The sequence below is a fragment of the Roseofilum reptotaenium CS-1145 genome (genome assembly GCF_028330985.1).
Taxonomy (GTDB): domain Bacteria; phylum Cyanobacteriota; class Cyanobacteriia; order Cyanobacteriales; family Desertifilaceae; genus Roseofilum; species Roseofilum reptotaenium.
On sequence record NZ_JAQMUE010000098.1, the window covers coordinates 1 to 57671 of the forward strand.

At 43.8% G+C, this 57671-nt stretch carries 50 protein-coding genes and 2 pseudogenes (1 of these 52 running past the window's edge); 29 read left to right on the plus strand and 23 right to left on the minus strand.

Annotated elements, in window-relative coordinates; genetic code table 11:
* Window positions 1-48 precede the first annotated feature (48 nt).
* Window positions 49-204 carry a hypothetical protein gene (locus PN466_RS26510; protein WP_390890055.1) on the plus strand — a complete coding sequence of 52 codons (156 nt, stop codon included), beginning with the start codon at window positions 49-51 and terminating at the stop codon, window positions 202-204.
* Window positions 205-494: 290 nt separating this feature from the next.
* Here PN466_RS26510 and PN466_RS26515 read toward each other — a convergent pair.
* Window positions 495-1061: pseudogene (locus PN466_RS26515) on the minus strand (DUF4912 domain-containing protein); the annotation flags it as partial.
* Between the two features lie 588 nt (window positions 1062-1649).
* On the opposite strand from PN466_RS26515, the gene ribBA reads away from it, so the two are divergent.
* Complete coding sequence (gene ribBA, locus PN466_RS21635; protein ID WP_271943832.1) at window positions 1650-3326, plus strand: bifunctional 3,4-dihydroxy-2-butanone-4-phosphate synthase/GTP cyclohydrolase II; 1677 nt, start codon at window positions 1650-1652, stop codon at window positions 3324-3326.
* Window positions 3327-3492: 166 nt separating this feature from the next.
* Here ribBA and PN466_RS21640 read toward each other — a convergent pair whose 3' ends face one another.
* On the minus strand, window positions 3493-3735 hold the full coding sequence (locus PN466_RS21640) for a hypothetical protein (RefSeq protein ID WP_271943835.1): 243 nt from the start codon (window positions 3733-3735) through the stop codon (window positions 3493-3495).
* A gap of 177 nt (window positions 3736-3912) precedes the next feature.
* Window positions 3913-4356 (minus strand): D-aminoacyl-tRNA deacylase, encoded by a 444-nt coding sequence (gene dtd, locus PN466_RS21645; protein WP_271943838.1) that lies wholly within the window; start codon window positions 4354-4356, stop codon window positions 3913-3915.
* 624 nt (window positions 4357-4980) lie between these two features.
* On the opposite strand from dtd, the gene PN466_RS21650 reads away from it, so the two are divergent.
* The 3 genes from PN466_RS21650 (at window position 4981) to PN466_RS21660 (ending at window position 7511) form a co-directional block, all read left to right on the plus strand.
* Window positions 4981-6009, plus strand: a complete 1029-nt coding sequence (locus PN466_RS21650) for a chlorophyll a/b binding light-harvesting protein (protein ID WP_271943841.1) — start codon at window positions 4981-4983, stop codon at window positions 6007-6009.
* A gap of 124 nt (window positions 6010-6133) precedes the next feature.
* The gene (gene fldA, locus PN466_RS21655; protein ID WP_271943844.1) at window positions 6134-6649 is read left to right on the plus strand and encodes a flavodoxin FldA; all 516 of its coding nucleotides are present in this window, start codon (window positions 6134-6136) and stop codon (window positions 6647-6649) included.
* A 130-nt stretch (window positions 6650-6779) separates the two neighbouring features.
* Window positions 6780-7511: an alpha/beta fold hydrolase gene (locus tag PN466_RS21660; RefSeq protein ID WP_271943846.1), complete on the plus strand. Its 732-nt coding sequence runs from the start codon at window positions 6780-6782 to the stop codon at window positions 7509-7511.
* Between the two features lie 88 nt (window positions 7512-7599).
* Here the strand turns inward: PN466_RS21660 and PN466_RS21665 are convergent, their stop codons facing one another.
* The 3 genes from PN466_RS21665 to PN466_RS21670 form a co-directional block, all read right to left on the minus strand.
* Window positions 7600-7824: a type II toxin-antitoxin system HicB family antitoxin gene (locus PN466_RS21665; RefSeq protein ID WP_271943848.1), complete on the minus strand. Its 225-nt coding sequence runs from the start codon at window positions 7822-7824 to the stop codon at window positions 7600-7602.
* A 172-nt stretch (window positions 7825-7996) separates the two neighbouring features.
* Window positions 7997-8179 carry a type II toxin-antitoxin system HicA family toxin gene (locus PN466_RS26520; RefSeq protein ID WP_390890053.1) on the minus strand — a complete coding sequence of 61 codons (183 nt, stop codon included), beginning with the start codon at window positions 8177-8179 and terminating at the stop codon, window positions 7997-7999.
* Window positions 8180-8369: 190 nt separating this feature from the next.
* On the minus strand, window positions 8370-9506 hold the full coding sequence (locus tag PN466_RS21670) for a CobW family GTP-binding protein (protein ID WP_271943850.1): 1137 nt from the start codon (window positions 9504-9506) through the stop codon (window positions 8370-8372).
* 253 nt (window positions 9507-9759) lie between these two features.
* On the opposite strand from PN466_RS21670, the gene PN466_RS21675 reads away from it, so the two are divergent.
* The 4 genes from PN466_RS21675 (at window position 9760) to PN466_RS21690 (ending at window position 12636) form a co-directional block, all read left to right on the plus strand.
* Window positions 9760-10197, plus strand: coding sequence for a hypothetical protein (locus PN466_RS21675; RefSeq protein ID WP_271943854.1), 438 nt, complete (start codon window positions 9760-9762; stop codon window positions 10195-10197).
* Window positions 10190-10435 (plus strand): hypothetical protein, encoded by a 246-nt coding sequence (locus tag PN466_RS21680; protein WP_271943857.1) that lies wholly within the window; start codon window positions 10190-10192, stop codon window positions 10433-10435. Before PN466_RS21675 ends, PN466_RS21680 begins: the two co-directional genes overlap by 8 nt.
* 359 nt (window positions 10436-10794) lie before the next feature.
* On the plus strand, window positions 10795-11946 hold the full coding sequence (locus tag PN466_RS21685) for a hypothetical protein (RefSeq protein ID WP_271943860.1): 1152 nt from the start codon (window positions 10795-10797) through the stop codon (window positions 11944-11946).
* A gap of 111 nt (window positions 11947-12057) precedes the next feature.
* Window positions 12058-12636, plus strand: a complete 579-nt coding sequence (locus PN466_RS21690) for a TIGR04376 family protein (RefSeq protein ID WP_271943862.1) — start codon at window positions 12058-12060, stop codon at window positions 12634-12636.
* Window positions 12637-12691: 55 nt separating this feature from the next.
* Here PN466_RS21690 and PN466_RS21695 read toward each other — a convergent pair whose 3' ends face one another.
* Both PN466_RS21695 and PN466_RS21700 read right to left on the minus strand, forming a co-directional pair.
* Window positions 12692-13975, minus strand: a complete 1284-nt coding sequence (locus PN466_RS21695; protein ID WP_271943865.1) for an FAD-dependent oxidoreductase — start codon at window positions 13973-13975, stop codon at window positions 12692-12694.
* Window positions 13976-14002: 27 nt separating this feature from the next.
* Entirely contained in the window at window positions 14003-16333 is a 2331-nt protein-coding gene (locus PN466_RS21700) for a phosphodiester glycosidase family protein (protein ID WP_271943867.1), read from the minus strand.
* Here PN466_RS21700 and PN466_RS21705 point away from each other — a divergent pair.
* The 5 genes from PN466_RS21705 to PN466_RS21725 all read left to right on the plus strand — a co-directional run bounded on the left by PN466_RS21705 (window position 16308) and on the right by PN466_RS21725 (window position 21150).
* Window positions 16308-16730: a hypothetical protein gene (locus PN466_RS21705; protein WP_271943869.1), complete on the plus strand. Its 423-nt coding sequence runs from the start codon at window positions 16308-16310 to the stop codon at window positions 16728-16730. The two genes, PN466_RS21700 and PN466_RS21705, sit on opposite strands and share 26 nt — an antisense overlap.
* A 158-nt stretch (window positions 16731-16888) precedes the next feature.
* Window positions 16889-17164, plus strand: a complete 276-nt coding sequence (locus PN466_RS21710) for a hypothetical protein (RefSeq protein WP_271943872.1) — start codon at window positions 16889-16891, stop codon at window positions 17162-17164.
* Between the two features lie 4 nt (window positions 17165-17168).
* On the plus strand, window positions 17169-17570 hold the full coding sequence (gene vapC / locus PN466_RS21715) for a type II toxin-antitoxin system tRNA(fMet)-specific endonuclease VapC (RefSeq protein ID WP_271943874.1): 402 nt from the start codon (window positions 17169-17171) through the stop codon (window positions 17568-17570).
* Window positions 17571-17658: 88 nt separating this feature from the next.
* A complete protein-coding gene (locus PN466_RS21720) occupies window positions 17659-19053 on the plus strand; it encodes an ABC transporter substrate-binding protein (protein WP_271943877.1) in 1395 nt (464 codons plus the stop codon).
* On the plus strand, window positions 19054-21150 hold the full coding sequence (locus PN466_RS21725) for a sensor histidine kinase (protein ID WP_271943879.1): 2097 nt from the start codon (window positions 19054-19056) through the stop codon (window positions 21148-21150).
* 46 nt (window positions 21151-21196) lie between these two features.
* Here PN466_RS21725 and cysK read toward each other — a convergent pair whose 3' ends face one another.
* Window positions 21197-22129, minus strand: a complete 933-nt coding sequence (gene cysK, locus PN466_RS21730; protein WP_271943882.1) for a cysteine synthase A — start codon at window positions 22127-22129, stop codon at window positions 21197-21199.
* 42 nt (window positions 22130-22171) lie between these two features.
* Window positions 22172-24799: a cyclic nucleotide-binding domain-containing protein gene (locus PN466_RS21735; protein ID WP_271943884.1), complete on the minus strand. Its 2628-nt coding sequence runs from the start codon at window positions 24797-24799 to the stop codon at window positions 22172-22174.
* Between the two features lie 126 nt (window positions 24800-24925).
* On the opposite strand from PN466_RS21735, the pseudogene PN466_RS21740 reads away from it, so the two are divergent.
* The 4 genes and pseudogenes from PN466_RS21740 to PN466_RS21755 all read left to right on the plus strand — a co-directional run bounded on the left by PN466_RS21740 (window position 24926) and on the right by PN466_RS21755 (window position 27860).
* Window positions 24926-25333, plus strand: a pseudogene (locus PN466_RS21740) (DUF1810 domain-containing protein).
* A gap of 150 nt (window positions 25334-25483) precedes the next feature.
* Window positions 25484-25786, plus strand: coding sequence for a hypothetical protein (locus PN466_RS21745; RefSeq protein WP_271943887.1), 303 nt, complete (start codon window positions 25484-25486; stop codon window positions 25784-25786).
* Window positions 25774-26010, plus strand: a complete 237-nt coding sequence (locus PN466_RS21750; RefSeq protein ID WP_271943890.1) for a hypothetical protein — start codon at window positions 25774-25776, stop codon at window positions 26008-26010. The genes PN466_RS21745 and PN466_RS21750 overlap by 13 nt, the downstream gene beginning before the upstream one ends.
* A 125-nt stretch (window positions 26011-26135) precedes the next feature.
* Window positions 26136-27860: an ABC transporter ATP-binding protein gene (locus PN466_RS21755; RefSeq protein ID WP_271943892.1), complete on the plus strand. Its 1725-nt coding sequence runs from the start codon at window positions 26136-26138 to the stop codon at window positions 27858-27860.
* Window positions 27861-27880: 20 nt separating this feature from the next.
* On the opposite strand, the gene PN466_RS21760 is transcribed toward PN466_RS21755, so the two are convergent.
* The 3 genes from PN466_RS21760 to PN466_RS21770 all read right to left on the minus strand — a co-directional run bounded on the left by PN466_RS21760 (window position 27881) and on the right by PN466_RS21770 (window position 28933).
* Window positions 27881-28324: a DUF6036 family nucleotidyltransferase gene (locus PN466_RS21760; protein ID WP_271943895.1), complete on the minus strand. Its 444-nt coding sequence runs from the start codon at window positions 28322-28324 to the stop codon at window positions 27881-27883.
* Window positions 28278-28481, minus strand: coding sequence for a hypothetical protein (locus PN466_RS21765; RefSeq protein ID WP_271943898.1), 204 nt, complete (start codon window positions 28479-28481; stop codon window positions 28278-28280). The genes PN466_RS21760 and PN466_RS21765 overlap by 47 nt, the downstream gene beginning before the upstream one ends.
* 107 nt (window positions 28482-28588) lie before the next feature.
* Complete coding sequence (locus PN466_RS21770; RefSeq protein WP_278003187.1) at window positions 28589-28933, minus strand: c-type cytochrome; 345 nt, start codon at window positions 28931-28933, stop codon at window positions 28589-28591.
* Window positions 28934-29380: 447 nt separating this feature from the next.
* On the opposite strand from PN466_RS21770, the gene PN466_RS21775 reads away from it, so the two are divergent.
* From PN466_RS21775 to PN466_RS21795, 5 genes are all read left to right on the plus strand, one after another.
* Window positions 29381-31351: a cation:proton antiporter gene (locus PN466_RS21775; RefSeq protein WP_271943905.1), complete on the plus strand. Its 1971-nt coding sequence runs from the start codon at window positions 29381-29383 to the stop codon at window positions 31349-31351.
* Between the two features lie 207 nt (window positions 31352-31558).
* Window positions 31559-31843: a hypothetical protein gene (locus PN466_RS21780; RefSeq protein ID WP_271943907.1), complete on the plus strand. Its 285-nt coding sequence runs from the start codon at window positions 31559-31561 to the stop codon at window positions 31841-31843.
* Between the two features lie 171 nt (window positions 31844-32014).
* Window positions 32015-33511 (plus strand): MBOAT family O-acyltransferase, encoded by a 1497-nt coding sequence (locus tag PN466_RS21785; protein WP_271943910.1) that lies wholly within the window; start codon window positions 32015-32017, stop codon window positions 33509-33511.
* Window positions 33486-34397, plus strand: a complete 912-nt coding sequence (locus tag PN466_RS21790; RefSeq protein ID WP_271943913.1) for a hypothetical protein — start codon at window positions 33486-33488, stop codon at window positions 34395-34397. Before PN466_RS21785 ends, PN466_RS21790 begins: the two co-directional genes overlap by 26 nt.
* A 33-nt stretch (window positions 34398-34430) precedes the next feature.
* Window positions 34431-38291, plus strand: coding sequence for a sugar-binding domain-containing protein (locus PN466_RS21795; protein ID WP_271943915.1), 3861 nt, complete (start codon window positions 34431-34433; stop codon window positions 38289-38291).
* A 46-nt stretch (window positions 38292-38337) separates the two neighbouring features.
* Here PN466_RS21795 and PN466_RS21800 read toward each other — a convergent pair whose 3' ends face one another.
* The 3 genes from PN466_RS21800 to PN466_RS21810 form a co-directional block, all read right to left on the minus strand.
* Entirely contained in the window at window positions 38338-39273 is a 936-nt protein-coding gene (locus PN466_RS21800; protein ID WP_271943918.1) for a hypothetical protein, read from the minus strand.
* A 97-nt stretch (window positions 39274-39370) separates the two neighbouring features.
* A complete protein-coding gene (locus PN466_RS21805; RefSeq protein ID WP_271943921.1) occupies window positions 39371-40690 on the minus strand; it encodes a flippase in 1320 nt (439 codons plus the stop codon).
* Window positions 40691-40744: 54 nt separating this feature from the next.
* Window positions 40745-42133, minus strand: coding sequence for an O-antigen ligase family protein (locus PN466_RS21810; RefSeq protein ID WP_271943924.1), 1389 nt, complete (start codon window positions 42131-42133; stop codon window positions 40745-40747).
* A 142-nt stretch (window positions 42134-42275) separates the two neighbouring features.
* On the opposite strand from PN466_RS21810, the gene PN466_RS21815 reads away from it, so the two are divergent.
* Entirely contained in the window at window positions 42276-43808 is a 1533-nt protein-coding gene (locus PN466_RS21815; protein WP_271943927.1) for an SLBB domain-containing protein, read from the plus strand.
* Window positions 43809-43840: 32 nt separating this feature from the next.
* On the plus strand, window positions 43841-46156 hold the full coding sequence (locus tag PN466_RS21820) for a GumC family protein (RefSeq protein WP_271943930.1): 2316 nt from the start codon (window positions 43841-43843) through the stop codon (window positions 46154-46156).
* 104 nt (window positions 46157-46260) lie between these two features.
* Here PN466_RS21820 and PN466_RS21825 read toward each other — a convergent pair whose 3' ends face one another.
* From PN466_RS21825 to PN466_RS21840, 4 genes are all read right to left on the minus strand, one after another.
* A complete protein-coding gene (locus PN466_RS21825) occupies window positions 46261-47046 on the minus strand; it encodes an LEVG family PEP-CTERM protein (RefSeq protein ID WP_271943933.1) in 786 nt (261 codons plus the stop codon).
* 333 nt (window positions 47047-47379) lie between these two features.
* Window positions 47380-48366 carry a glycosyltransferase family 2 protein gene (locus PN466_RS21830; RefSeq protein ID WP_271943936.1) on the minus strand — a complete coding sequence of 329 codons (987 nt, stop codon included), beginning with the start codon at window positions 48364-48366 and terminating at the stop codon, window positions 47380-47382.
* A 4-nt stretch (window positions 48367-48370) separates the two neighbouring features.
* Window positions 48371-49303, minus strand: coding sequence for a lysylphosphatidylglycerol synthase transmembrane domain-containing protein (locus PN466_RS21835; protein ID WP_271943938.1), 933 nt, complete (start codon window positions 49301-49303; stop codon window positions 48371-48373).
* Window positions 49304-49314: 11 nt separating this feature from the next.
* Window positions 49315-50961, minus strand: coding sequence for a glycosyltransferase family 39 protein (locus PN466_RS21840; protein WP_271943940.1), 1647 nt, complete (start codon window positions 50959-50961; stop codon window positions 49315-49317).
* A gap of 83 nt (window positions 50962-51044) precedes the next feature.
* Between PN466_RS21840 and PN466_RS21845 the strand changes: the two genes are divergently transcribed.
* The 4 genes from PN466_RS21845 to PN466_RS21860 all read left to right on the plus strand — a co-directional run bounded on the left by PN466_RS21845 (window position 51045) and on the right by PN466_RS21860 (window position 55045).
* Complete coding sequence (locus tag PN466_RS21845; protein WP_271943942.1) at window positions 51045-51932, plus strand: glycosyltransferase family 2 protein; 888 nt, start codon at window positions 51045-51047, stop codon at window positions 51930-51932.
* Window positions 51933-51994: 62 nt separating this feature from the next.
* On the plus strand, window positions 51995-53128 hold the full coding sequence (locus tag PN466_RS21850; RefSeq protein ID WP_271943945.1) for a glycosyltransferase family 4 protein: 1134 nt from the start codon (window positions 51995-51997) through the stop codon (window positions 53126-53128).
* A 33-nt stretch (window positions 53129-53161) separates the two neighbouring features.
* Window positions 53162-54238: an NAD-dependent epimerase/dehydratase family protein gene (locus PN466_RS21855; RefSeq protein ID WP_271943948.1), complete on the plus strand. Its 1077-nt coding sequence runs from the start codon at window positions 53162-53164 to the stop codon at window positions 54236-54238.
* Window positions 54239-55045, plus strand: coding sequence for a WecB/TagA/CpsF family glycosyltransferase (locus PN466_RS21860; RefSeq protein ID WP_271943952.1), 807 nt, complete (start codon window positions 54239-54241; stop codon window positions 55043-55045).
* On the opposite strand, the gene PN466_RS21865 is transcribed toward PN466_RS21860, so the two are convergent.
* The 3 genes from PN466_RS21865 to holA all read right to left on the minus strand — a co-directional run.
* Window positions 55046-56539, minus strand: a complete 1494-nt coding sequence (locus PN466_RS21865; RefSeq protein ID WP_271943955.1) for a sugar transferase — start codon at window positions 56537-56539, stop codon at window positions 55046-55048.
* A 325-nt stretch (window positions 56540-56864) separates the two neighbouring features.
* Complete coding sequence (locus PN466_RS21870) at window positions 56865-57374, minus strand: DUF4168 domain-containing protein (RefSeq protein ID WP_271943958.1); 510 nt, start codon at window positions 57372-57374, stop codon at window positions 56865-56867.
* Window positions 57375-57526: 152 nt separating this feature from the next.
* On the minus strand, window positions 57527-57671 hold the final stretch of the coding sequence (holA, locus tag PN466_RS21875; RefSeq protein WP_271943961.1) for a DNA polymerase III subunit delta. 839 nt of this gene lie beyond the right edge of the window; the window shows 145 of its 984 coding nt (coding positions 840-984); its start codon lies off the right edge, out of view; it ends in the stop codon at window positions 57527-57529.

Sequence of the window (57671 nt, forward strand, 5' to 3'; positions counted from 1 at the left end):
CCCGAGGTGGTTAGTCCTTCACCCGAGGTGGTTAGTCCTACACCCGAGGTGGTTAGTCCTGCACCCGAGGTGGTCATTCCTGCACCCGAGGTGGTCATTCCTGCACCCGAGGTGGTTAGTCCTGCACCCGAGGTGGTTAGTCCTGCACCCGAGGTGGTCAGTCCTACACCCGAGGTGGTCATTCCTGCACCGGACTCTGTTTGAACAGATGCAGCCGGAGCTGCCCATTTGCCAACTCCAGAGGGGAAGACATAGGAGCTAATGGCTTGGGCAGTTTCAGAACCGAAGACGGAACCCGCTAGGCGTTTGGCTTCTGCTTCGCGTGCAAGCTGGTAAAGTGCGTCGGCTTCGGTGGTTTTACGGCCTGGGGGATCGAGGGTGAGTAACCGATCGCCACTGCCTAGAGTTTTATCCCAGCTGACGGTCATAAACCGTTCTTCTACCCAGTCAGAGGGATAGATGGGAGGAATGGTGACGGGGGCAGAGCGTGCGAGAATTAACCAGCGGCCATCAGCACAGCGATAACCAATATCAACCACATAGATGCGATCGCTAATGGGAATGGGAATATACCATTCTCTAGCTAATTCATCGCAGGGATATTCCTGCATACTGTGGGGACTTTCATAATTGATGTTGATATCTGTAACATCATAGATTCTCAGTGCTAGTTGTTGTCCACCCTGGGTGCGTAATTGTTCTTTTTGATCATTGCTAATATCCCAGTAAGCATAAGCCCATTGAGGGTCACGAGGCATCAGGACAATGCAAGGTTGACCATAACCACTCGGTAAATCTGTTAACTCATCATCTACGGAGGCCAGAACTTCTGGGTCAAAGGAGTTTCCCACTTCAAACTTGGCCGCTTCTATAGCTTCTTGAGCGTCCATTGGTTCAGTGTGTATATGTTTAGCTGGGCTACTAGAGTTTTGAGCTTCCATAATCGCTTGTAGGAGTTCAGACTTACGCATCCGGCTATAGCGGGAAATTTGGTACTCGCTGGCGACCTTACGCAACTGTCGTAAGGTCATCTCAGATAAGGGAGGACGATTATTTGTCATATACAGGCTCTCCTAATGTCTTAATCGTTTGCTCAAGGCTTGAGCTTGGGGATCAATTTCTTAATATATTGCAAAAAAAAAGAGGAGAGCGCAAGGCTTGGGTCTGCCAACTTTAGGTATTTTGACGCGATCTTAGCTCCTCTATCTGTTTTTTGTGATGAAATCATGACTTTTAGTTGAGACTGGGATCGTAAAAGTTATGAAATTATGACAAAATTGAGGGGTCGCTCTACAAGAATAAGCAGATAGGTATGGGATTTGCCTCAAGGGATGACAAGGCAGCTCAAAGGTCGCTATAGCGACCTTTTTCGGTCGTATTTTGTTGAAAAGATCAACTGAAAGCTGGTGATCGCATAACCATAACCTCAAGTTAGAGGGCTAATTGCCCAAAAAATTGCTGGTCTTTTTTCGCTATCTTAAATACTCAAAGCCAAGCGTAGCCTTAGATTCAAGTCTGTTGTCACCCCCTGAGGGGATTTGCACATAAGATTAAACTGTCCCTTGTTTCCTAGCTTCCATTACCGATACCCATTACAAACGTCGATCGCGGTACAATAACAACCACAAATCGATCTACATTCTCTCACTGTGACTTCCTCTCCTTCCTTTCAGTTTGACTCTATAGAAAGCGCGATCGCCGAACTTAAACTTGGTTGTATGGTGGTCGTTGTCGATGATGAAAATCGGGAAAATGAAGGCGATCTTGTTGGCGCTGCACAGTTCGCGACTCCCGATATGATTAACTTTATGGCCGTTTATGCACGGGGTTTAATCTGTTTAGCCATGATCGGAGATCGCCTCGATCAGCTTGACCTCCCCCTTATGGTCACCCACAATACGGATAAAAACCAAACCGCTTTTACCGTCAGTATCGATGCTGCCCCGGAACTAGGCGTAAGCACGGGGATTTCTGCCGAAGACCGGGCCCGTACTATTCAAGTCGCTATTAACCCCCAAACTCAGCCCCACGACTTACGCAGACCGGGGCATATTTTTCCCCTGCGATCGCGGGAAGGGGGAGTTTTGAAACGTGCCGGCCATACGGAAGCCAGTGTTGATTTAGCCCATTTAGCCGGTCTATATCCAGCCGGAATTATCTGTGAAATTCAAAACCCCGATGGTTCCATGGCGCGACTGCCACAACTGATTCGCTATGCCCAATATCATGAACTGAAAATTATTAGTATTGCCGATTTAATTGCCTATCGTTTGCAACACGAACGGTTCGTAAAACGAGAAGCTCTAGCGAGTCTTCCTACTCAATTTGGAGAGTTTAAAATCTACGCCTATCGCAATACCTTAGATGGTTCCGAACATATTGCCATGGTTAAAGGCGATCCGAGTGAATTTTCCGAGCAAGTGGTTACCGTGCGGATGCATTCGGAATGTTTAACGGGAGATGCATTAGGCTCCCTGCGGTGTGATTGTCGAATGCAATTACAAACGGCCCTGAAAATGATTAACCATTCGGGAGCCGGTGTAGTCGTCTATTTACGTCAGGAAGGGCGAGGGATTGGCTTAGTGAATAAACTCAAAGCCTATATGTTGCAAGACCAAGGATTAGATACGGTAGAAGCCAATGAAAAACTAGGCTTTCCGGCTGATTTGCGCAACTATGGAGTTGGGGCGCAAATTCTCAATGATTTGGGCGTGAAAAAATTTCGCTTAATTACCAATAATCCGCGTAAAATTGCTGGATTAAAAGGCTATGGTTTGGAAATGGTCGATCGCGTTCCCCTGTTAATTGAAGCTACGGATCATAATGCTGCCTATTTAGCCACAAAAGCCCAAAAACTGGGTCATTGGCTACTGCAAACCTATTTAGTCACCGTTGCTCTAGAGTGGAAAGACCCCAATCCTTCAGTGACTCAACGCTATGAATGGTTGGAGAAATTGCGCTATTGGTCAGCTCAGAACAACCTACTCCTACAGGAAGAAACTCGTCCAGTAGCGATCGCTCTGTTTACCCATCCCTCTTTAATTGTTCATTTAGGATTCGATCAACCCTATAGCGCTCCCATGGAATGGTATCACGATGTCGAACATCCCTATTCCCAGGCGATCGCCTCCTGGCTAGATTTGCTAGTGGGTTGGTCTCCCGTCGTACGCCTCGAATTTCTGGTCAGCGATGGCTCGGACCCCCTGGATGGCTTGCAGTTGAAGTTGCAAAGGGAACCCTGCGATCTCCAAACCTCTCTTCCTTCTGCTCTGTTCAAGAGTCTGGAAACGCAGAAAATTTATAGCTTTAGCAATAGCAGGGAATGAGTTATAGCGCTTTGCGCTGGGGAATAGGGAATAGGAGATAGCTTGTATTGCTTAGGGTCTAAGGTTTAAAGCTGTACTCCTCTAGAAGAGAGAAGCGCTATAGTTAGGACAGACAAGGGGCTGGAGACCCCTTATTGTAGGCTGATGGCACAGTTTTCTAGGAGTCCTAAGGCTGGGGAGCTTTACCACCGCTTTCTTCTGTCTCAATAGCTTCCTCTGTTCGCCCATAGGGGTTAGTTTTCCGCTCCCATCGGGGAATTAAGCCCACAAAAAAATTGTTCAATGTTACACGAGTTTGGGCGCTTGCAGGGCCTAAAGGTTCCGGAAGAACGCGATCGCCGAGGAATACAAAGGCTAAAAATAGAACACTTGACACAATTAACCAGGGTTTTAAATAGGAAAAATTCATCTTAGTTTCCTCATGATTACTACTAATACTATTTCTCTATGATGATGTGCTTAACAAGGAGCTTAGAGCTAATTGCCGTACTTTATTGATGGTACGTTCAAAGCGAGAAATGGTCTAACCCTATTATTCCCTAGCCTTCAGTTATTTGTTTCATGGATGGTTAATCAAACTCAAGTATTACTCTAAAAGCAAGGTGACTGGACCATCATTATCAATTTTAACCTCCATCATTGCTCCAAATTCTCCCGTTTCTACCGTTAAACCACTCTCCTTCAAGAGATTCACAAACCGATCGTAGAGCGCTTTCGCCGGTTCTGGAGGTGCAGAGCGATCGAAAGAGGGACGACGACCTTTACGACAATTTCCATACAGGGTAAATTGACTAATCACCAATAGTTCACCCTGGATCTCTTGTACGGATTTTTGCCAGCGCCGCCCCATGTTTTCTGGGTCGGGAAACAACCGCAATTCAAGACATTTTTTCGCCATCCATTGAACATCATTCGGCGTATCTGTATCTGTAATTCCCACGAGCAAGTTTAATCCTCGGCCAATTTTACCGATAATCTGGCCATTCACGGAAACGGAAGATGCGGTAACTCGTTGAATTAGGACGCGCATAGAGATATCAAAAATGCTTCAAGGGGGCGATCGCGCTAATGTCGAGCATTCTTGCGATTATTCCACCCATTCAATAATAACTCAAAGCTAGATTGAGTCTGTTATATCAAATCCTAAAAATCACACTACACATCCATCCCCGTGTCCCCGTTTCTCCGTGTCCCCGGGTCAACTATCTGTAGCACATACAGCGCTTTGCGCTGCTATGAGGGACAGTATTGAATCCTTAAAGCCATATACCACAACCCTATTCCCTATTCCCTATTACCTATTCCCTAGCGCAAAGCGCTATATCTAAGGATTTGATATTATTCACGCCCTCACTCCCTCATTACAGCGATTTGCACTGTATCTAGCCCTTCCACTTCCACCGTTATCCCTACTTATTAGTAGATATTTCAAATAGTTATTGCAATTAGGGTTCCATAGAGAGAGCAGAGCCTAAGCCTTTAGCTCTAAAACCCAGTCAAAACAAGGGTTTTACCAATTCACAATCGCTCAAATCACCATCTTTACAAAACTTTATGTTTTTGCAATTGACAATTATTCTGAATTAGATTTTAATAGTTAACTGTTGAAAGTAATTCTCAACAGTTAACACGCTCTGACTCAGTTAACGATCCTATGCAAACCTACGACAACCCAAAAGTCACCTATGACTGGTGGGCAGGCAATGCACGATTTGCCAACCTTTCCGGGCTATTTATTTCAGCCCATGCGGGGCAAGCAGCCCTGATCACATTCTGGGCAGGAGCCTTCACCCTGTTTGAAATTTCTGGATTCGATCCAAGTCAATCCATGGGCGAACAAGGACTGATCCTGCTTCCCCACTTAGCCACCCTAGGATGGGGAGTTGGCGAAGGGGGTCAAGTCACCGATACTTATCCTTACTTCGTCATTGGAGTCATTCACCTGATTTCTTCGGCTGTGTTAGGAGCTGGAGCCTTATTCCACACTTTCAAAGCACCAGAAGACCTCACAACTGCTAAAGGTTTTGCCAAAAATTTTCATTTTGATTGGGAGAACCCCAAGCAATTGGGCATCATCTTAGGGCATCACCTCTTATTCTTGGGTATAGGAGCCTTATTGCTCGTCGGCAAAGCCATGTACTGGGGTGGACTATACGACAGTACAACGGAAACAGTCCGCATTATTAGCAACCCTACCCTCGATCCGTTGACCATCTATGGATATCAAACTCATTTCGCCAGCATTACTAGCTTAGAAGATTTAGTCGGTGGTCATGTGTTTGTTGGTATTCTGCTCATTGGTGGTGGAATTTGGCACATTGTTGTCCCCCCCATGAACTGGGCGAAGAAAGTCTTAACCTTTTCCGGTGAAGCCATTCTCTCCTATTCCCTCGGTGGTATTGCCCTAGCCGGTTTTGTAGCCGCTTACTTCTGTGCCGTAAATACCCTAGCTTATCCAGTTGAGTTTTATGGCCCTGTTTTAGAAGTGAAATTGGGAATTGTGCCTTATTTTGCCGATACCGTTGATTTACCTGGAGGTGCTCATACTTCACGGTGTTGGTTAGCAAATGCCCACTTTTTCCTCGCCTTCTTTTTCCTGCAAGGCCATCTGTGGCACGCTCTACGAGCAATGGGATTTGATTTTCGCCGCGTAGAAAAAGCCCTCAATGCTGTAGAAGGCTAGTAGGACTTCTCCGGGTCAGCAAGTTGTTTTGATTCTCTCCTCTTTTTGTGAGGGGTTTCTGAAGAACTATCAAGATTGGAACCCCTCTTTTTGTATTAACTGATTCTGAATGGATAAAGTAAAAATGGCAAACATTGGACTATTTTTTGCAACTCAAACCGGCAAGACTGAAGAGGCAGCCGAAGCAATTAAAAAGGAATTTGGCGGTGATTCTGTTGTTGCCTTACATGATATGGCTGATGCTAGTGCAGATGATTTCGGCGGTTATCAATATTTGATTATTGCTTGTCCCACTTGGAATATCGGCGAACTCGCTAGTGACTGGGAAGGGTTTTATGAAGATGGACTCGATAGTGTTGATTTTAACGGAAAAAAAGTTGCGTATTTTGGCACAGGAGATCAAATCGGGTACGGCGATAACTTTCAAGATGCTATTGGCATTTTAGAAGAAAAAATTGCTGGTTTAGGGGGAGAAACGGTTGGCTATTGGCCCACTGATGGATATGATTTTAATGAGTCTAAAGCAATACGGAATGGAAAATTTGTTGGTTTGGCTCTTGATGAAGATAATCAACCCGAATTGAGTGAAGGACGAATTAAGACTTGGGTAGAGCAAGTCAAAAAAGAATTTGGTTTATAAGATAAACAACGCTTGAAATTCGCTTCATTTCTTTGAGCAGCTCAGTTTTTGTTTGAGCAGGTAAGTTTAAATCCCTAACCATGGTTAAACTTACCTTTATTTTTCGTCCTTCTTCTTCTTGGAATTATTCATGACTCAATTACCAGATGTCTTGTGGATTAATGTCAGTCCCAGTTTTCGCCGCTTCCATCGTCCCCTGCTGAGGCTATTATCTGCCCATGTACCGCTTGCAGAATGGCAATATGAGCAAACAGAAGATGAAGGAAGTTGTTTAAATCAAGCGTTAGGATTACTCCATCATCATATCAAAAAGCACGATCGCCCCTTACATCTACTCGGTCATGGAACAGGAGGCTTGTTAGCTCTATTATATGGTCGTCGCTATCCGCAAAATGTGCGATCGCTGGCGTTGCTCTCTGTGGGGGTATATCCAGCGATCGATTGGCAAGCCCATTACTATGTACAATTAGGCTTACTGCCCTGTTCGCGCGATCGCATCTTAACCCAAACCGCCTATAATCTCTTTGGCCCTCATTCCCCACCCGTCGTTGAAGAATTAGTTAGAATCCTAGAGAAAGATTTAAGAACGTCCCTCTCTCCCCATTCGCTTTATCGACGCACTCAAATTCTTCCGAGTGAACTCGATCCTCCCCTATTCATCAGTCGGGGACAACAGGATTTAGTCATCGATCCGAGCTTGTGTGAAGGATGGAAACCTTGGTTAAAAGAGAGCGATCGCCTTTGGGAATGTCCCCATGGACGCTACTTTTTCCATCATACTCATGCCCAATTGGTGAAAAGACAGATTCTCAAGTTTTGGCAATCCTTAACTCCACTTCAGTCTACCCTCAAAAGTGCTTAACGGGACTCATATTGGGACTACTTGATTGATGCCTTATTAAGCGCATCATCATAGAGAAATGGTATAAGACTATTACTGAGGGACAAGACTAATGCCCAGCCAGTTCATAGAGAGCCGGCTGGTATTGTGTTATTGGGATGGGTTTTCCGTGTGAGCGTGCAGTTTCCAACCATAATGCCTTGGCTTGAAGCACCTCTACTAGGGCTTCTTGGGGAGTGTCCCCCAGAGCTGAACAATATTTGAGATCCGGAATGTCAGCGATGTAGGTTTCATCTGCTTCACTGTAGAAAATATTGATGTGATAATCTTTCATGGCTAGTCTCTTAAAGTCAGGTTGTATTGTTCCACCAGTTGCAAGAATTGTTTGATTTGATAAATTTTGGCTTGTCCTTTGTAGTTTTAGATGTTAACTATAGCGTTTCTCTCTTCTATGAGGTACAGCTTGAAGCCTTAGAAACTAAGCTCTACAAGCTATTGCCTATTGCCTAGCGCGAAGCGCTATAGATCGTAACTAGATCCGGAATATCTGGATGAATAAATATATGATGACTCCCATTTGTACGATCTAATAAAAAACCAAATTCCTCAACTAAAGAAATAAATTCACTAAACGAAATATTTTTTGATCCACCGAGAACCTTTTCTAGAGTTTTCTGCTTTTTACTCATACAGGAAATGTTCTGTTCATTCGTAAAGTAAAAGTGACTAACGAGTAGTGCATTATCGATGGATGTAGGGTATGGGTAATTTCTTCCCCATCCTCACCCTTCTTCCCCCTCTCCCCCATCTTTTTCTAAAGCATCATTTTAGAGCGGTCAAGGCAGTAGGGTGCGTTAAGAACGCACCCTCAAGAACTCCTTACCCCCCAAAGCCTTTACCGCGATGGTTTGAGGTTAGAGTTAAACAATTATTCAACTGGGAAAGCAGTGTTTCTTTGTCCAAATCTTGACCAATTAACACAAGCTGGTTTTTCGGTTCCCCTTTCCATTCTTTATCGTCGAGCGTAAACCGTTTACCACTCAGGTGGAAGATATGGCACATGGGGCTTTCTTCAAACCAGAGAATCCCCTTAGCGCGAAAAATATTTGCGGGTAACTGGTGATCGAGAAACTTTTGAAACTTCTTAATCGAAAAGGGGCGATCGCTCTGAAATGAAATCGACATAAATCCATCATTTTCCAAATGGTGAGAATGATGGTGATCATGATCGTGATGCTGGTGATGTTCATGATCGCGATCGTGATGCTGGTGATGCTCATGATCATGCTCGTGATTGTGATGATCGTGATGGTCATGATCATGATCGTGGTCATGACCATGATCGGCTTCTTCTTCAAAATATTTATCGGACTCAAATAAACCCACACTCAAAACCAATGGTAAAGACACCTCACTTTTCACTGTCTTTAAAATCCGAGCATCGGGCTTAATATCACGGATTTTCACCTCTACAAGATCCACATCCGCTTCATCCACCAGATCCGTCTTATTCAACAGAATAATATCCCCATAGGCGATCTGACTATAGGCTGCTTCCGAATTAAACAAATCCAAGCTAAAATTCTCCGAATCCACCAGTGTGACAATCGAATCTAGACGGGTTAGATCTCGTAATTCCGTACCCAAAAATGTGAGGGCTACTGGAAGCGGATCGGCGACTCCTGTTGTTTCTACCACCAAATAATCTAAGTTTTGTTGGCGTTCTAGGACACGATAAACGGCATCAGCTAACTCATTATTAATGGTGCAGCAAATACAACCATTACTCAATTCCACCATATCTTCACCAGTGGAAACAATTAGCTCATTATCAATGCCTATTTCGCCAAACTCATTGACAAGAACAGCCGTTTTTACGCCCTGTTGGTTACTGAGAATATGATTAAGCAGGGTTGTTTTCCCACTTCCGAGGAACCCCGTGATGATGGTTACGGGTAAAGGAGGTAAAGCGGTGTCTTGCTGTTGAGATGGGTTGGAGGTTACTGCTGAGGTCATAATGGTACTGTGCAAACGAGTCTCAATTTGTCTATTATCACCCATAAATAGGGAATTGGGCGATCGCCCGACCAATCCAGTCGATCTGAGTTATCAGTCAAGGGGACAATAAGATATAATTAATACCCATAAGATGGACAGACTAGCTAGGTACGGATACGGTGGAGAAGCAAAGTAAACCGCGATCGCCACTCAAGCAGACAGAATGATTACAGATTAAGCGATCGCCGTTGAGTCATTGGAGGCGATTAAGATGTCTAAAAAAGCGGTTTATTCCATTACAGAAAAAATTAAGTTTTCCGGTCTAGTGTTTTTGAGTTGGATGATATTCGGTTTTGTACTAGCCATTATCTTGGAGATTTTATTCGGTATAATTTCAGGATTTTGGATGCTGATACTAGACATATTTTGGATATTGCCTATCCTTTTCTGTGTACTAGGTTTAGTTGGCTTAGGCACGGATATTCTGCAAGGCAAAACATCTGAATATAATCTTGGATATTGGTTCTTTTTACCGTTTTTAACTTTGGCTAGAATGACGGGGTTAAATGAAAAATTTTATATATCCAAGCAATTAAGAAGAGTTGTTTGTTCCCCCTATCTCCCCATCCCCCCATCACAGCGCAAAGCGCTATATGTTGGGGGAAACTCAGAGAATTACGATTGCTATTTCACAGAAATTGTTGAATGAATTAGAAAGCACATTGAATAAAAGCAAACTTGAACGCAAGTTACAAGCATTAGATTGGATGGTATCACCTGTGATTAATTTGATTGCAGAATCAGTAGTTTTATATTCTATTGATGAAATAACTGTACCTAATCTCAGAGATCCAGACGATAATATCTTACTCGTTTTAGAAGCATATCAGGGAATTAGTATGATGACGGCTAAAGATTTTTGGCAAAGATATTTTGAAAGTAATTAAGGGTGACAACCGTATGAGAGCTTCTAGAGGTAAAGCTTTTGAAGATCGCCCCACCATAGCGAGTCAACTGGATTGAGGACAGTTTAGCTAAAAAAAATTTCCCACTCTTCCGGATTCAGAAGAGCCAGCTAGGGATAGTGGTATGGTAGATGCACCCTGATGATTCCCCTTGGCTCCCCCGCTAAGGGGTTTTTTTTTGAGATGGAGGGGGGAATGGAGGATAGGGAGACGCGGAGATTCCTCATTACCAATTACCAATTACCAATTATCGATTACCCATTACAGTGGCATCATGTTAGAGTGATGGCATAAAATCAGTGCAACCCATTGAGCCAAAAAGATTAAACGAACCCTCTGCTATGGATCGGGATTTTGATAAACGCGATAACGAGTCTGACTTGAATACAGATTCTATCCCTATGGCTTCTTGGTCAATGGAACAAGAGGTCAATGGGTTGATGGATGATTTGTTTGAAGATATTGACCGCGTGTTAGATCGCGGCGGCACTCTGCCGAAGAAACCGGTGCAACCGCAATCTGTTTCCCTCAAACCCTTGGATATTCCTTCGATGAAGTTGCCCCAGGCGATCGCCGAAAATCTGGCTCAGATCTCCCCAGAATTAGCCAGTTTAACCCGTATCCCTCAGATCGGGAATCAGACGAATACATTGACAACGGTAGAGGAGAGCCAAATGAGTTCCCCTACTGAGGAAAACCCAGAGATAGAATGGGCAAACTGGGCACAGGATTTAGAACCAACGGTATTACAAGAGGAAGAGGCGCGTCCAGTAGCTCCCCCTGCACCAACGGTTCAACCTTGGTGGGATCGTTGGCTATTGGTTGGGTTGGGGACGGCGATCGCCCTTCCCCTAGGTTGGTGGATATCCAGCAGCCAGGGAGGACAAGGGATACGCCAACAGTTTGCCCAGTTCTTACCCTCTAGTCAACCCAGTCCAGAACCCATGGCTCCGGTTGATTTGTCCTCCACAGCTTTAGCGGATGAAGAGTTTGCCCATTATATGCAACGTGCTTTGAAGTTAAAGGATCAGTTAGAGCAAAATCAGGAGGAGCCACAACTGAGTGACTCTGAAGGTGAAGCGTCTGAAACCCCTCCATCTGCTCCCAGTAAAATTTTGGAGCGCGTGTATATTCCCGTTTATCAACCGACTCCAGCACCTGCACCTTCTCCAGAGGTGGCGGCTGCACCGTTACCGAGTCCTACTGATGATAGCGCGGATAGCGCGTCCCCTTCCCCCGTGCCGTCACCTGTTGTTCCCCAGGCGAGCAGTAGTCCACCAGAGAGTCCGCCAGAGAATATGATGTTGACGGGAATTCTGGAATTGGGCGATCGCTCGGCTGCCTTATTTGAAATTGAGGGCATGTCTCGGCGGTTTCAAGTCGGAGAAATGATTGGTTCGAGTGGATGGATGTTGGTGGATATTGTCAATCAAGAAGCCGTCATTCGTCGTAATGGTGAAGTGCGATCGGTGTTTGTCGGTCAAAAGTTTTGAGAGTTACTGTAGGGGCAGGTTGACTAAATTCTCTGGTTTTCTAATCCAAGTGTTAGCGAACCTCCCCTTACAACGGGTTTACGATTCTGTCAGTGGAAGGAGGAGAAAATAGTGGGTATTTTTGATGATATTAATCGCTTTTTAGAAGATCGTTTGGATGAATTTCTACGCAAGCATCCCCAGTTGGAGCTGTCGATTTTAGAAGATCAGCTCCATGAACAACAGGAAGATACCCTGCGCCTGATTGTCGATTTACAGCGTCAGGAAAAACAAGCCCAAGAAGAAATTATAGCAACGGCTCAGGAAATTCAGCGTTGGCATACTTGGGTGCAAAAGGCAACTGCAAAAGGGCGGATGGATTTAGCACAAGCAGCACAAGAGAGAGAAAATGCCCTGTTGCATAAAGGGAATCAGTTATGGGGAAAAATGCAAGGCTGTAAACAGAGAATTGCTAAAGCCAAAGAACTATATCAGGAAATTAAAAAGCGCAAGGAAGAGGTTCATGCTAGGGTTTTACAAATGGAAGCTGAAGCCAGTGCCAGTGACCAACAAAAAACAACCCATTCTCCTCCTGGTTGGAATCAGGGTTACACTCCCATTGGCAGTAGTCCCGATCAGTTAGAAGAAGAATTTCGCCGTTGGGAAGCCGATCAAGAATTGCAAGATTTGAAAGACCAGATGAAGAATTGATTATGAATAATAGACTTCGGTAGGGTGGGAACTGCCAGCCCTACTGGACTTAATATTAGGCTTTGCCCATCGATAATTTGACTCGGTTAATCCAATTTTTGTGCCGATTCAAAATCTGAGAATAGGGTAAATCAGTTTCAAAGATTTCGGTGAGAATAAAGGGTTGAAAGATCTGGGGAAACCATTGGGTTAGTTTTTTCCCTAACATCACATGGAAGAGAAATTCTAGAAACATGGGTTTACTACGGGGAAAGGTATAGTCAGCCAATTCTCTGAGGGCATGAACTTCAGGAAGTCTTTGGCAGGAAAATTCAGGCAGTGCTTTGGCCCAATCATCCTGATATTGGTCTAATAAACCTGTACAAAACAAAACATCTTGTAGGGCGCAGTTACAGCCTTGACCAATGGAAGCAGAAACGGCATGAACGGCATCACCAATTAATAAGATCCGGTCTTGATCGTGGAGGCGATCGCATTTGACGGTTAAGATTCTGGAAGGCTGGCGTTGTTTTAAGGCATTGGCTTCTTCTAAAGGCATTAATTCCCCTAAAGGATGACAATGTTCTTGCAAGAATTGTAACACTTGTTCCCCGGTTTGGAGACCTTCTAAAGGGTTGCAATCTGGAGGGAAAACAAGGGTTCCATGAAGCCAATCTTCAGCCTGGGGAACCATGAGTAAGCGCATACCCTCTCCTAAATTCCAGCTATGAATGCGATCTCCAGCCAGTTCAATGTTTTTGTCCTGGTTGATACGGGGAGAGAACGCGGAAATATAGGCATCGGGAACATACTCTTGTTCACACTGAAAATCAGTGGTTTTTACCAATACTTCCCGGACTCGCGATCGCACGCCATCTGCACCGACAAGGCGATCAAAGCCTACACTAAAGGGTTTGCCGTCTCTAGGTTGGAGGGTAATGGTGTTTTGCTGGCGATCGAGATCTATACAAGTACAGTCAAACTTTACGGTTAAATGGTCATTTCCATAACGATTTAACAAATGCTCTAGGAGAACGACAGTTAATTGATTGCGATCGGTCATCCAAATGGGAGTTTTGCGATCAATCTGACGCGGTTTTCCTTTGGAGCGATGCAAGAGGGTTCCTTGAGAGAGGATAGCATGGGAGGAGATCGCGTCTTTTAAGCCTTCAATAGATTCCAGAGCTTGCAGTCCTCGTAACTGAAGCGTGAGGGGAAATGTGCGCTGATTCGAGGGTTCTATGAGACGGGGATCGCTACGACGCTCGTAGAGTTCAACCTTATATTTCCCTCGCAAGAGCAAGGAATGGGCCATTAATAAACCCGCAGGACCTGCACCGATAATGATTATTTTTTCCATGATGATTGGATTTTGATTTTCCTTTTCCTAATTATGACTGAAAATTCCTAAGCCATTATGAACTCTAGCCGCAGTCGAAGGGGGACGGTTAATCATTTGTCCGCCGAGGATCAAACTGGTGGAACTACCGCCATCTAAGTTTAAGGCGTGAATAGCTCCAAGTTTTTGCATGAGTTCGGCAGTTTCGGTTAAGCTAGCTCCTAATCCACCGATGCGGTTATGGATGGTGACGAGTATCAGTTCACCAGAGTTAGTAATTCCGAAAACACTGCGAATGGCAGATTGTTGGGCAAAGGCACGGCTAAATCCTTCCGCTTGAGCATCAACAACAATTTGTTGATTTTTGATTAGTAAGGGACCGCCGCCGATAATATGGGGAAAGGAATTAAAGTTAGAGGGATTAGTGGTACTTTCTAAGGTTACGGTTGTGCCAGGCATCAGGCTGGCTTTGGCGCTAGAGAGCGATCGCAAAACCAATAAGTATCCCGTATCGGGAATATCCGTCACTTCCGCATTTTCTACATGCCGAGTAACTCGGTTATTCTCAACAACGATAATCACTTCTCCGGCGGTTAAGGGCGTATAACTCTTACCCCATTGAGGTGTAAAGCGAGAAATTCCTCCTTTAACATAGCCACTGTTGAGAACAACTAAGGTAAATTGTCCGCCAGTTGATGTAGTAATTACTTCTTCTAGGGCGAGGCGGTCAATGGCAGTGCTGCCCTGATTATCCCAGGCGATCGCCCCCCGATTCAAGATGGGCCCAGAATACCAGGTTCCGTGCCAACGAATTGCCCCCAAAGGTAATCGGTTATTGCGGTTAAAAAATCCAGCATTAATGGCAGCTAGAGTTTTACAAAATTCTCCCATTTTTAATAACGGGGTTGTACCTTCCATGGTGTGAGCGTAAGTCCAAATCGGTTCTAAATTCAGTTTCGGCGTTTGATTTGGAGACAGCGTTAAGGACGTAACCGGAAAACGATCGGAACCTAAGGATACATATTCTTCTTTCCAGCGCAGTCCCGGCAACCAAATAATATTTCGGTTGCGGGGAATATCGGGGCGAATCTCCAGAATTAAGGTATAGGGATTGGTTTGAGTAATGGCTTTTACGGGGAGTCCAGGAGGAAGATTCCCTTGAATTAAAAGATGCTGGGGATCGGCCGTTATTGTCGGGCGTAACGGTTGGGACGTATCGGCAATGACTTCTCCTTCATTCACTTCTTCGGAGGAAGGTCGAGGACTTTCAGGGGTAACGATTGAGGGGTTTTGATAGTCGTCTAAAATACTTTGCTTAATTGCTGTATCCAGGGTAACTTGCCAATCAAACGTATCTTGTCGGAGTTGATAGGGGGTGGGTTCGGTGAGGTTAATTTTCAGACGAAAACCGATCGCGCGATCGCCCTCAAACAGATTTTCCGTTTGTATCCCAGTAACATTTGTCATCGGCTTCGTGAGCACTAACGTATCGCCGTTAACCGCCATCATTAACGACTGCTGTTTTCGCCAGTTCGTAATCTCCAGATGACGATAATGGTTATGACGTTGCGCTGGCAGGGGAATGGGGAGAGAAAACCATTGAACCGGTTGTTGACTTGGGTTTTCCGTATTCAGCAAGTCAATTCCCATACCCTGAATCAGTCCAGCATCGGCGATCGCCGTTCGCGCGAATAAACCATTACTCCATTGATTCCAAGTTGCCGCACGGGTTTTTCCATTAATGGAAATCCGGGTTCCTTCCCGAATCGGGCCAGCCGGAAACACTTCTAAAATATAGTCTGAGGGAATCGGTTCCACTTTACCCAACAGCAGTAAAGATTGATAGAAAAACGCCGCCACTTCTGCACGAGTTGCATCCCGGTTGGGGTGGAAAACCCTTAGATCTGGATAGTTCACCACCAGGTTAGCGCGGGTTGCTAAATGCAGCGCATCCCGACCATATTGGGGCACACTGGAGGCATCTTCATAAATGTCTTCTAGGGGAGCAAGAGGTTGACTGCGATCGACCAGGGTATGAACCCGCAACCCACTGACTAAAGAGACAATAATCTGAATCCGGGTAACATTGGCTTGGGGTCGAAATCGACGACCTGGAAAGCCTGATATAAAATTGGTCTCGTAAGCCCAAATGATGGCTTGAGTCGCCCAAAAATTCGCTCCAACATCGATAAACGGCGTGTAGGGTCTTTTTTGGGGTTGTTGTAGGGCAGCTTGGAGTATAACGGCATATTCAGCGCGAGTCATGGGGCGATCGGGCCGAAATGTCCCGTCAGGGAATCCATTGACAATGCGGCGATCGCGCAATGCTTGGATAAAGGGGAATGCCCAATGATTGAGAGTATCGGGAAAGGAAGACATCGTTCAATTAAAAATTAAAAATGATTATAACGGACTAGCCGAACAGGATATGATTGCCAATCTAATTTTATCAATGTTGATCACCGTGGGTTTGGCCATACTGGGCATTTGGTTTGCAGGACTCCCCGGTTATTTTATTGTCTGGCTCTCCCAACCTTTTATCCGGTTTTGTTTTGGTCAAAGGGCCCTATCTAATTTGAATGCTCAACAAAGTTTTGCCGCAGTTTTTCTGGTATCTTTGTTTTGGGGATTTAATGTTCTTCCTGGGTATTTGGTGGCGTTTGTTTGGCTAAAAGAATATACCTTGATCAGTCAAATTCCAATTTTTGTCGGCGTGGTGTATGTAGGCAGTATGATCGTTGCTCTGCTAACCTATGGCTGGGTTTTGGGAAAATAGAAAGCTAATTGCTCCTTGAGAGGCAAGTAGTTCTCAGCTTGTTGTTAAGCGCATTTTCGCATAAAAATGGTCTCAGGAGTAAGGTGTATTGATGACAGTGAAGAGGGTTTGTTAAAATCAGATCAACGTTCACGTTCTATGTAGACAGAGGTTGTTACATGACGATTATTCTTGATAATCTTGAGCCAGAAATATTAGAAAAGCTCAAAAACACAGCCATTTCTCATGGTCGAACCGTGACAGAAGAAATTAAGGTTATTTTAACCGAAAAGTTAGATCAACCCCAAAAAATGAAAAATCCTGAAGAATTAGGGTGGAGTGAAGGATTCTTTGAGAAAACAGCAGGGGCTTGTGCGGATGATCCGATTCGGATTGACAGTGGAGGAATTGACTCCAACTTAGATCATTCTTTTGCCAATGTATTGAATGATTAATTCCATGATATATTTGTTGGATACCAATGTAATTGTTACATACTTAAATAATCGTTCTACCGCTATTAGAGAACGCTTGCAGCAAATACCGATTCAGGATATTTGTGTTTGTTCTATTGTTAAAGCTGAATTGTTTTATGGCGCAAACAAAAGCAATAATCCGGTCAAGACATTATTCAGGAAAAAAGATTTTTTGTCTGAATTCATCTCTCTTCCATTTGACGATCATTCAGCCGAAGTCTATGGAAGTATTCGAGCAGACTTAGAGCGAAAAGGAACGCCGATTGGTGCGTATGATTTGCAAATTGCAGCGATCGCGATCGCCTATAACTTAACCCTGGCAACCCATAATACCAGGGAATTTGCACGAATTGATCGGCTATCCTACGAAGATTGGAATGCTTAGAGAATAGAATAGAAGAGACACAGGAAATCACTATACACCCGTTCCAACTATAGATCGATAACCTTAAAGTTTTTGAAGTTGAAAAATCATGAAAATTTTGCGATCAAAGAAATTAATGGGTTTATGTTGCTCAGTTTTACTTCTAGCAAGTTGTGGCGCTTCAGTAGACACACCCTCCACACAGAGCGGCCAAAAGCCATCCCCATCCGATGGAACCATCACCATCTGGTGGACTAGAAGTTTCTACATTCAAGAAGATGAAGCCCTTGAAGCCGCGATCGCGCAATGGGAAAAGGAAACTGGGCACACAGCAGAACTGTTTTTTTTCGATGAAGACGATCTTCCCGGCAAAATTGCCAATGCCCTCAAAAGGAACGCTCCCCCCGAAATTGTTTTTTCGCCCCGTATTGCTTTTACCAGTGTCCCGCTGTGGGCTTGGGAAGGCAAACTCGCTGATGTATCCTCTGTCGTGGAACCCCTCAAAGAACAATATAGTTCTTCTGCCATCGAAGCCGTTTCCCTTTATAACCAGAAGTCCCAAAAGCGCTCTATCTATGCGACTCCTATTGGACAACGAACGATACACATTCATTATTGGCGAGACTTACTGGCAGAAGCGGGTTTAAACGAAGCTGATATTCCTCAAGAATGGGAGGCTTTTTGGAATTTTTGGAAACAGGCACAAGATAACTTACGAGCGAAAGGCTATACAGACATTTATTGCTGCGGTTTTCCCATGTCAGCCGAGGCCACGGATACACATTTTATATTTGAGCAGATTTTAGAGGCTTACGATATTCCCATTGTGGATGAAGAGGGCAATCTGATCGACAATCAGGAAATTCGCCAGCAGGTTGCTAGAGCCATGGAATTTTTCGCCAGTTTTTATCGCGAGGGCTATGTGTCTCCAGATGCAGACAATTGGACGAATGGGAGTAACAATAAAGCATTCCTTAACCAAAATGTCTTAATGACGATTAATCCTACGTTATCTATCCCAAACGCTCAAAAAGAAGATGAAGAAATTTATCAAGAGCGCATTGTAACGATTGGATTTCCCCAAGAACCCGATGGGGAAATCCCGCGCTATGTCGTTACACTCAAGCAGGTGGCCCTATTTGAATCTTCTCCCAATCCAGAAATTGCCAAAGATTTTCTCTCTTACTTCATCGAGCCAGAACATCTCGAGCCGTATCTGGAAAACTCGTTGGGTCGTTACTTTCCAGTTATGCCAGAACTCGCCGCCAAGTCATTTTGGAACAATCCAGCCGATCCTCATGTTTTTGCAGCCACCCAACAGTTCCAAAGAGGAGAAACGATTCCCTCTGCCCAATCTCTCAACCCAGCTTATAGTACCTTACAGTCTGAAAATATTTGGGGCCTGGCGATCGAGGGAATGGTTGCAGAGGGGAAATCTGGGGAGGAAGCCACCGAAGAGGCATTTTCCAGAATTCGCGAAATTTTTAGAGCATGGGAAAGATAGTTGAGACAATTACCCGTGATGAAGATGCTCAAAGTCTGGAAAAAAAGCCTCCTCGTCCAAATTGTCGGTTCTTTCTCGACTCTCTCGTTTGCGATCGTTGCTTTAACCAGCTATTTGGCTTTCGTGCAAGCAAGAAAATCTCTGAAGGAATCAATTTTCGATCGCCTGACAGCGGTGGCTTCTCTCAAAGAAGGAGAATTAAATCATTGGTTGCTCGATCGCCGCAATAAACTCCTCGCCTTGAATCAATTGCCAGAAGTCGGGATGCAGGCTCGAATATTACTGTCCGCGCAGCGATCGACCCCAGAATATCAAGCAGCTTTGGTTCAGTTGCAGACCGCTCTAAGTGGGTTTATTCGCGATCGCTCCGATTTTCACGAAATATTTCTACTCACTCGGGGCGGACGAGTTCTCGTTTCCACTGAACCGGAGAAAATTGGCGACTACGAACCCCTCCCCCGAAGCAGCGAGGCGATCGAAGGAAGGGAGAACAGTTTTACCGTCAACTTTTATCGTCTTCAAGATAGCGATCGCCCTGCTTTGACCATCACGACCCCTATATTAGACGGAACGGGCAAACGGATGGGACTGCTTGCCGTGCATCTCAACCTCGAGCGTCTCGATCAGATTGTGCGAGATAATCGTGGTTTGGGTAAGACAGGGGAAACCTATACAATCGTTGATTTTGGCAACGGTTTTGTCCATCACTATGCCTTTATTTCCTCTGAAGGCTTCGGTTCAAACGAGTTTCCTGATGGGATAGAGAGTGAGGGAATCGTGGCAGCAATGGAGGGCAACGACAATCGCGGTCTCTATCGCAACTATCGCAATATTCCTGTCATCGGTGCTTATCGTTGGTTGGAGCGGCATGACGCGGGTTTACTCGTGGAAATGGAGCAATCAGAAGCCTTCGCCCCTGCTCGTCGCCTTGCTTATCAGATTATTTTTGCCGGTTTGAGTCTATCTGGAATTTTAGCGATCGCAATGGTGTTGGTCGGTCGCCAGATCGTCAAGCCGATTTTAGCGATCGCCCAAGCCGCAAGATCCCTGGAGAGCCAGGTTAAAATCGGAGAGTTTAGCAATCTGCAACCTGCACCCATTTTAACCGAAAATGAAATTGGGTTTCTGGCAAAAACCTTCAACAAAATGAGTTTTCAATTGCAATATTCTTACGAGAAATTGCAAGAATACAGCCACAATTTAGAGTCTAAAGTTTCGTCAAGAACTCAAGAATTGAATTATAAAAACAAGCATTTACAAGAGACTTTAAATCAACTCGAACGCACTCAAATTCAACTCATTCAAAACGAAAAAATGGCGAGCTTGGGTCAAATGGTGGCAGGAATTGCTCACGAAATCAATAATCCAGTTAGTTTTATTGCCGGCAATCTCCAGCATTTGCAAGAATACGCAACCTCTTTACTTCATTTGATCGATCTCTATGAAACCGAATATCCTGAAGATACGGCGGCGATCGCTGATGAAAAAGAAGAAATCGATCTCGATTTTGTCCAAAAAGACTTACCCAAAATGTTGAATTCCATGAAACTGGGTACGACTCGCATTCGGGAGATTGTCATCAGCTTGCGTAATTTTTCTCGCTTGGATGAAGCGGATTGTAAAGCAGTGGATCTCCATGAAGGACTTGATAGTACGCTCTTAATTTTACAGAATCGTATCAAAGTCGCACCCAATCGCCCAGAAATTAAAATAGTTAAAGAATATGCCTCTCTCCCCCTGATTGAATGTTACCCCAGTCAACTCAATCAAGTTTTTCTAAACCTTATCAGTAATGCAATTGATGTTTTAGAACCGGGCGCGATCGCTGGGGAAATCGAAGAGCCAACCATTCGCATCCGCACCCGGTTAGAGGAACAAAACGCGATGATCGCGATCGCCGATAACGGCCCCGGAATTCCTGAAGAAATCCGTCATAAAATATTCGATCCATTTTTCACGACAAAGCAAATTGGCAAAGGAACGGGATTAGGGTTATCGATTAGTTATTCCATTGTCGTTGAGCGCCATGGTGGCGATCTAACTTGTAGATCTTTTCCCGGTCAAGGTACTGAATTTATCACCTCTATTCCCATTTAACCCATATTCCGCACGATACATTACATCAAATCCCCAAAATGCTGTATTAATATTGAAATAATGGAGTACTCAAGTAGCGATCGCCTCCACTCGGTTGAATCACCACAATCATCTGGCCTTGATGTTCTGGACGTTGGGCGACTTGCAGCGCCCCATAAACCGCCGCTCCCGTGGAAATACCGCTCAGAATTCCCTCTTCTTTGGCTAAACGGCGACCCATCTCATAGGCTTGCTCCTCAGAGATGCCTATGACCTCATCAATCAGATCTACTCGCAGCACATCAGGAATAAAGCCCGCGCCAATGCCTTGGAGATTATGGATATTGGCTTTTTCTCCACTTAAAACCGCACTGGTTTTCGGCTCGATCGCCACAATTTTAAGCCCTGGTTTCTTTTTTTTCAAATATAGACCTGCTCCTGTCAGGGTTCCCCCTGTGCCCACTCCCACCACCAAGACATCCAGCTTACCTTCAGTATCTGACCACAGTTCCGGCCCTGTCGTTTGGTAGTGGATTTTCGGATTTGCAGGATTACTAAACTGTTGAGGAGAAAAAGAATTAGGCGTACTCGCCAGTAATTCATTCGCCCGTTGAATGGCTCCAGCCATGTCCAAATGATCCGGAGTCAAGACCACCTCTGCACCATAAGCCTTGACCATCTGTTGACGCTCCCGGCTCATATGGTCTGGCATTGTCAAAACTAAGCGATAGTTTTTCGCTGCGCAAACCATCGCTAACCCAATCCCCGTATTGCCAGAGGTCGCCTCAATAATAGTAGACACGCCAGGGGTAATTAATCCCGCTTGCTCGGCTTCGGCGATCATACTCAAGGCAATTCGGTCTTTCACCGATTTAGCCGGATTCATCCCCTCTAGTTTCAGCACAATCTCGGCGTGACCATGTAATTGTTTGGGGAGATGCTGTAATTGGACAAGAGAAGTTGTGCCAATGAGTTCGGTAATGTTTTGATAAATCTGCATGTGAGAGAATAGGGAAATAAGAGAAGAAATGACTGTCAGCGTTTATAAAAGAAGTTGGAAAAAGATGGCAACGAAGCCTGCCATTAACAACAGATGGGGTAGGTTGCTCCAGAACGGACGTTGAGTAATTTTTAACAGGGGATAGAGACTAAAGGCGATCGCCCCCAACAGGGCCAGTCCTTGCAAAAAGACCGCCACATCCGAACTCCAGGTCAGCACCGGCCAACCCTCACCAGAAAAGCCAAACGTACGAGCTGTTACCGGTAACAGTTTGCCCGCTTCCGTCATCGCGGCTGGAATATAATAGGCTAAATTCACCCCCAACGTCATCGGCAAATAGGCATAAATTGTGACCAAATAGGGAGGCATTTCCCGGTCAAAGAGCCGGGCGATCGCATGAACCCCATAGGTTAAACCCCAAGGAATACTCAACAACAGTGCCACCACAGGCAAGGCCATAAACCAAGGTTGCCCCGTAATTAAAGTGCTATCCAGGCCAAAAAAGCTCAACACTTTGTCGGCAGAATGCATAAACACCCCACCAAACAAGAGCAGTAGTAGTGCCACTTCTGCCCAAAAGGGTTGGTGATTTTCCAATAAATCCGTCGCCACGAACCGCAGATTTAACTGTACCGAGCGGTTGGGGCAAGCCTTTAAGCAGCTCATGCACAACACGCAATCCCGGTTATCCCGCAGTTGGGCAGGATGGGAATAGAGGGGACAGCCTTCTGTTGCTTGTCCCTCATTCGGTAGGGAATCCGCAAAGGTAACCGGAGTGGCATCACTGCCTTTATAACAGCCAAACGTACTACATTGACTTCCACAAATTTGCTGAGTCGATCGCAACTCAATCAAGGCCAGTTTAGCAAACATCCCATTCATGCCACCAATGGGACAGAGATACCGACACCACAAACGCCGCTCATAAATCAGGCTACAAATCACTGCACCAGCAGTAATGATCAGCAATAAATCAGAGGACAGATAGGGCGTATGGGGCAGATCTGCAAGTTTCTCCCAGAGATAAATAGCCACAAAACCGCCCCAGAGCAACCATGCTCCCCAACGATTCATCCATTTTGTGGGCCAAGGGAGCAGTTTACGGGGCCAAATCCATAGGGAGAGGGTTCTGATCCATTCTCCGGTCACCATAAATGGACAAACGGCACACCACAACCGACCAATAAAAGGGAAGAGAAACAGATAAAAGGGCCACCACCAAGCCCAAAAGAGATTCAGAGTCATGTTAGAGTCACGAGTTTGGGGGCCTAGATAGCCCATGAGGGTGACGGGGATAAACAGGAGCATGACGACAACCCAGAATCGTTTAGGCCACCAATCACTTAGCAGAAATCGACGCAACCAGGGCAGTTGATTGAGTAAATCGACGCGAAAGGCATTTTTTTGGGATTGAACTGACCAGAGGACTTGTTCGGGAATGATCGTTTGTCCGGGGGGAGTCATCAGCACCGCCCGTTTAAGGATGCTTTGCAGTTCGGCCACGTTGGCGGGATAGTCGTAGCTGATTAGACGGCGCAAATCTGCTTGATTGAGGCTTAAGGGCGATCGCTGAGTTTCTTGGCAGTATTTATGTAGAAAATACCGGGCAAATCCAGGAATATCTAGTTTACGCTGTTTCAGGGAGGGAAGTTTGAGGGTGTGACAGGGGAAATTACCCAACGAGATCGAGGAAGGACTGCTGAGGATCAGACGCACCCAGGACTGGATCGGGGGGCCCTCTGGGTTGGGAGTGAGGAGGTTAGTGTGCAGATAGCCCAACAGGCGATCGCGGTCTTTTTGGCTTAGAAGCTGACAATTTTCAATTAATAAGGTTCCTCGCTCTAGGAGTTCAATCACTCCCAGTTGTTGACCCGCGTGACCAAAAAGGTCATCCGTATTCAGGGCCCCATTCTCCTCACGGGGAAGTAAGGCACAGTCGAGTTCAGCCCAGGGATGATCTTTAATTCCTGAATAGTGATGAATATAACCAGCCAGAAAGGTTTTTCCCGCTCCAGGAGGGGATTGGAGTTGGATGGGTTTCAGGTCTAGGGTTGCTTGTTCAATCTGTGAAGCGAGTTTTTGGCCGATTTTGCTTTTGCCAATAATCAACTGATCCGTAGGAATTGGTCGGATAAAGGCTTGTAGTCCTTGGATGCGGATTTGTTCGGTCACGATGCGATCGGCAAAATGCTCTAAGTCTTGCGCTAGAAAGGTATTAAAGGCTTTTTCAATTTGTGGATATTGGGTGGTGAGCTGCTCAAAGTCTGTTTGGCTCAGAAACCAGAATTCGCTTTTGGCGATCACCACGGCATTGGTGCGATAGGTCGCCATCGGTTGGTGGAGGGCTAAGGGAGTATAACCAAACAGTTCTCCAGCGCTGTAATAGCGAATGTGGGTTTTGCCCACCAGGGAAGAGCGATAAATCTCCACCGAACCCCATTTGATTAGGTATAACCCAATCGGTTCTATGCCTTGGTGATAAATGTCTTGGTTGGGTTCCACTTTCAGCAAACGTAGAGATTGAGCGATCGCCTCAATTACGTTGTCGCTTAATTGCCCCCATACTCGATGAAAGCTTAACCAGTCGATACCGTCTGTAATCTCGGTTTCTTCCAGGGATATGTCTTGCTCTTGATGGGGCCGTAACGGAAGGAGTGAACTAGGAATCATGCTATCTGTGCCCGATGTAGCTCATCTATTATTTTAATATAGTTATGCAGTTATTGAAATTTTGTCTCCCCGTCAAAGTACTGAATTTATCATTTCGATTCCCATTTAATTGTTAATTGATATAACATGAACAGCGATCCCTACAAACTGAAACGTTTTCTAGGCGCACAAGCGACGATTTATGAGAAAGTCTTGGCTGAACTCAGAGCAGGTCAGAAGAAATCCCATTGGATGTGATATATTTTCCTCCAGTATCAAGGCTTAGGCTTTAGTATGATGTCGCAAAAGTATGCAATCCAAAGTCTAGACGAAGCTAGAGCTTATTTAGAGCATCCGGTTTTAGGCGATTGCTTGCTCGAATGTACGACAACGGTTTTAGGCATCACTGGGCGATCGGCACATGACATTTTTGGCTCCCCTGATGACCTCAAATTGCGATCATGTGTCACCTTATTTTCAGTTGTTTCACCCCCTGATTCTGTTTTTGTACAATTGATTGTTAGAGCAGTTTTACAACGGACAAAGAGAGACTAAGACGTTGGAGTTGTTGGATTCGAGCATTGAAAACAGGAGGTAGGGTGGGCAAGCTGATCGGGGTAGAGCGTCAATTCTCTATCTGTACCTTGCCCACCCTACAACACCTACTGTGAGATACGCTGTTACCCAAGCATCTATAACAGTTTCATGAAATTTGAAATTCCTACGCCGCTTGGATTTACAGTTAGAACCTCTGAAGAATACTGGCAACGGTTAATCATCAAGCACCCTGATATTGAGGAGTTGGAGAATCTCATCCAATTCGCTCTTTCAGCACCGGACGAGGTTCGACGCAGTAGCCGGGATGCAGAAGTATTATTGTTTTATCGGGTACGGCGAGAAGAACGTTGGGTTGTTGCAGTTGCGCGACGCTTAAATGGAGATGGATTTTTGATCACAGCCTACCAAACGGATGCGATTAAGGAAGGGGAAACAGTATGGCTCAAATAAAGGTGTTTTATGAACCAGAAACGGAGCTATTGAGCGTGTTCTGGCAAGTTCCACGAATGAATCAAATTGCTACTGAGCTTGGAGATGGGGTGATTTTGATCAAGGATGGGATCAGTGGTGAGCCAATTGGCATAGAAGTGCTGTCCTACCGTCCTGGTGACGACCGCTTTGATGCCGTAAGTGTTGAATTAGGGAAAATGAGTTCGATGCAGCTAACCGGGTAACTAGACCGTTATACAACCGGGAGTAGGGGCGAAAAATTTTTTGCCCCTACTTATGATTTGGTCTTCAGGAGATCCTGTAGTAGTATTTGCTAATTGTTCCCCGATCGCGAAAGGACAGACCTAGGGTGAAACCTCGCTCAAGCTATTACGATTTAATTCCCTATCTTCGCCAAGAGTGGCAAACGATCGCCCAAGCCCTGGTGTGTACTCTTCTATTTACGGGCTTTTGGCCGATTTTAGCCCAACTGGCTGGGGAGATTGCCGAGTTGATAGGTCAAGGTTTGGTGGTGGAAATTGCCCAACTCGCGGCGATCGCGGCTGGGGTTTTTCTCTTGCGAGGCTTGGCACAATATGGACAAGATGCCTTAATGGCCAAAGCGGCTTTTCTCATTGCCCGCGATTTACGCCAAGAAGTCTATAGCCATTTGCATCGCTTGAGTTTAGATTACTTTGAAACGGCCAAAACTGGCGATTTATCCTATCGTCTCACTGAAGATGTGGACCGCATTGGGGAAGCCATTAACAAGATTTTTCACCAATTTCTCCCCAGTATTCTCCAGTTAATTGTAGTCATTGGTTATATGGTCTACATTAACTGGCAACTGACCCTAGCTGTAGCGATTGTTGCCCCCTTAATGGCCCTTTTGGTGGGATGGTTTGGGGAAAAATTGCTTCAGTATTCTCGCCGCAGTCAAAATCGAGTCTCAGATTTAGCGTCTTTGATTTCCGAAGTTTTGGGAGGTATTCGCTTAGTAAAAGCCTTTGGTGCAGGAGATTATGAGGTCGATCGCTTTAGTGTCCAAGCCGAACGCAATCGCCGCGCCAAGTATAACGCCGAACGATTAAAGGCCATTCAGTTTCCCGTGGTCGGCTTTCTAGAAGCCATGAGCATTATCTTCCTCTTATTCCTGGGAGGATGGCAAATTCAACAAGGAAATTTGACCGGCAATGGATTTTTACGCTATGTAGTCGCCACAGCCATGCTTATCGATCCCATTTCCTTTGCCACGAGTAATTTTAACGAATTTAAGCAAGCTGAAGCTTCTGTAGACCGGGTATTTGAGTTAATGAAAATTGCGCCCCAGGTCGTCGAGAGTGCAGAGGCGATCGCCTTACCCAGAGTTGAAGGAACGGTAGACTATAATCACGTTTATTTTGCTTATGACAGCCAGAAACCCGTCTTACAAGGCTTAAGTTTTCAGGTTAACCCCGGCCAAGTCATTGCCTTAGTGGGGCCTTCAGGAGCAGGGAAAACGACACTGGTTAATCTGCTTTTACGGTTTTATGATGTGCAGAGCGGTGCAATTCTCATTGATGGAGTGGATATCCGCAAAGTTACCTTAAACTCCCTACGGCAACAAATTGGCATCGTGCCCCAAGAAACTATCCTATTTTCTGGCACAGTCGCCCAAAATATTGCCTTTGGTCAAAAAGAATTCAATCTTCACCAAGTCGAAGCAGCGGCTAAAATTGCCAATGCTCACCCATTTATCGAGCAACTGCCTGAAGGATATCAAACTTGGATGGGAGAGCGAGGAATGACCTTATCCGGAGGACAACGACAGCGAGTGGCGATCGCCCGTGCAGTCTATCTTAATCCTCGAATCTTAATTCTCGATGAAGCCACATCTGCCCTAGACTCAGAATCAGAAAGTTTAGTACAAGAAGCCCTAGAGCGAGTGATGCACAATCGCACCGTCTTTATTATTGCCCACCGTTTAGCCACAGTGCGCCGAGCTGATCGCATCCTAGTCGTTGAACAAGGTCAAATTGTGGAGTCAGGAACCCATCAGGAACTCTTGGATAAAGGCGATCGGTATGCTCTGTTTCACGCTCGCCAATTCAATTAATGTAGGTAATGGGTAATGGTTTATTCAAGGCTTAGATTTTCAAGATCTGCTAGATCTTGGGTTCGCCCAGAGGCCCGTTTATTTTTCTTCAGATTTTCTAGGTCGATAAATTTGACAGTTATACTATCAATCTCAAGCTCCAACCGCTCTTGATAACAGGTTTTGAAATCAATACCGTCAGGGGTTGTCAGGAGATCAATGCGATTTGGCGGATCACCCAACTCGATGATGTGGTCTGGTTCCAGAAAATCTTCTGGTTTTAGACCGAGTGACCCAAAACCGAAATCGCTTAAGGATTGAATAAGCTTCTGGGCGTTTTCCAGTTCCATTTCAATCCAAATATCAATATCTTTGGTGTAGCGAGGATAACCGTGAGCAGCAACAGCATAGCCTCCAACGATAAGATATCGCACATCATTACTGTTTAATGATTCGATAAACTCTCTGAAGTCGGGGTTGAGCATTGTATTTCCATTGATTATATTCTTGACGGATTTGTTCGAGGGTCGCCAGGCACTCAGTAGGATGGCGTGTTTGCCAGTAGGTCAAGTCTTTGGGTTGCTGCTTTTGGTTGACTTTGGTATAAGTCATGGAAATGGTGCGTTTTGCTGGTGGGGTCATGGGGATAATTAACAATGAGTGCTGAGGGACTAATTGTAACGTAGTTCGACGGACTTGATTCAAATCATTCCAGTCGCACCATTGCCTTTTGCCTCTTGCCTTACCTACTACAGAGACTCTAAGTAACTCAACAAATCTGCCATTACTTCCGGACTCGGCTGAAACTGGGGCATTGGTGGAGTTCTACCCGTGATGACTTGTTCGATTAAACGGCGCTTAGACCGATGTTCCGATACTCCTTTCAAACTCGGTCCCACTCGGCCATTGGCTTCCAAACCATGGCATCCAGCGCAATTCATTTGGAAAATCGCATGGCCCTGAACCCGATCTCCTTCCAAAGCCAATACTTCCCTCAAGTAGGGGTCGGGCCGATCTAAGTACTGGAGAGCGAAGCCCAGAAGCCCCAGCACCACGACAACCAAGACAACGATGCTCCACCAGCGTTTACTCAAGAGGGAGTCAGAGCTAGGATGATCTAATGTTTTATCACTAAACTGCTTAACCAATGGGTTTAAATAAAGAAGACGGTTTTTGGAGAAATATGAAAATTTAATAACTTACTAATAACATAACTTAAAATTTCGCAACTTCCAAACAGGTCGGGCTTACTCCATTCTGGGTCTTCCCCTGAAAATATTGGAGAAACCTGCCCAGGGAACCGATCTGGTCAAAGTGAAGAGAACACGCTAGGTTATATCTGTCTCTGACGCGATCCGAAAGCACAATTGCCTCCAGGATGACCTCTAAGCCGTGATGATTTCCCAACAAGAGTTTGTATCCAACCCGATCAAAGTCTACGTCCCTAGGGGGTCTTGCTCTATTGATTAAGAGTGGGTTCCGCCAGCGGGCTATTAATGTTTAAGATGAACATATAACGCTGAACCAGCGCAATTTCGCTTATGGAAGGATCATTTCAAATCACTCTCTTAATTATCCTCACGGTTATGGCCGGGATTAGTGCCCAAGTGCTGGCAGATTTTCTGCGCGTACCGGCGATCGTTTTCCTATTGCCCTTTGGTATTTTGTTAGGGCCAGATGGATTGGGATTGATCGATCCTCAACTACTCGGCATTGGGATTGAAGTGATTGTAGCGCTCTCGGTTGCTCTGATTTTATTTGAAGGAGGACTGAATCTAGAGCTTCGAGATTTGGGAAAAGTGTCCGGAAGTTTGCGAAATTTAGTGACGATTGGCACATTAATTACTTTGGTGGGCGGGGGGATCTGTGCCCATTATTTGGGCGAGTTTCCTTGGGGAATTGCCTTTCTATATGCCTCGTTAGTGGTCGTGACGGGGCCGACTGTGATTTCTCCTTTACTCAAGCATGTGAAAGTCCAGCGACCTGTCGCTACACTCCTAGAAGGAGAAGGGGTCTTAATCGATCCGGTGGGGGCGATTTTGGCGGTGGTGGTTTTGGATATTATCCTCAATGGAGATGCCGATCCAATCTCCATTATCAGCGGATTGTTACTGCGCCTAGGTATTGGTGGGGCGATCGGTGCTTTGGGGGGCTGGGGACTGGGTTGGTTTCTCAAGCGCAGTAAGTTTTTATCGGAAGACTTAAAAAATTTAGTCGTTTTGGCAGGGTTGTTAGGCTTGTTTGGTATTGCCCAAACCATCCGCTCAGAGGCTGGATTAATGGCTACCGTTGTCTCTGGGATTGTGCTGCGGGGGTCTTCGCTACCGGAGGAGCGCTTATTACGACGCTTTAAGGGCCAACTGACGATGTTGGCGGTTTCGGTCTTATTTATTTTATTAGCCGCAGATTTATCGATCGCCAGTATTTTCGCCTTGGGTTGGGGCAGTGTCTGGACTGTCTTGATGTTAATGTTCGTCATCCGTCCCCTGAATATTTGGGTCTGTACCTGGACAAGCGATCTGAATTGGCGACAAAAGTTATTTTTAGGTTGGATCGGCCCCAGAGGGATTGTTTCTGCCTCTGTTGCGTCCTTATTTTCGATTTTATTAACTCAACGGGGTATTAACGGGGGAGATTCCATTAAAGCCTTGGTGTTTTTAACCATTATTATGACCGTGTTATGTCAAGGTCTAACGGCAGGATGGTTCGCTAACTGGCTACACATCACCTCCACAAAAGCCACAGGAGCAGTCATTGTGGGGATTAGCCCCTTGAGTCGATTAATGGCTCGCTTGTTTGAGGAACAAGGAGAATCCGTAGTTCTGATCGATACAAACAAGGAAGCGTGCCGTCAAGCGGAAGCGGAAGGACTGCGGGTATTTGTGAGTAGTGCTTTAAATACCGCCGTTTTGGAAGAAGCGGGATTGGCTTCGATGGGGACATTTTTGGCCATGACGAATAATGGTGAGGTCAATTTTGTCTTAGCGCAACGGGCAGTAGAAGAGTTCGATCCACCCAGGGTATATGCCGTTTTTCCCCGTGATTCCCAAGGACAACAACATTCTGCTAGTCCCCAGAAGATTGCCCAGGCGTTTAGCCCAGATTTACCAATTAAGGTTTGGAATCAGTATGTGGACGAGGGTAAGGTAAAGTTGGGGGTAACCACGCTGAAGTCGGAAGGACTAGGGTTTCAACAGGCCCATTTGCAAGCCCTAATTCGCGCTGGAGAGTTGGTTCCTATTTTACTCTCTAGGGATAGCCGCCTAGAAGTGATGCCGGCTTCGGAAGAATGGCGCAGTGGCGATCGGATTATTTATTTGCTCCACGATCCAAGACCTGTTCTGTTAAAGCGTTTGTCAGGTGCTTCTCAGGCAACTCGATTATCCGTAGAGCGCTTACCGGAAGTAGAAGAAATCCCACTGACGAAAGGACAACCAGGAAAGATATTAGATGTAGTCCCCACTGAATCGAAACCAGATAAGGTATCGGATAAACAGGCGAAGGTCGGATAGGAAGATGGGGAATGGGGATAAAGGACCAATTCCCTATTCCGTCGCAAGGGGCGGTATCAATGTCAAGAATCGTGACGGTTTTATCGATGAATTATTAAATATTTTTTCAGGAATACACCGCCTCTAAGAAGGTTGGGGTTCAATGGAAGAAGTAAGGAATTTACACGAACAAAGGATTGGGCCCATTGCACGTAAGGACTTAAGGCTATGAAACGACCTTCACAACTCACGCGGTTGATTTGGGATTTTTATCGGGAAAATCAAGGAGAATTAAGGTCTTTGCTACCTTTGTCTCGATGTCAGGTGTTTAGACGGTGGGGGGTGTTACATATTCGCTGTTTGAATCGAGAGATGGCAGAGGCGATCGCTAAGGTCTATGCTTTGATTCGTGAACCGGTCATCCAATTGAGGTTAGCCCACACGATTAAAATTCAAGTGGATCAGCGATCGATCGCGGTAGTTGATGTCCCATCTGGAGAATTAATGGCTTGATCTCTCCTGTGGTCTGCCTCAACCTGAAGATGCCTGAATAGATAAAGATGAGAATTTTTCTTGGCGATCGCTAAAACTAATTCTCATCTTTTGAGTATTGACAAAAATTACTGCATCTCATTACGTTAGATTAAACTCTGCTCATCACTCCCCTTTACCGAACTTCACGGTATGTTATTCACTAGCTTTACCTTCCTCGTTTTTGTTCTGATTACCTTTATCCTTTATTACTTACCCATATTCAAGGGGATACAGGTTCCAATTCTCGTTATTGCTAGTTTTATCTTTTATGCCTGGAGCTTCCCGGCTCTCCTGTTGTTACTGATCGTCTCCATTGGCATTAATGTTTTAACCAGCTTCAAAATTTGCCATACAGAAAATCGACAAGTTAGAATTCTCTGGGCAATCTTAGGTGTAGCAGCGAATTTAGCTGTGTTGGGATTATTTAAGTATGGTGCTTTACTCACCAACCTATTTACTAACCTTCTCAATATTAATCCCACTCCAGAAGATGCTCTCATACAAACCCTTTTACATCTGCCTCTCCCCATTGGCATCTCCTTTTACACTTTTCAAGGTATTAGTTTAGTTATCGATGTCCTGCGTCAGCAAGATAGTGAATGGGAAGTGAGAAAATATGAAGAGAAATTTTTTGTCCATCTCACCCCCATCCGTTATTTACTCAATACGTCTTTTTTTCTGTCCTTCTTCCCTCAACTGGTTGCCGGGCCAATTGTGAGAGCCAATGATTTTTATCCGCAAATTGCGAGAAAATATTTTCAGGATATCCCTTGGGAATTGGTTTTTCGTTCCCTGGTGTCTGGATATTTCCTAAAAATGGTAATTGCAGACAACTTAAAGGACTATACATTCTGGATTACCTATCCCTATTATCAAAGCCAAGGAACTCTCACTAACTTGGTTTTACTTTTTGGCTACTCCATGCAAATTTTCGCGGATTTTGCCGGATATTCCTTAATTGCCATCGGTTTAGCTGCATCTTTTGGATATACGCTGCCACAGAATTTTAATTTTCCCTACATTTCCCGTTCGATTGCTGAATTTTGGAGACGGTGGCATATCTCTTTATCAACCTGGTTAAAATATTATTTGTATATTCCTCTAGGAGGAAATCGCAAGGGCAATATCAGAACATATATTAACTTGATGATTGTCATGACTTTGGGCGGATTATGGCATGGAGCAGCTTGGAGCTATGCTGTATGGGGGATGTTTCATGGCATGGGGTTAGCGGTAGAACGCTTTTTCAGCTCCAATCACCTGTTTCCCTCTCCAGAGAATGAACGTCCACAATGGCAACAGGTTTTACTTGATAGTATTCGCATATTGGGGGTCTTTATCTTTGTTACCCTGGGTTGGCTACTTTTTAAACTTCCTGAGTTTAGCCAAGCAGTAAATTTTATCACTACTCTGGTCAATAATATCTCAGTAAAACCAGTGCTGATTCGGATTATTCCTGTTGTGATTTTCTCCACTCCAATCATCCTGTACCATCTACCTCACTTTCCAGCATTTAGCCATAGATGGGAGGAATCAATCAGTTCTCGCACAGGTAAAATGACAGAATTACTGAGTTTTACTCTAATGCTGGTTATGATTATTCTCAATAAAGGAAGCTCTAATGCGTTTATCTACTTTCAATTCTAAGGTAATAAAGATAATAAAAATGAACTTTGTTGTGCAGTCATTAGTTTTGTGCTGCACACTGATAATTGGATATCAAGCCTTGATTTTTGCTGGTTTAATTCCTCCGAGTAAAGGAATTCATCAAGCACAAGCCAATATGATCAATGCTGAAAAATATGTCTATAAACAGTCTGTAAATACTCAAATGGTAATGGTAGGCAGTTCTCTGACAGCTACCCTGAAGGAAGAGCTTATGGGTTCTAATGTTCTGAATTTGGCGATGCGGGGAGGGTGTACTCAAACGGGTTTAGAAATTGTTAATAAAAAGTCATCACCGCCCAAAATATTACTGGTAGAAATGAATGAAACAATTCAAAGAGAAATGGATCGAGAATTAATTGATTCTCTATATAATCCTTTTCTCTATTTTCTGCGTATGAATTTCCCGATGTTTCGACAAGAATACCGACCAGTGAGTGCTTTTGTATACGCTTTAAAACAGTGGTCACAAGGAAATAGGCAATCAGGACAATCAACAGATTCACCTTTAAGAGAAGCACAAATACAACGAGTTAAGGCTCAATGGGCAATGCCGTTATCTGATGAAACAAAAGAGTTGATTGTTGAACAGGCAAAAGTGATTCAACATCAGTTGTCAGATGTTAGCTCTAATGGTTCCCGGATTATCTTGTTCAATATGCCTGGAGAACCTGGATTAGATAATACCGTTCAGAAGCAACAAGTTCGAGAGCTAATGAAAGAGTTGTTTCCAAGCGAGCGCTTTGAATGGTTATCCAATCCTCAGAGAAGTTGGAAAACGAGCGATGGAGTACATTTAACGACTGACGATGCCCAAGAGTATGCACTTTTTTTGAAACAACAATTACTCGATCCGATCTCAGGTTAAACCGCGAACTCAAGATAATCGTTTTTGTGGGTTATGAATAAAAAGTTAGTGCGATTTTTAGGCTTATTCTGCATGGCTTGTATTGCCTGGAGCTGTATGAGTCATTGGGGTTATTCTTCCCAAGGAGACTACTCTTCAGCTTGTAGGACACTCCAGGTTACCCGTTATCCAGCGCTGACTCCAGTTCCTGAAAATGGCGATGAGCATTATCGCGATCAAGTCTACCTGAATGGGGTATGGGATTTTCAACCGGCGATCGCTACCTCTACCACTCCCCCCCAAAGTCATTGGGGCAAAATTCGCGTTCCCGGTGACTGGAGACGGGAAAATGCCAAATCATACCCAGGTGTCCTTTCCCGTGGTACTGGCGACCCTTGGAAGGGGTTTAACGGAGAAACTTTAGCCCAAGCTTGGTATCAAAAACAGGTCAGTATTCCTCCTGAGTGGGAAGGGCGCAGAATCCTACTCAGTTTGGAACGGGTTAGCACGGATGCCAATTTATATATTAATAACCAAGTTTGTGGTGAAGTCAATTGGCCCTATGGGGCTGTAGATATTACTTCAGTAGTTCATCCTGGACAAGAGAATAATCTGAGTTTTTTAATTCGTTCCATTCCCGATCGCGAGGATAAAGCTGTAATTATGGGGCCGAATGAGATTTATACTACTGAAGCCAAATTAGCCTCTCGCGGTTTGATTGGGGAGGTGCGATTATTAAGTATTCCCCAAGGTGCATGGATTAGTGATGTCTTTGTACAACCTTCAACCCGAAAACAACAAATAAAAGTTGATGTTGAACTCACGGATATTACCCAAACAAGTTCGGTGGAAATAACAGCCAAAATGCTCGATGAACAGGGTAAAGTTGAACAGGAATTTACAGCGATAAAACCAGTTCAAGCACAAGCGCTCCAAACTCTAAATTTAGTCTGGGATTGGCAAAATCCTCGATTATGGGATGTGGATCGGCCAAATTTATATACTCTCCGGTTACAAGTGAAGGGAAAAGGAATTGAAGATACTTATGACCAATCATTTGGCTTTCGAGAATTCTGGATTGAAGGGAAAAATTTCTACTTAAACGGAACAGAAATACGGCTGCGCCCCGTGTACCATGAAGATATGTGGAAACCTTGGACAATCGGTATCCCTGAAGTTATGGATCGTATGATTGAAGAGTATCAGTGGGCAGGATATAATATAACCGAACTCTGGCCCTGGAATCATGATGAACGGGGACGATGGCATTTTCGAGAGTTGTTTGCTGAACGGGCTGATTTAAAGGGATTTCCAATTATGGCTCCTGTGCTTTCCATCAGTCAATTATCAAGATCGGGAGATTGGAATAAAGCGCATATTAGGCAAGTTTGGGAAACACGAATGGTGAATGAATTACGTCGTTATCGTAATCATCCATCAATTATGATGTGGGTAACAAATCCTAACTATTTCGGCCACAATGACGACCAAAATCCTCGAAGAATTGGTTTTAAATTAGTCGGAGAAAAGCTCAGTAAATTGTCAAATAAGCGTTTCCAACGATTATCGCCAGTCGGTGAAGAAGTGGCAAAAATAATTAAAAAATATGACCCTATTCACTCGGTGGTATTTCATCAAGGTGCATCTGTTGGAGAAGTCTATACCCTCAATTCTTATTTAGGGATGATTCCACTACAAGAGAGAGAACAATGGCTTTCTAGTTGGTCAGAACAAGGCGATATGCCTTACATGGTTGTTGAATTGGGTACCCCTTTACACACAACCATGATGAGAGGGAGAGATGGGTTTGGAAATGCTGTCCGTAGCGAACCTTTGATGACTGAATTTAGTGCTATTTATTTGGGAAAAGAAGCATACAAATTAGAGTCATCTGAGTATCGTTCTCAAATCCCAACTTTGTTCTTGAAAGACCAAGAGTATGAAAATTGGCATTTTAATCATGAGTTGGATTTTGCACCAGCTTTCCAGAAGCTACAAAATTTATTTACTACGAATACTTGGCGGAGTTGGCGCACATTTGGCATCACAGGAGGAATGATTCCTTGGCATCATGGTCATGGTTGGGAAATCTTAAATCAGGGCCGAGAAGGGATCGAGGTTGAGCTATCAGGAAAACACGGCCCTTATTTAGAGGAAGTACCGAGATATTTGTGGCACTATTGGAAACCAGATAGTTATAGGGTTCATCCGGGTGGAGATGCTCTTCTAAAAAATAATGCTTCAACACTGGCTTGGATTGCCGGTATGCCGGAATTTACAACCAAAGATCATAGCTTTAAAGGAGAGGATAAGTTAGAAAAACAAGTGGTATTAATTAATGATACTAGAGCTGAACAAGAGTTTTCTTTTAATTGGGAAGTTAAGGTTAATGGAGATACAGTTGGAAGAGGTGAAGATAGCGGAAAGATTATGGCAGCTCATACTCTATTTTTTCCGATTACAGCCACTCTGCCAAAGGTTTTAGGGGATCAAGCTTGGGATGGAGAAATTTTACTCAAGTCTAGCATTGGTAGCGATCGCCATGATGATATGTTCCATTTTCGAGTGTTTCCTGACCGGCAATTAAAAACCAGTACGGTTACTATATTTGACCCTGTAGGCAAGACCACTCAAATGTTCGAGCAGTTAGGCTACTCGTTGATGCCATGGGATGGAAATCAAGTCGCTAATGTTTTAGTCATTGGTCGTGAAGTTTTGTCACAAGGACATAAACTGCCAGGGGATTTGGAAAATTTTGTCCTCAATGGAGGTCGAGTGATGGTATGCACTCAAAATCCGCAATGGATACAACAGGCACTCAACTTACGAGTTGCTCCTCATTTAAGTCGCCGTGCTTTTCCAGTTGATGAGAGTGATGAAATTTTTCACGGATTGAATCTACAGGATCTCAGAGATTGGAGAGGTTCAAGTACCTTACTTGAAGCCTATCCTGATACAACAGATGGAGATACAGTCAAGAGTCCAGCCGGTTCCCCATGGTATGGTTGGCACTGGGGAAATGAGGGTGCAATCAGTAGTGCTTCAATTGAAAAGCCCCACTTGAGTTCTTGGAGACCGATTCTAGAATCTGAATTTGATCTAGCTTATACACCACTGATGGAACTCGACTATGGTCAAGGGAAATTAATTTGGAGTACATTAGATTTGGAAGATCGTGTTCCTCTTGATGCTGGAGCAACACAATTATTAGAACAAATTATTCAGTATACTGCCACATCAGATCTCTCCAGTAAAGTGGATAATGTCGTGCTTATAGGCAGCGATAAAGATGCTAATCAGTTGAATGAACTCGGTTTAATTTATCAAAGAGAAGATTCTTTCGTTCCTGATGCGAATTTAATCATTATTGGAGAACAAATTGTCCTTAATGATCGAGATATGCGTGAGTATTTAGGCAAGGGAGGAAAGCTATTTTTCTTACCCAGGCGAAATAACTCTGTTTTAGGGATAACTGTAGGTAAAACTGAAAATTTTAGCGGTTCGTTAAATGTTCCTTCATGGTTAGAAACTCGTGGTTTAAGTGCTTCTGATCTGCGATCGCGCACAGACTATGATGCTTGGTTAATTGAATCCGGTGGAGAGATAGGAGCAGATGGATTATTGAGCCGAGTAGAAGTGGGTGATGGGGTGGCAATTTTTTGCCAGATTAACCCAGAGTCCTTAAATGCTGATACTCAGACGTACTTACGCTATACTCGCTGGCGACAGACACGAGCGATCGCCCAGATTTTGGCGAATTTAGGAGCAAAGTTTAAAGCCGATGAGACTATCTTTGAGGGAATAAAACCTCACCAGAGATTTAAGTTTCTTGGTGAAAAAGCTTCATTTTATCATCCTGATTACCGGACTGATTTTGAGTTAGGTGATGATCCCTATCGCTATTATCGCTGGTGAATTTTTCTCTAGGACAATCAATTTCAACCTTTAAGGGCTTTAGAGCTTAGGGAGAGGATTGCTGTTTTAGTAGCGCTCGTAATCGGCTTCTAATCCTTACTTTCCGTTTGAAACGAGTCCAAGAGTTCTCGTTATTGGCTTTGGCAATACCCTGGTAGACTAAGGCTTTTTCAGGAGTAACTTGAATATTTTTGGGATAAGTGAGAACTTGGAAATTATCGGGAGGCTTGGCAACGGGAATGGCTTGATTTCCACAATGAGTTCCGCTCCCATCCCGACCAATATTATCGACGAGAGAGTATCTGGGAAATAAGGTTAGTCCTTCCTGCATAAATACACTCAGATACCACATAATACCCCAGGCATCTATTTTTCCTGCGATTAAGTCTTCAAGCAGTTCAAAGTAAAAATAGGAGTTATTTAGATCAAATTGATATCGAAGTTTGCGATTTTTTTTCAGGAGATCGTAACCAGTCAGCTTAGGATCGAGATGTTGCCATGCTCGCTGCCATGTTCCCCAGCCCCATGTGGTGATGGAAGGCAAGAAAAAGCTATCGGTATCACAAGAAAAATCCGCCGGAAACATATGACCAGAAATTTGCATCACCCGTTCTTCATTTTGGTAGCGCTCTAAGGCGTGATTCATGTATTCCAAAAATTGGGGATGTAGCAGTAAATCATCTTCTAAAACGATGACTTTGCCGTACTGATTGCTCAGTTCAGTTACTCCAGTAATAATAGATTTCGCTAGACCAATATTTTTTTCTCTTTCAAGAATTTCAACTTCGCCGCACCACTGTTGACTTTTGACCACTGTTCTGGCTTCCATCACCCGATCGCGATCGCTAGGAGATTTAATTCCATCACAGAATATATACAGCTTGCTCTCTTGAGCTAAATGGCATTGAGCTAGGGATGAGAGCGCTCTGAGGGTATGTTCCGGACGTTTATAGACAAAAAAGGCGATCGGTGCTAAATCCATATCAACAAGTCCTCAATATTCTGGAGCAAGAGACCATTAAGTACAGCCACATTATAATCATTCCCAACATCGATCGCACTTAGTGATTCGATGAAACTCATCGTTTCCATAAATTTTCTAAGATTAATGCTTTAGTCATCAACCGACCAATTTGTTGGAATCTGGGATAAGTAATGTACACTAAATAATCAGCACATCCATAGGAAATCACAGTAGCAATTGCCGCACCAACTTCTTGATATCTTGGAATGAGAACTAGATTAAGTAATATGTTAATCACAGCACCACAGGACGTGCTAACTAATGCAAGGTGAGTCAGACCTTCTGTGACAATCCAAACTGATTTAGCAACACCTAACGATACAAAAACCGTAGCCCATATATGAATAGCTAATACCGAGCCAGAAGCGGCGTAATTGGGCCCGTACATGAGGGTAATCATTGGCTTTGCTAAGAATACCATAGGAATAGCGATCGCATAGGAAATACCTGTCATCATTGTCAACAGCTTTTGCCACCTCTGCTCATACAATGATATAGAGATACCTTTAGCTTCAATAAGGGCTGGTGATGCCGAGGAAACCAGAGCTGTGGGAATAAAATACCACAGCTCAGAAATCTTGGTGGCAACAGAATAAATTCCCACACTCTCATCTCCAAAGATTTGCCCCAACATAATCGCATCAATCCGTAAATAGATGATAACAGCGATACCAGAAAACATTAATGGTAGACCATTTTTCAGTAATCTCTTACCCCAAGATAGACTCATACGCCAAGCAGCGATCGCATTTCCTTTGAACTGATAGAGAATTAATAGTCCAATTGCTCCTAAAACGATCTCTCCTAAAGAGTTCCACGCAAAAAAAACTACTGGTGCTTGTAAAGATACGAGTAAAACTTTTACCCCATTAGCACATAAATAGGCAGAATTTTTACTCCAAACTGTATATTTAGATTCAACTTGTGATTGGAACCACAGATCTATAGTGTAAAATACTTGGAAACACATTCTCAAGCCGACAATTACAACTAGAGCATGAGTTAACTTGTCGTCAGGGCGTATCCAGGAAATAATCATAATTTCTAACAAATACGCAAGGATACTACTCACTAACCTAATAGCAAAAGCAGTACCGAGAATCTGATGCTTCTCAGATGGATGTTGTACCAAATCTCGGACAACCACTTTATCCAAGCCTAGAGTAGCTAGGGGAGCAAACAGACTTGTAAAAGCTAGTGCATAACTCAATAGTCCGAACTTCTGCGGCCCTAAATAACGAGCTACCCAAACGCCAATTAACAAACCTAAACCCATTTGCAACAATTTTTCTGAAGCTAACCAACTAGCATTACCAATCATTTGCCGTAATTTCGGACTTAAATTTTGAGCTAATTGACTAATTTTGTTGAACATTTATTTGTAAATATTTCTCTTCAGATACTGCAACAATATTTAGCTTAAACAAGGCTAATAACTATTATTCTTTTTCTGGATATTTTTCGTCATGTCTAAACTCAACCGAGTTGTTGTAACCACAAACCAAAACCAAGTAGGATTAACTCCCAATAAACCTGTTTCTGTCAAGTTAGTCAGCAAAGTAAAAGTCAAGACAATTATTGGGATTCCTGCTTCCGGCATTTTATCTTTACTTAAATAGCTTACAGCTTTAGCCAAAGTATTGACAAAAGCAAAGATGTATAATGTCATTCCCAACCATCCTAAATCCGTTGCAATATCCAGAAAACCATTGTGCGAATGAGGAGGAATCCAACCATTGGGATTAATGACATTTCCTGCTGGGTTTTCCGCTGTACTTTTCCAACTTTGCCAATATCCCCCCACTCCATGGCCTAATATAGGTTTTTCGTTAATTGCCTCGATCACTAGTGGCCAAAACAAGGTTCTTCCAGTAAGTGTCAAATCTTTATTGAGAGTATCAACGACAATAAATTCTAAATTCTCTACCACAACAATCATTATGCTTGTACTGACGATCAAAAAGAGTACAATTGAAGTAAATGCCCATTTTGAAGATAACTTTTTTACAAAATTCAAATATAGTGTCAAAAACATCATGCATACGAATAAGACTTTACTCGCACCACTTTCGCCTCCGTCCATTGCATACAAAGATAGGAGTGCAATCACAAATGATTGCTTTCGATATTTGGGATTATAAATACCATAAATTAGCCACATTACCATGGTAAATGACATAGCAAAAGCGAATATATTTTTATGTTTCATAATTCCTTGCCATGCTCCAGTTTTGGAATTAATCCCTACTGAAGGAACAACATTGGCATAATAGATACTAGGCAACAAAACTGCAAGGTTTACCCAACGCATGAAACTATATAGTTCGGCCCAAGAGTATTGCTTACCGATATAAACTGCTGCGATCGCTGTTTCTAAATAAACCAGACTGTTTTTCAAGGTATGAACAAAATCATTTGACCAAAATGCAGAAAACCCAATCATTAGACAAAGAAGAGATAAAAAAGGAGCTTTAACTAAAAAAACTGCAAATACATCTCCAATATTTCTTAAGGTTGATCGAAATCGAGACCAGGATACAAATAAAACAACTCCATAGATTGCTAACTGGAGGAATACGGTCATCATTCCCACTTTTCTATCAGCTAATATTTTAGGAGTTAATTTATTAAAGGGTAAGATAGATACATCAGTCAGTGCAAATATAAAACCACCCACTACCAATTTTTCAAACCACTCTGAATTTGTTTTACTCTTGTTGATATAATGAAAAAAAACGGCCACATAGATCAGCCCCGTGGCTAATACCATGAGTGCAATTAATGGATTAGCGAGTAGTGATTTGATAACTTCTTTCATTTTTCAATATTGGAACCGAAATATGGCAAGTCACTCATAGCGAATATTTGATATTATTTACATGGAAAATATTAGGACTAGAATATAGTAGAGATTATATAGGCTATTATTGAGATCAATTATAAACTGAGGGAGACCGACTATGGGTACTTATACAAAAAACTTTCAGTTTTGTCGCCCCCTGTTCGCTTTGGGGGTCGGATGTGGGTTAATAATTCCTCTCATCTTACCAGCAGTTGCTCAACACACTGGTACAGAACCGAACTGGCCGATCCAGGAATCTTCTGAGGAAAGAAATAGTCCTATATCAACAGAAAATTCATCGATCGCCACCGATAATGCTTATGTTCTAGTTGGGGGCGATCGCATCCAAATCGATATCTTAGAACTCCCCGAATATAGCGGCAACTACCAAATCCCAGTTGATGGCCTCATCGAACTTCCTCTGATTGGTTCAATACGCCTTGGACGCTTAACCTTAGCTCAAGCTAGGGAAGCCCTAGTTCAAGCCTACAGTGATGTGCTGAGATATCCAGTGATCACGATTCGATTGGTTTCTCCTAGTCCATTGAACGTGGTCGTTGCTGGAGAAGTTACCAATCCTGGTGCTTTCACAGTGAGTCTGATTGGTGGAGAAGGGGGTAATCCAGGAATCCAATACCCTACCGTAATCGAGGTTCTTAAAGAAGCAGGTGGAATAACTCTAGCAGCAGATATCAGTCAAATTAAGATTACCCGAACCATTTGGCAAGATAACCAGCAGAAGGAAATAACCCTCGACGTTGATCTGCAACAGTTGATTCAGGGCAATCCCTCCAGCACAGATATAACTATACGCAGTGGAGATAAAATCTTCGTACCCACTCAATTTGAAGTCAACTTGAAACAACTATGGCAACTGGCTAGAGTTGATTTCTCAGCCGATCGCAATCAGAGACAGTCTATTGTTGTTGCCGGTGAAGTTCATAACCCGGGTTCCTACCATATTACCTTAGCCATACCGGGTAGCCCAGTGATCAGCTTGCCTACTGTTTCCTCAGCTATTCAGGAAGCCGGAGGAATCAAACCCTTGGCAGATCTTCGTAACATGAAGCTACGTCGCCAGACTCAAACGGGTTCTGAGCTGATTATTCCACTCGATTTTTGGGAGTTGTTGCATAATGGAGATATTACTCAAGATACCATTGTTCAAAGTGGAGACTCAATTATCATTCCTAGAGTAGCGGAAATTTCTAATGCAGAAGTGTCTGAATTAGCGGCAGTCAACTTTGCCCGGCAGTCAATTACAGTGAGTGTGATTGGAGAAGTGCGATCACCTGGCTCCCTTGAGGTGCCACCGAGTACTTCTCTCAATCAAATATTACTGCGTGCCGGTGGTTTTAATGGCAGCCGAGCCAAAACTAGCCGAGTACAACTCCTACGGTTAAACTCCAATGGGAAAGTCATCAGTCGCCAAATTGGGATTGATTTCAATCAAGATATCAATGAACAAACGAATCCATTCCTACAAGACAATGACATCATTGTTGTCAGTCGTTCTGGGATAGCGCGCTTTTCTGATACCCTTCAACTCGCTCTCAATCCTGCTAACCGTCTTTTTTCATTATGGAGTATCCCACTACGCACTCTTGAGGTACTCGCTAGAATTGGCGTTATTCAATCCGAAGAAAATTAACCTAGCCATAATGAATCAGCAATTTATCGATTATGACGAACTCAAAAAAAATACCTACATCCTATTCAGAAAATGGTCGCCCAGAAATAGCAAGCCTTAATGGTATGGCAACCTTTAGGGCTGAGGAGTTTCCAGAAGAACAAACAATCGATCTTACCTGGTTGTTATCTGTATTGCGTCGTCGGGTATGGATTATGGCGGCGGCAACTTTTGTATTGAGCGTATTATCTGGAGGAAGCCTTGTCTGGATGGCTCGTCAAACTGTACCCTCCTATGAAGGTTGGCTACAATTGTTGCTCGAACCAGTAACCGCAGAAGGTCGTTCCGCTCGACTGTTATTACTAGGTGAATCAGGTGGAGATACCGACTTAGCTGATATTACAGGTAAACTTCGCATTGAAAGCACTGATTTGGTTGATTATGAAACAATGATTAGGGTACTCAAAAGCCCGAAAGTGATGGAGCCTTTAATTGAGGAATTGCAGCAGGAATACCCTGAAATTAATTACAATAATTTGCAGTCGAAACTCGTTCTTAGTCGCAGAAGTTATGAAAAAGATGGGAAGCAAGAAGGAACTAAAATCATGTTGGTTCGATATGAAGATAGTGATACTGATAAAATTTTATTTGTCTTAGATAAGGTTAGCGAAGCATTTTTACAATATTCTTTAGATGAACGAATAGACGCTCTACAAAAGGGAGTTGATTTTATTGATGAACAGTTGCCTGAACTGAGAGAAAGAGTTGAATATTATCAGTTGCAACTGCAAAATATTCGGCAAAAAAATGGTATAAACTTTCCTGATATAGAAGCTAGTGGTTTATCAGAGCAATCACTTTTAATTAAAAAAAGGAAACTGGAATATCAAGCGGAGTTAGAGGGTAAAAGACGTTTTTATGAAACATTCAAAAGACAAATTGAGAGTGGTAATCCAATTAGTGTTTTGACCTTTAAAGATCAAGCTTATAAATCGATATTAGAAGATTATCAGCAAATCGAAGTGCAACTTTCACTGAAACTCAGTCAGTTTAGGGAAGATAGTATTCCTATAAAAATCTTACAAGAGAAACAGGAAAGAGTAATGAACACTGTACAGGATATTGCTCAAGTAGAATTGGAGACAGCAAGTAGTGAAATTGAAGTTTTAGAATCCCGAATTAAATCTTTAGAAGCATCGCAGAAAGAAGTGGATCGCAAAATACAAATTTTTCCAGATATTCTCCGACAGTATTCGGAAATTGAAGCCTCTCTAGAGGTTAAAAAAAATACACTTAAAGAATTTTTGGAAAAGCGAGAGACGCTTAGATTAAACGCTTCTCAAAGAGATTTTCCTTGGTCAATTATTTCTCCCCCTAAACTGTTGAGATACTCGAATGGACAATTAAAACCTACATCTCAGGTCAGTACTAGGAAGCAACTGGCCCTAGCTTTAATCTTGAGTATGCTACTGGGAGTTGCAATTGGATTAGTTATAGAAATTTTAGATCCAGTATTCCATAGTCCTGACGAGATAAAAATTGATACAAAGACAAAGCTTCTTGGAGTGATTCCTACTGATCGGCAGATGAAAGAAAGTCAGAAAAAACGACGGCAATTTTATAAATTATTTGTCAACTCTAAGTATGGCGATCGCACGTGGTATCAACCCGAATATAGTGCTCTATTCGTAGAGTCTTTTCGTTCTTTGTATACCAATATTAACTTACTGGGATCTAAAAATCACGCCATTCGATCACTTGTCGTCAGTTCCGCTAGTCCTGAAGATGGCAAATCTACCGTTGCTCTCAATCTCGCTCAAACCGCTGCTGCCATTGGTAAGCGAGTTTTGCTCGTTGATGCCAACCTACGTTCTCCTCAACTCCATCTATCCCTCGGTCTAGAGAATAAACAGGGTCTCAGTGATACTGTGGTGAACTACCTGAGCCTCAATGAGGTCATCCAAGCCTCCCCTATCGAAGAAAACCTATTGTTCCTCAGCGCCGGTCAAATTTCTCCCGATCCGATTAAACTTCTCTCCTCCCAGAAAATGCAATACCTGATGGGACAATTGCAGGGATTCTTCGATCTCGTCATCTACGATACCCCTGCATTAGTGGGATTAGCCGATCCCTACATCCTCGCCGATTATACTGATGGTATGATACTTGTCGTTCGAGTTGGAAAAACTGAGCGTTCTGCGATTGCACAAGCTCTAGAAGAACGAAGAACGTCTAAAACTAACATCCTCGGCATTGTAGCTAATGATGTGCAAGATAGTATCTCAAAAACATCCAGAGTTCATCATCAACACTACTATTCCTCTCCTTCCTCTACAACACGGTTAGATGAAGGTATAACGAGGTTGTAATCACCTTTGAGCAGACAACACAAAAGGCTCAATGGTATAACAAATTAACCATTAAGCCTTATAATGAAGTTCAGATTAGCGTTGACTTGAAAGGAGCTAATCGACTAGCTACGACGCTTGCGAAGTCCTAAAGCGCTTGCCGCAGCTAAGAATCCTAAACCAAGGACAGTAGAAGGTTCCGGTACATCCTTAGTAATAATCTCGTCAAATCCTTGGAAGCGGAAGGCTACTCCGTCACCGGTGAGGCCTGCATAATCGGCTCCTAAAGAGAGAGTAATGGAGCTAACATCTGTGAAGGTCAAGCTCAACAAGTTACTATCATAAAAGGCTTCATCCCCTAGCTCATTGCGATGGAAGAGTGAATTAACCTCCTGACCATTCACGTGAGTTACGCCAGTTGTCCCCCACCCGTTTTCAACATCGAAGAAATCAATTGTCAGCTCATCAATGGTTTCAGTAAAGTTGAACTCGAAGTCACCAACTTCGAGTTGTCCTTGTTCTTCATTGGGAGCAACAGCACGGAACCAGTATCCTGTGGTGTTAGTTCCCAGGTCACTCTCACCGAAGTTAACTGTTTCCGTGTTATTGGTGTACTCGTTAGCGGTTCCCAACCCATCTAAGAACAGGCGGCTGCGCTGAGGAGTTCCTGGATTTTCCGCATCATCCCAGGCCAGACTCTCTACACTTTGAATATATCCAAGTGGCATGTCCAGGCACTCTTCAATACATCCAAAACCAGTATCAAACTCACCTTCAAAACCAGTAAAAGGATTACCAGGGTTAGCGGAGGCGGAGGGAGCTAACATCCCTGCAACTAGAGTGGAAGCTACTGCTCCAGCTGCTACTGTACTAACTCTTTTGGTAATTTCAGATAAAGATTGAGAGGTCATGATTGTGTCTCCTAGAACTGTGTGAGTTGATAAGTTTGTATACTCTTTTCTTTGCTTTCCTCTACGATAGTTCTCTGGGACTGGTCTTCGCATCAGAGAGATTGGGGATTTTTGATTTGAAGTTCCGATGTAGAAGTCTGGTGGCTTATGAGTGTACTTAAGTAGTTATTCGGGAAAAATACTGATCTGAGGCCTAGATAGCCCCATATCGTTGGCAATGATCCGTATAAGTGAGGAGAGAAAAATAGATTCCAGACGAAAACGCCCCATTGATGGGCATGAGGAGCCTGGGAAGATACAGAGATTTATGGGGTCAGTCCTAAAAGATGATGGTTACTGGTGAATAACGGATCGCACTCTATAGATGGGTCGATTTTGAGATTCATGGTAGGTTCGCATGAGGAGTTCTCCGAGCAAACCAAAGCAAAATAGCTGTATGCCAGTCAAGAGAAGGACTACGACTAAAATGAGTAGGGGACGGCCGCCTATTTCTTCGCCAAAACCGAACTTGAGGATGGTGAGGTAGATCCCCAACAGAAATCCCACAAACATCGAGAGTAGGCCCATGGAGCCAAAGATGTGCATGGGCCGGGTGAGAAATGTCTTCATAAACCAAACGGTTAGGAGATCCATTAAGACTCGGAAGGTGCGTCCTAGACCATATTTGCTTTTGCCGTACTGCCGAGCATGGTGGCGTACTGGAATTTCGGTGATTCTGGCTCCTTCGATAAAGGCTAAGGCGGGTAAGAAGCGGTGGAGTTCTCCATAGAGGTTCATATCGGCGACAACTTCGGCGCGATAGGCTTTGAGGGAGCATCCGTAGTCATGGAGTTGGACTCCTGTAACTTTGCCGATGATCCAGTTGGCGATTTTAGAGGGTAGGAGCCTAGTGACTGCATCATCTTGGCGTTGTTTGCGCCAACCACTGACGAGATCGTAGCCTTGTTCGATGGTTTCTAGGAGTAGGGGAATGTCGGCGGGGTCGTTTTGAAGATCGGCATCAAGGGTAATGAAAATATTTCCTTGGGCATATTCAAATCCAGCAGCCATGGCTGGGGTTTGACCATAATTTCTCCGTAGAATAACGGCTTTGAGATGGGGGGTTTTGTGGGCGAGTTCGGTTAAGAGTTCTGTGGAGCCGTCGCTGGAGCCATCATCGACGCAGATGAGTTCGTAGGTGCGTTGGGTTTGGGGGAGTATTTTGGAGATCGCCTCTACCAATAGCGGCAGGCTTTCTACTTCGTTGTAAATGGGAGCAATCACGGAAATTTCGGGCTTAGGAGTGGTTTCAACGGTAGGCAGAGTTGGGGAAGCATTCATAGGATTAGGGGTTCTTGAGACTAAACTGTTTATAAAGCCAGGCGAGTAGAGCGCCGATCGCCTCTGCTAATACACTAATGACCCGATATAAGGCGACTCCACTGAGGATGATAGCAGGTGGATAGACTCCATCCAAGAGGGCGATCGCTGTGGCTTCAAAGACTCCCAATCCTCCGGGTGCGCCGGGAATGACTAAGCCGAGTAACCAGGCAAAGCTAAAGGCACTTAAGAGTTGGGGAACTTGCGCCATTTCTATGGTCGATAGGGCTGCCAGGGCAAATAAAAATCCTAGTCCTCGAATCAAGAGAAATCCCATTTCACCGAGTAAGGGTTTTAAGGGATAGCGCTTTAATTCGGCTGAGGGTTGCTCCTGGGCTGCTAGGTCTCCTTTTGCTTTCTTTTTCGAGAGAAAAGTGAGGATAGGATTCAATATCCGAGGATGAACGCCTATCAAGACGATGACTAAAGTTACTCCTTGCAGCAGTCCTCGGCTTTGAGGACTCGCACCTGCGGCTAGGATCAGGGCTGAAGCTGCCATGAGTAGGGGTTCCATTAGGGTGCTGAGGATGGCGATCGCTCCTGGAACACCCACACTTTGAGCGGCTCGAATGCGACCATAGAAGTGCCAGACATTACCGGGCAAATATTTGCCAATATTGGTGATCAGATAGGTTTGAATGCTCCAAATGGCTTTAACTCGTTGGTTGAACTCGGCTAAAATCCAGCCCCAGATCCAGCCTGACCAAATATGAGCGGCGATCGTAATCAGAAGGGCGATCGCCAAACTCATCCATCCCCACCCACTGATGCGGATTGCCAGTACCTCCTGCCAATGATCTTTGAAGGCTTTGGCCAGAAAAAACAACGCCAGCCCCACAATAAACCATCGTAGGTAAGGTTTCAGAGTTGAGACTAAGCGTTCAAGAAAACGTTTCATAATTATCTAACTTAAACCAGATTTAAACGCCATAACCAATTGAGATCAGTCCGACGATTTTTGCTTTTACTGACTGGCTCTAAATTTAATTCATAAACTGACTGAATTTGTTGAATCATTTCTTTAGAAGGATCGTAGAGCAAGAGTTCTTCATATCCTTTGGGGATTTTGATCGAACTCTCGTCTATTAACCATACTTTTATGTTCGGATCTAGTCTATAGCTAAGAGACCCTAAATGCATGGCTGTATAACTTCTAGTCATCAGCAGAGCATTCGGACTACTATTGACCATAGCCGTCACTTCTAAACTATGAGAATCGGGGCGTTTATTCCACCAATCTTGAGATTGAGAACTTAAACCACAAGATACAATACCCAGTATAAAGCATACGAGAGTAATCAATTTCCATGGGTTAACTGGATATCGCTTTCGGGAAGTCATCTGAACTGAGAAAAGATAGGCGACTGCTATTTGCATTCCTAGAGATGAGGGAATAAGATAGCGTTGAAGATTCGATCTCGTAGATCCAAAAATTAAATCGGAGATTGCCAGAATCAACCAAGGAATAAACACAATCGTAATTACAAATAAAAATGTTTTTCTATCTGTAGTTTTCTGAGTAAAGTACAAAGCATAAATAACTAGAACAACGATACTGAGTAGAAGGGGAAGAGATAATTTCATAGTCAGAGATGACGTAGCTGAACTCCAGCCAAAGTCAACAAACTGCCTAGCGGTATTGACCAACCAACTTTGTAGATACACACTTAGGGGTGGTTTCCCAGATTGAGATTGCAAAATGTTCGCTTGCAAAATATCTGTATTTTGAATAGTTTCAATTGTATTTAACCTTTTTTGTAAAACACTAATTAACTTCTGAATAATCACCACAATCCAGGGAATAAAAGCAACCCAGCCCATGATGTTGGCTATAATATAGCGCTTGACTATTTTAGTCCATCGCCATCGCTCTAACCACAAGCAATAAATTCCATGGGAAAATAATACTAACGCAAACAAAAGATGACTATACAATCCCAAGACAATACTCACTGCATAAATGTCCCAACTGTACCCATTCTGTTTTATTGAGGTAGGGGATTGATTTTGTAAGCGTATGGCTCTTAACAGAGCAGCACTAGAGAGTAAGGTCACCACTGCAAATAAGCTATATTGTCTGGCTTCTTGTGCATATAAGACTTGAAAGGGAGAAATGGCGAGTAAACCCATTGCCATCAATCCAGTTTTGGAAGATGGAAATAACTCCAGACTCAACCAATAAACACAAGGGAATACCAACAAGCTGATCAGTGCTGATAAGCTACGGGTTACTGCAACTGAACTCCCAAACCATTCACGCCAAAAGCGAAGCATGACAAAATATAAGGGGGGATGTTCAGCATTATTAGCTAAGGCTTGTGCAACATCTGAAAATGGGCGATCGGGACTAGGGTGATAATATCTTTGAATATCTTGTATGGTGAGAATTTGATTTTTCGGGATAACTTCCACTAATTGCGGTGCTGAATAGCCCGAAACTCTTAGAGCAGTGAAGGTCTCGTCCAGCCAATATATTTTGTAGTCGAGATGATAAAATCGGAAAAACACTCCTAGTATTAGAAGGATTATAATTCCTAATTTAATCTTGTTTTTCATAAGTCATTAATTTACAATATTACTAGAATAGTCTTATAATAGTGGTCATATCCCTAACCTGGCAAGCTACTGCTCCAAATGTTATGAATTGTAAAACAATTGCTGTCTTGCTGACTTGCCACAATCGGAAAGACAAAACTTTAGAGAGCTTAGGTTCACTATGTTCTCAAGATTTGTCCTCTGATTTGTCTCTAGTGGTCTATTTAATCGATGATGGAAGTACGGATGGCACTTCAGAGGCGATCGCTGCTACTTATCCGCAAGTGAAGATCTTTAGGGGAAATGGTAGCTTATTTTGGAATGGAGGGATGCGACTGGCTTTTACCCAAGCCATGAAAGATAACCCTGATTATTATTTGTGGCTCAATGACGATACCGTATTATATCCCTCCGCGCTGCAAACCCTATTAATCACTCATGAAAAATTAACAGCCCAACAGCAAGAAAAGGCAATTATTACGGGTTCTACTCAAGACCCCGACAGCCAGGAATGGACTTATGGCGGTTATCGACAACTGGGCTGGTTTTATCCTCCCTTCAAATGCAAAAAAGTCCTTCCTGAATCAGAGCCACAACCATGCGATTTAATGTGTGGTAACTTTGTCCTTATTCCCAAAAGTGTGGTTGAGGTTGTCGGTAATCTTGACCCTGACTTAACCCATTATGCAGGAGACTGGGATTATGGGTTACGGGCCAAACAAAAGGGCTGTAGTGTCTGGGTGGCCCCCGGATACCAAGGAACTTGCGCTCGCAACCCCAAACCTGCTCCTGGAAGCACTCCCACTTTACAAAAAGGATTAAAAAATATTAATTGCCCCAAAGGATTGGCTCTAGAAAGTGTTACACTACAGCCTTGGGAAGAATGGAAACTGTTAATGAAACGCCATGGAGGAATGCTGTGGCCGATTTACTCAGTTCTACCCTATCGCAAATTCTTATTATCTTCTGTTTTTAAATCGAACAAAAAATAATGGATTAAGACTGCTCTGAGCAATGAAAGCGATCGTGTAAATGCTTGATAATTAGGGCTATTATGAGTCAAAGAGTTGCTTTTCTTACCCACTTTATCGCGCCCTACCGGCTGCCCCTGTATCAGTCTCTTGCCACCCAGTTACAGGACTTAAAAATTTTGGTTTCTACTCCCATGGAACCCAATCGTCCTTGGCAGTCAAACTGGGGGGATCTAAATGTTCAAGTGCAACGAAAATTTACGTTGATTCGCACTTGGAATCACCCCCAAGGGTTCGCAGAAACGTTATATGTTCATGTCCCCTATGATACGTTTTGGGTACTGGGAAGCTATCAGCCAAATATTGTTATTTCCCACGAGCTGGGAATGCGAACGTTGCAAGCGGCTCTGTATTGCAAATGGAGGAAAAAAACTAAGTTTATTATCTGGGCTAAATGTTCAGAGTCTACTGAACAAGGCCGGGGTAAACTGCGGGAAATGTTGCGCCGTTGGCTGATCCCTCAAGCAGATGGTATTGTAGTCAATGGAGATAGTGGCGCCAGATATATCCGCCGATTTGGGATTCCTTCAGAAAAAATTTTTCGAGCCTTTCAATCTACAGATACCTCTAATTTTTCGGGTGTTCGACTGGAAAAAAGCCAGGAAGAAGCCTATCGACTTTTATTTGTGGGTCAGTTAATTGAACGTAAAAATATGCAACGGTTTCTGGGAGAATTGGTAAAATGGGCAGAAAATTATCCAGAGCGATCGCTGGAATTTTGGTTAGTCGGAGATGGCAGTGAGCGATCGCCTCTAGAAACCCAACCTGTACCCGAAAACCTACATCTCAAATTCTTCGGTAACATAGCTTATGACCAACTTCCAGAGCTTTATGCCCAAGCCGGTATGTTTGTTTTTCCGACCTTAGCTGATGAATGGGGGCAAGTGGTGAATGAAGCCATGGCCTCCGGACTCCCTATTCTAGGAAGTTTGGGATCTCAAGCCGTAGAAGAATTATGTACAGAAGGAAAAACCGGTTGGGTATTTCAACCGGATCGCCCCTCAGAAATATATCAGGCCATCGACCGAGCACTCTCTACTTCCCCAGAAACTTTAGAGCAGATGCGAATACAATCTCGAAAAAGAATTGAGAGTATGACTCCAGAATTTGTGGCCTCAAAATTTGTAGAAGCCATAAACTCAGTCATGGCCAGATAAGCCCATTACATAGATTACCTCTAGGAGTAACTTATGAGTATCGCGATTATCACAGGTTCTGCCGGTTTAATCGGCTCCGAAGCCTCTAAATTCTTTGCCGAGAAAGGCTTGGAAATCGTCGGTATTGACAATGATATGCGACGGGTGTTCTTTGGAGATGATGCCTCGACCACTTGGAACCGCCAAAGATTAGAGAGTTCTTTAGGGAAGCAATACAAACATTTAGATTTAGATATTCGCGACCAAGAGGCGATCACCAAACTCTTCCAAGACTACAGTAAAGATATTGCCCTCATTGTCCATACCGCCGCCCAACCCTCCCACGACTGGGCCGCTCGCGATCCCCACATGGACTTTACCGTAAACGCTAACGGAACTCTAAATTTACTCCAAGCTACCCGTGACTTTGCCCCGAAAGCACCCTTTATCTTCACTTCTACCAACAAGGTTTATGGAGATACTCCCAACCGTCTGCCCCTCCTTGAACAAGAAACTCGATGGGAAATTGACCCCGAACATACCTATCACACCGGTATTCGGGAAGATATGTCCATTGACCAAACAACCCATAGTTTATTTGGTGCGTCTAAAGTCGCTGCTGATGTGTTGGTGCAAGAATACGGTCGCTATTTCCAGATTCCTACCGCCTGTTTTCGCGGTGGATGCCTCACTGGGCCTAACCATTCCGGAACCCAACTGCACGGGTTTCTGGCATATTTGATGAAATGTACGGTTACTGGCAAACCCTATACCGTCTTTGGCTACAAGGGTAAGCAAGTTCGGGATAATATCCATAGTGCAGACTTAATTAACGCCTTTGATGCCTTCTTCCAAGCGCCACGGGTTGCCGAAGTTTACAATACCGGCGGCGGGCGCTATAGCAATTGCTCCATGCTCGAAGCGATTAAAATTTGTCAGGAAATTACGGGTAAAGCATTAAATTGGACGTATTCTGAAACCAATCGCATTGGCGATCATATTTGGTGGATTAGTGATAATGCTAAATTTGCCAACCACTATCCCAACTGGAAACACCAGTATGATGTCCCTCAAATCTTGCGGGAAATTTATGAGTTTAATCAAGAGCGCTGGGAAAAGGAGACTGTCTAAATGATTGATACCGGAAAGCGGAATATTTTGGGCGTTCTCGTCAATAGTATTGATTATGAGGGAGCCGTTACCCAAATTATTCAAGCCGCAAAAGAAAAACAAGGACTATCGGTTTCTGCCCTAGCTGTTCACGGGGTGATGACGGGAGTTCTCGATAACACCCACCGCTTCCGACTCAATCATATGGATTTAATTTGTCCCGATGGGCAACCCGTGCGTTGGGCGTTGAATTTTATTCACAAAGCGGGATTATCTGACCGGGTATACGGCCCCAATTTAACCCTGAGGGTATGCGAGCGAGCAGCTCAGGAGGGGCTACCCATTTATCTGTACGGGTCGCGGCAAGAAGTTTTAGATGCTTTTTCTCGAAATTTAGGCGATCGCTATCCTCAGCTCAAAATCGCTGGCTCTCAGCCCTCTCGCTTCCGGCAAACGACTACAGAAGAAAAACAGGCAATTGCCCAAACCATAAAAGATAGTGGAGCTGCCATTACCTTAGTCGGTTTAGGATGCCCCCGCCAAGAAGTTTGGGCTTATGAATACCGTGATAGTCTTTGCATGCCTCTTTTAGCTGTAGGTGCAGCATTTGATTTCCATGCGGGACTCTTACCTCAAGCTCCACCCTCCTTGCAAGCCGTAGGTTTAGAATGGCTCTATCGCCTTATTCAAGAACCCAAACGACTCTGGAAACGCTATGTTTTCCTCAATCCCTATTATGTTTGGCTGTTAAGTTTACAAATTTTGGGCTGGCGTAAATTCGATCCAGAGAGTACAACACCCCCACAACAAGAATTACGGTATGGTTAATTAATATGCTCCCCTGCGCCCTAAAACAACTTGTACCGTTTTCAATAAAATTTCAAAATCAAGAGCTAATGACCAATTATTGATATAAGACATATCCAACTTAAAGGCATCTTCAAAGTTTGTGATATCTGACCGCCCTGAAACTTGCCAAAGTCCAGTGATGCCAGGTAGAACATTGTGGCGCATAAAGTGGTGTTCTGCAAATCCTTCAATATCACGCAGCGGGAGAGGACGGGGGCCGACCAAACTCATTTCTCCAATTAAAACATTAACAATTTGTGGTAGTTCATCTAAGCTATAGCGCCGTAAAAATTTACCTACTCTGGTGATTCGGGGGTCATCTTTCATTTTGAATAAAACACCACCTTTAATTTCATTTTTAGCTTCCAGTTCCTTCATCAAATCATCGGCATTAACCACCATGGTGCGGTATTTCCAGACCTTAAAATGTCTGCCTTTGAGACCCATGCGAGTTTGCTTAAAGAAGATTGGGCCAGGGGAGTCTAGTTTAATAGCGATCGCCAAAGTAATAAACAGAGGACTACCTAAGAGCAAAATCAGCGAAGATATGACTAAATCAAATGCCCGCTTTAACCAAAAATCACTACCCAATAAACCTGGAGGCTGAAATTGAATACTCGGCATTCCTCCAATCATTTCAATTTGCGGATTGTGATGGGGCACTTCTAGACCAATCGGCACAATCCTTAGCGCAATACCCGCATTTTTCAAACTCCAGTAAAGGGGCATAATATTGCCCACTACATTCCATGAACAGAAAAATACTTCTCCGACATCAAGAGATTGAATTTCTTCGAGAATATGAGACCACTGATTCGTCGTTTTCTGTAGAGATAAATCTAGTTGCCCAGCGATGGCAAACTCTCTGTTACTATCTAATTTCAAGGCAATTTTGGCAATCAGGGTATCTTTGGGATTTCCAATCAGGAAAATTCGTCGAGGAACTCGACCATGGCGACGAAGATTGGTAATGGTAGCTTCAGCAACTAACCGTCCTATACCGACATATAAAATTACGAATAACCAGGATAGAAAAAACATTGACCGGGAAATAATCAGACCTGGTTGATAGATAAAAGCAATAACAATTAAAACGCCTTGAGCGAAGGTAATACTTCTAAGTAAAGTGCTAAATTGACGACGACTGCGGCGATCGCCATATAATCCTCCCGTTGCGATCATCCCTAGGGTAATCCATAAAATCGGAAACAAAAATCCAGGTTGCTCTGGAGTATAAGCTAATAAGTGAAAAGAGGGAACATGCTTTAACCAATCAACCCGTTCAACAATAACCTTAGCACTCTTCCAAGCCAAGGCAATCATCACTGTATCTAAGCACAGAAAGGCTAGAATTCTCAGCCAAGCAACGATCAGTCCTCGTCGCAGACCTACAATGGTGGGAACCCGCAAATCAACATGATTATGGGGTGATTTATGGGTTTTGTAAGGGGTTTGGGGCAGATTATCTGACATAATTTAACCTTTGCTGCCTCGATCGCAGGTGGAATCTTGAATTTCAACCCTGATCAGATCTCTTCCCAGGCTAGAAACAGGGTTACAGTCGATTGGCACTACACCTTGATACTCTCTGAGACTTCAGATGGTCTTCCAGCCTGAAATTCTACTTACTTCTGATGATATCCAGAAGTGGGTTAATTTTAGCATTCTCCCCATGGGTTGTCCAAAGGTTAACTATCCCCTGCCTATAATTTGGGTTTTATGTCTATTTTTTATTTACCTCGAAGATAATCTCTGGAAGGCGATCTGTATCCGGAGAGCGATCGCCTGTTTTATTCTCTTAACGGCAGATCTGTAATTCTGAATATCGGTTATTTTGACACAATTGTTGAAACGACTGAGTAATTTGAGGATACTGCTGGGGATTTTGACCATACATCACCCTCATTTTATGAAACTCTTCTGGGGATAAATTATGCTGTTGTAAAACAGTTTGTGACTGGCTACAAAAACTTTGTAAATGACTAATAATATCTTGGGAGATTCCAGTTGTATTACTTACGGTTCCTGCCTCTAGATTACAATCAAAAACGGGTTTATTTCCTATGGGAACCAATCCTTGAGTATTTTGCAGAGTCGTTTCCCGAGCCAATTCAATTTCCAAAACCGATTGCACAAAATTGGCCATTTGTACGGGAGAATTAAATTGAGCTTGTGCAGTGCTTGCTCCCGCTAACGATCCACATAAAGATAATACACTCGCAATTAACGTCCGGCCGATCCATTGGCAATCCAAACAGAATCCACCAGAAGAGCGAAGTTGAACTTGAAAATTAAATGAATGATTCATAATGGCACATTAAAGACACAAGACGATCAACTCTTTTGAATTCTTTTAGGAAGATGAAGTTCCATATCTATCTCAGATTGTCAGCTCTACTCGCTTGGCAGTGGTTCCTGGTAAGAGCTAATCAGTAATGGGAGATAATCTCCAATTGTACGTCAAGATTTCCGATATAGCTGACAGATTTGGATAATGTGAGTCTGGAGAATTTCCCGTTCAGCTCTTCCTTGCTTGAGTCCCCACTCTAGGGAAAGCAAGAGAGGTAGAGTGCGCTGTAATGAGGCAAAAGGGAGCGATCGCACC

Coding starts and splice junctions, on each gene's coding strand:
- PN466_RS21830 (WP_271943936.1), bottom strand. CDS start 48,366: ATGAATGCTTCCCCAACTCTGCCTACCGTTGAAACCACTCCTAAGCCC.
- PN466_RS21640 (WP_271943835.1), bottom strand. CDS start 3,735: ATGAATTTTTCCTATTTAAAACCCTGGTTAATTGTGTCAAGTGTTCTA.
- PN466_RS21695 (WP_271943865.1), bottom strand. CDS start 13,975: ATGGAAAAAATAATCATTATCGGTGCAGGTCCTGCGGGTTTATTAATG.
- fldA (WP_271943844.1), top strand. CDS start 6,134: ATGGCAAACATTGGACTATTTTTTGCAACTCAAACCGGCAAGACTGAA.
- PN466_RS26520 (WP_390890053.1), bottom strand. CDS start 8,179: ATGAGTAAAAAGCAGAAAACTCTAGAAAAGGTTCTCGGTGGATCAAAA.
- PN466_RS21685 (WP_271943860.1), top strand. CDS start 10,795: ATGGATCGGGATTTTGATAAACGCGATAACGAGTCTGACTTGAATACA.
- PN466_RS21650 (WP_271943841.1), top strand. CDS start 4,981: ATGCAAACCTACGACAACCCAAAAGTCACCTATGACTGGTGGGCAGGC.
- PN466_RS21835 (WP_271943938.1), bottom strand. CDS start 49,303: ATGAAACGTTTTCTTGAACGCTTAGTCTCAACTCTGAAACCTTACCTA.
- PN466_RS21815 (WP_271943927.1), top strand. CDS start 42,276: ATGGGTACTTATACAAAAAACTTTCAGTTTTGTCGCCCCCTGTTCGCT.
- cysK (WP_271943882.1), bottom strand. CDS start 22,129: ATGCAGATTTATCAAAACATTACCGAACTCATTGGCACAACTTCTCTT.
- PN466_RS21855 (WP_271943948.1), top strand. CDS start 53,162: ATGAGTATCGCGATTATCACAGGTTCTGCCGGTTTAATCGGCTCCGAA.
- PN466_RS21670 (WP_271943850.1), bottom strand. CDS start 9,506: ATGACCTCAGCAGTAACCTCCAACCCATCTCAACAGCAAGACACCGCT.
- vapC (WP_271943874.1), top strand. CDS start 17,169: ATGATATATTTGTTGGATACCAATGTAATTGTTACATACTTAAATAAT.
- PN466_RS21805 (WP_271943921.1), bottom strand. CDS start 40,690: ATGTTCAACAAAATTAGTCAATTAGCTCAAAATTTAAGTCCGAAATTA.
- PN466_RS21860 (WP_271943952.1), top strand. CDS start 54,239: ATGATTGATACCGGAAAGCGGAATATTTTGGGCGTTCTCGTCAATAGT.
- PN466_RS21795 (WP_271943915.1), top strand. CDS start 34,431: ATGAATAAAAAGTTAGTGCGATTTTTAGGCTTATTCTGCATGGCTTGT.
- PN466_RS21665 (WP_271943848.1), bottom strand. CDS start 7,824: ATGAAAGATTATCACATCAATATTTTCTACAGTGAAGCAGATGAAACC.
- PN466_RS21810 (WP_271943924.1), bottom strand. CDS start 42,133: ATGAAAGAAGTTATCAAATCACTACTCGCTAATCCATTAATTGCACTC.
- PN466_RS21735 (WP_271943884.1), bottom strand. CDS start 24,799: ATGATTCCTAGTTCACTCCTTCCGTTACGGCCCCATCAAGAGCAAGAC.
- dtd (WP_271943838.1), bottom strand. CDS start 4,356: ATGCGCGTCCTAATTCAACGAGTTACCGCATCTTCCGTTTCCGTGAAT.
- PN466_RS21720 (WP_271943877.1), top strand. CDS start 17,659: ATGAAAATTTTGCGATCAAAGAAATTAATGGGTTTATGTTGCTCAGTT.
- PN466_RS21660 (WP_271943846.1), top strand. CDS start 6,780: ATGACTCAATTACCAGATGTCTTGTGGATTAATGTCAGTCCCAGTTTT.
- PN466_RS21850 (WP_271943945.1), top strand. CDS start 51,995: ATGAGTCAAAGAGTTGCTTTTCTTACCCACTTTATCGCGCCCTACCGG.
- PN466_RS21840 (WP_271943940.1), bottom strand. CDS start 50,961: ATGAAAAACAAGATTAAATTAGGAATTATAATCCTTCTAATACTAGGA.
- PN466_RS21865 (WP_271943955.1), bottom strand. CDS start 56,539: ATGTCAGATAATCTGCCCCAAACCCCTTACAAAACCCATAAATCACCC.
- PN466_RS21870 (WP_271943958.1), bottom strand. CDS start 57,374: ATGAATCATTCATTTAATTTTCAAGTTCAACTTCGCTCTTCTGGTGGA.
- PN466_RS21710 (WP_271943872.1), top strand. CDS start 16,889: ATGACGATTATTCTTGATAATCTTGAGCCAGAAATATTAGAAAAGCTC.
- PN466_RS21800 (WP_271943918.1), bottom strand. CDS start 39,273: ATGGATTTAGCACCGATCGCCTTTTTTGTCTATAAACGTCCGGAACAT.
- PN466_RS21825 (WP_271943933.1), bottom strand. CDS start 47,046: ATGACCTCTCAATCTTTATCTGAAATTACCAAAAGAGTTAGTACAGTA.
- PN466_RS21780 (WP_271943907.1), top strand. CDS start 31,559: ATGAAACGACCTTCACAACTCACGCGGTTGATTTGGGATTTTTATCGG.
- PN466_RS21820 (WP_271943930.1), top strand. CDS start 43,841: ATGACGAACTCAAAAAAAATACCTACATCCTATTCAGAAAATGGTCGC.
- PN466_RS21750 (WP_271943890.1), top strand. CDS start 25,774: ATGGCTCAAATAAAGGTGTTTTATGAACCAGAAACGGAGCTATTGAGC.
- PN466_RS21700 (WP_271943867.1), bottom strand. CDS start 16,333: ATGTCTTCCTTTCCCGATACTCTCAATCATTGGGCATTCCCCTTTATC.
- PN466_RS21675 (WP_271943854.1), top strand. CDS start 9,760: ATGTCTAAAAAAGCGGTTTATTCCATTACAGAAAAAATTAAGTTTTCC.
- PN466_RS21785 (WP_271943910.1), top strand. CDS start 32,015: ATGTTATTCACTAGCTTTACCTTCCTCGTTTTTGTTCTGATTACCTTT.
- PN466_RS21775 (WP_271943905.1), top strand. CDS start 29,381: ATGGAAGGATCATTTCAAATCACTCTCTTAATTATCCTCACGGTTATG.
- PN466_RS21845 (WP_271943942.1), top strand. CDS start 51,045: ATGAATTGTAAAACAATTGCTGTCTTGCTGACTTGCCACAATCGGAAA.
- PN466_RS21745 (WP_271943887.1), top strand. CDS start 25,484: ATGAAATTTGAAATTCCTACGCCGCTTGGATTTACAGTTAGAACCTCT.
- PN466_RS21765 (WP_271943898.1), bottom strand. CDS start 28,481: ATGACCCCACCAGCAAAACGCACCATTTCCATGACTTATACCAAAGTC.
- PN466_RS21760 (WP_271943895.1), bottom strand. CDS start 28,324: ATGCTCAACCCCGACTTCAGAGAGTTTATCGAATCATTAAACAGTAAT.
- PN466_RS21790 (WP_271943913.1), top strand. CDS start 33,486: ATGCGTTTATCTACTTTCAATTCTAAGGTAATAAAGATAATAAAAATG.